Raw genomic sequence first — 52014 nt, 5'->3', positions numbered from 1 at the left:
CCTCATCCTCGCCCATGAGCGTGCTGTAGCCGACCACGTCGGCAGCAAGGATCGCGGTAAGCCTTCGCTCCATGTGCGGTTGTCCTGCCTCCCTAGCTCAAAGCTTCGCTGAGCGTATTCGACTGGCGTTTCGAATGCGAGCATGCTTGGCCTACTGGACAGCGATAATGCAACCACGTCGTTTTGAAGACATTGCCCTCATGGCTTAGCCTTGTGCGAAACCGGATGTTGCCGCATGGCTGATGTGGGTCGAGATCGGCCTCTGTCGTTCTTAACTGACCACAAGCGGACTTACTGGTCCCGGCCCCAAGGCTGCCGGACCGCAATGCGCCTCACCTCGGTCATTAAAGTTAACTGTGTCACTGCCTTTAAGCGGACATTGCCGGCGACCACGCTGGGCGTCGCGGGTGCGGCGATAGTCGCTTCGCGTCACTCCACCTTCTCAACGAATTGCAGGAACTCGACAGGTGGAAACAAGTTGAGTTTCTTAGCGACCTTCATGTTAACCACATAGGCGAACTTCTCCATGGCGACGACAGGCATGTCGCCAGGCTTGGCACCCTCCGCCAGGATCTTGGCCACCTGCTCGCCGGCCAGCTTGCCGACGTCGTAGTCGCGGGCGGCCACCGACATCAGCGCCCGGGATTCGCTGACCAGATGCTCATAGGGGCTGAGCACCGGTAGACCATTTGCCACGGCAGCATCGGTGAAGACGTCCGCATTCTTTTCAAGGAAGGTGCTCGAGCCCAAGTAGACGAATTGCACGCCGGCCGCCTTCAGCTGAGCGACAGCCTGGGGGAGCTTGGCTGGATCCGGAGTTCCATCGGCAAGCGCCGGCAGTGGCAATGCGTCGAATTTGAACTTCATCTTTTCCGACAAAGCTGTCAGTTCCTCCGTCTTTTTCACCGAGTTGGGCTCACTACGGTCGAACAGGAGGCCGAGATGATCGAAGCTCGGCAGGTAGCGCTTGATGCTCTTAATGTTGACGCTTTCGGGAACTCGGTTTCGGGTACCGGTCACATTGGCGCGGCCAGTCTTTTCGTAGCTTTCGATGATACCCGCACCGATCGGATCGGCTACCACGGTGAACACCACGGGGATGTCATTGAGAAGATCGCTGTTCTGCTGGTCTTTCAACGTGCCGACCATGCCTAGAGTAGTCTTGGTGCCCCAGGTGACCACCACGTCAGCCTTGCGGTCGCGTGCATCCTTGACAAAGTCGGGCAGCTTGCTCTTGTCCTGTGCCGCATCGTCGACGACGAAACTGACATCAATTTTCTTTTCTTCAAGCGAGTCCTTGAGGCCCTTGCAGACATCCTCGCAGCCCAGCCACGTTATCATCACAACGGTCTTCTCCGCCGCCTCGACCCGAGGCGGAAGAACGAGGCAAGAAGCTAGCGCGGCCCCGGCCAACATAGGGTATGTCAATTTCATGCTTTCCTCCCTGCGATGATCGGCAAGCTGTGGCTTGCCACGTGGTAGATGAGATACGAGCCAACCCCGGCCAGCACCAAGATGGCGATGAAGCCCATTGCGGCGGAATAGCCAAAACTGCCAGCGACGCCGGCGATCGCGACGAGGCCCACAACGCTGCCAATTCGGTCCATGACCCTGACAGCGCCAAGGACCCTTTCCGAACCGATATGGGCCAGCCTTCCTTCCGCAAGTTCCATCACCGTGGCCGTCTGCGGCCCGCTCACCAGGCCGTAGCCAAGGCCGGTGCCGATTGCGGCAACGACCATTGTCCAGCCGTTGGTAACTGCCGCTGCTGCGAGCAGCGTCACTCCGCCAAGCAATGCTCCGGCGACAGTGATGCCCACTGCCGAGATCCTGCCGGCAGGCAGTCGCCCATACAGTGACCCTGACAGGATCACCATCAGAAAGTAGATCATCATCAGGCGTCCGGTATCGGCCGTGGAGGCGCCCAACGCGTTCATCTGCAGCGACAGGAGATAGGAGATGAAGACCTGATCGAGGATCGTTTGGGGCAAGATAATGCCAAACAGCAGGGTCGCGAACTGGCCATCAGCAATTGTTCCAAGCAACTGCCGCAGCTTAGAGCGGCCGCCCTGCTCGGTGAGCGCCGAAACGTGGGTGGGGCCAGGGAGCATGCGCAAGATCATCGCTGCGGAGATAACGATCAAGACGGCACAAACCAGAAATACGCTGCGCTCGCCCAGACGGTCGGCAACCACGCCCCCCAGTGCCGTTCCAGCATAGAAGCCGCCAAACATCGCTACGTGGAACAGCCCTAGCGCTTGGGCCCGCTGTTCCTTTGGGGCAGCGTCGATCACGTAGTCCTGGCAAGAGAGTGAAGCAAAAGCATAGCCAATGCCGCTGAACACACAGAAAAAGATAATTTCGAGCACATTGGTGGAAATGAAGAACCCAAAATTCGAGAGGGCCGCTGGGATGGAAGCAAACACGAACAGGTTGCGGTGCCCGAAGCGTTTCGCGAGCGGACGCGCATAGGGCGAACCGAAGACAATGGCTGTGAGATAGGCGGCGAGCGGCAAACTGATAACGATGCCTGGGTTGAGCCAAGTCAGCGGATTGTCGGCATCCCGGACATAAAGCGAAAAGAACGACAGTGGAAATGAGTCAGCCGCGGCGATGAGGAAAAGCGGAAGTCGCACATCGCCTAGACTGCAAAATCTCATGATGAGCGGCCGGCCAGCCGGTATAATGAAGTCCGGTTCCAGTTGCACGGCACGGGTGCCCTTGGGTAGCTCCTGGGCGGCTGCCATCATTGCCGCAAGCCGCTCAGCACGCAAGGAAAGGGCTTGGCCCAGCCTATCGACGGCGCTAATCCCGCTCACGAGGATGCGGTGGGAGAAATCGCCGGCCGCCTGAAGCTTCAGGATGTAGTCGAGGCGGGTCAACGGTCCGGTTAGCGAGTGATTGGTCATCAAGGAGACCAGTTCAACCGCCAACAGGATTGTCACCAGCGTCACCACCAGGAGGTCGAGAATGAGATCGCGGAATTCACGCGAAAGGTATCCCGCGTTCTTGATTACGACGACATTGGCCACCAGCTTGTTGTCGACGACGATCGGCACGACGGTCCCTGCCTGTAGCATCACCGACGTCGTGGTGGGCGGGCGGGTGCCCATCTCCAAAATGGGTCGGTTGGTGACCAGCGCGAAGTAGGAAATTTCTGGAAAGTCACGAAGCAGGGACGAGAAGAATTCGCGTCCACCGACCATCATATCGAGTGGCACACCCGCCTTAAGCGTGCGGGCAATAGCATCATTGGCAATGCTGCCAATAAGCCTCGTGCGCTTGTCGAGTTCGGGAGCAAAGGAGTCATCGATGCTGCGGTAGGCGACAGTGCCGAGCGATACGGTGATCCCCAGCACCAGGACGGCTATGAGCGCCGTAAGCCGTCGCGACACCGTTACAGCCATGGGGCTATCGGGAACCGAGATGACGTCGGCATCCTGTGGCCCCGCAGGTGGAGCTTCCGCGCGCTCTGCCCCAATAAGCGCAGCAAGTTTTGTAGTTGCCAAACGGTATTTTGCGGTGCCCGCGGCGAGCGTCGCTCGAAAATCGGCAAAGTCGCCGGCAGTCAAAGTGCTGTCGTCTTCGGCATGGCTGGCGATGTCGTCGAGGGTGTGGATGGCCGGACGCAGACGATAGCGCAATGCGGCGTAAGCTAGGGTCGAGAATCCGGTCAGAAGCGCCAGCGCCGACAGCCAAATTTGCGAACTGATAAGGCGATTGTGGGTCCGCAATTCGTTCATCGGGTAGATAACTGCCAATGCAGCGGCCCGCTCGTCGTTCTCGTCCTTTATGGTGGCACCGCTGATCAGCGCGGTCGCAGTCTCAAGACCCCACTGGCTGTTGGAGCCCTCTTCCATTGCGCGACCCATTTGGCGCGCGCTAAATGGAACAGCAGCATCCGGAACAGAAAGGATAACTCNGCCCTCTTCCATTGCGCGACCCATTTGGCGCGCGCTAAATGGAACAGCAGCATCCGGAACAGAAAGGATAACTCCGCCGGCTGCATCAAGCAGAACAATGTTGGAAATCGTGGGATCGGTCTGCCAAGCCCGGTTCAGCAGCTCTTGGGCATTGCGCACCGTCGCCACCGTGAGACCAAGTTCCGAGACTGACCGGAAGGGGGCGGCGGTTGCCGCTGCAATGACCGAAAGTCGTTGCCGCACAAGCTGCGAATACACCGCCTCGTTTTGTAGCTTAACCAGCACCGCTAAGATAGTAACCACAATTGCCAGAACAACCGTCAACGCTAGCCATACGCGCACCAGAAATGTCATTTGTGCCCCTGCCGTTATCGCGGCCCTATGGCTGTTAACTATCCCTCGATTACTTCGTCGTGATGTCGTCTTGCTCGCTTTCGAGGCGGCGGGGATCGCCTCCAGGATTACTACTAGATGTTTGCCAGCTCGGCGCCCACGCGCCAGCGATCAAATTTGAAATCGGCCTGATCCCCAAGCTAGTTAACCATTAGCACGCCCTCCATTAGGAAGACAGCGGAGGGCTGGTTGCAAACCAGGGACCTCGGCCCCCGTTCCGGAAGCAAATGTCCGCATTGGTTCGATACTGTTGAAAAAGTCCGCGTCGCGGCTAACTACGGCATTTGCGTACCGTGGCGTTCCGAAAAGACCCCACAAGTGAATCCTGATTCCATGCAAGGCGTCAGGGTGGAACGGGATTCTATTATCGGTGGTGACTTCGCGGTGCGTCGGACTCTTCAACACAATCGGTCAGTTCACGTCGATGCATGGGGAGCGCCTGAACGTCCGCTTCTCACATTCCAGGCCTCGAAGCCGCAAGTCCGCAGTCGGCCCAAGGCTGCCGGACCGCAATGCGCCTCACGTCGGCCATTGAAGTGTCCTTGGTCGTCTCCCGAAAGCAGACATTCGGCTCAGGTGGAATTGTGTCCGCGTTCCCTGTTGCCGACCTTCGCGAGGGATACGCCTTCCGTCGGGCAATGGGCAGGCGGGCGATCGCACGCCATGGTCGAAGCCGACCACTCAGTTCTCGCCTGTCGTTCCCAACCGGGCTAGGACCGACTGCGCTTCAGCAGCGATTTCGCGAACTATCTCCGCGGCCGGCTGAATTTTCTTAACCAGCCCGACTCCCTGGCCAGCCCACATTGGCAAAGCGTCGATGTCACCCTCCACGTCGATGACCGGCGCCACCGGTGCGTAGCGCTTGATGTTGCCCCTTGAAGCTGAAACCGCGACAATGGCACCCTCACCGGGCCGTTGTCCAACTGGTGGTCGCCCGGCAACCTCCCATGCTGCCACTGTCTTGTTGCGCAGCACACGCGTGGGCGCATCTTTCCAAGGGCCGCCATCAAAAAGGTTCTCGAGATAGATTGTGTCTGTTTCCGACGCGGCCAGCAGCCGTTCGCGGTAGCGGGCGTGGAAGTTGGCCTCGGCGCTGGCGATAAACCGGGTGCCGATCCAAACACCAGCGGCGCCAAGGGCGAGTGCAGCGGCCATCCCCCGGCCGTCAGCGATCCCGCCCGCCGCAACCACCGGAACAGGCGCGACCGCATCCACCACGGTCGGAACCAAGGCCATAGTCGCGACCGTTCCCCAGACGTGGCCGCCAGCCTCCCAGCCTTGCGCAACGACCACATCGACCCCGCAATCGACGGCCATCCGTGCCTCATCGGCCGATCGAACTGTCTGCATCACTACCGCACCGCTCGCCTTGGCCCGTGGAGCCAGTTCCGACGGATCCCCCCAGAACATAGAGATAATCCGGACACCTTCCTCGAGGCAGGCATCGAGGCGAACGTCAGGATCCAAATCCAGTCGCAGATTGACGGCAAATGGCTTTGTGGTGAGCGACTTCATTTCCCGCACACGGGTCCGCAGCACTCCGAGCTCAGCAAGCCAAAGGGCTATCGTCCCGAGCCCGCCGGCCTCACTAACGGCGGCCGCTAGGGGCGGCCCCGCCGGTGCGCCTAAAGGGGCAATGATCGGCGCGAGGACGATAGGCACCTCGATGCCGAGCAGATCGCAGAGTGGCGTTCTCATAGTTCATTTCCTGCAGGGTTAATCTGTAGCGCTTCGGTGGGGCGGCAGGACGTTCGCAGAACTTCCGTGTTGCGGCACAAGGCTTTCCGACTTCGTTTACTTCACTATTCCATCTTGTGGTTTTTGGTCGCAGCACGCGGTCCTCCGCCTAACGGCCACTCGGCCTCTGCGCGTCGCTGGCTAAGTTAGCCGAACCTGGATGTCTGCAAAGTGAGCGCCCTTGACGCTGGCCCTCCACAGTTCGCTAGACACGGCGGGCAGCGCTTGCGTTAGCGTGCCTGTCGTGACGACTTCACCCGCGTGTAGTGGCTCGCCGTCGTAAAGTGCGAGTTGTCGCACAAGATACCCCAGCGCCTTGATCGGGCTGCCGAGGACCTGAGCACCGCCTCCCGTCGCGTGCGCCCCCGCCGCTTCTGAAAGTGTGACCGAAAACGATTCAAGCTCGTCGGCCCAATGTTTTCGAGTTTCGCCGATTGGGTATCGCGCGCCTAGCAGCAGTGCGACATGCACACCGGTCGCTGCCGCATCGGATACCTTGAATCGCCAATCCGGGAAGATCGAGGTGCAGATCTCAAAGTCAAGGGCGGCCCATTCGATGCAATGCAGAAGATCGATATCCTCCATACTCGGATCGGGTGCTTCACACAGCCCAAGTGCGACCTCAGTCTCCATGCGGACGTTTCGCCAAGCACCGAGTGGAAAGGTGCTTCCCGACTTCAAGTCGATAGTTGATGCGTCATAGAGATAATTCCAAATCGGCCCCGAAATGCCGTAGCCAGCCCATGCGGCAGCGTTGGTGAAGCCAATCTTCCGGCCGATAACGCGCTCACCCCGAGCCTCCCGTCGGCGTCGGATATCGTTGACGATCCGATAGGAATCCTCAAGGCCAAATCCAGGAAATCGCTCAGAGAAAGGCGGCACCTCACGGGGTGCGGTCATTGTATCGAACACCTCATCAGCAATCTTGGCCAATGTCTCGTCGGATACACCCATGTGGCTACTGTGCACTCATTTCGATCTAGCGACAACCATCATGCGATACCGGCCTTGACTGGGAACACTGAACGTCTGTTGTCAGTGGCACACTAGTGGCGCATTGCTGACCGGCACGAACCAAATGGAAGACGGATGCCCAAGGTCAAAGGTGAGAGCGCTCTCGACAAGGAGCGCGCCAAAACAGAGAAGCTCCTCAAAAAGGTTGGATACACAGCCTTGAAGGAGGCGGGTGTGGTGTCCAAGCGACCCGACCTCCCAAATCTAAAGATTGAAAAGCGAGGGAATTAGCGCGCCACTCGCGTACTGACCCGCAAACCTAAGCAGGGGCCATTCTCATTTTGAGGAGTCGTCTGCAAATTGGGTTTCACGACGGTGCGCGAAGATCAGAGTTGACGAGTGAACCGGCTACTTTCAGATTCAAAACCGCCGGACAGCAATGCGCCTCATCTCGGCCGTTGCAGCCACCTTTGATACCTTTTGAAAGCAGACTTTGACGGCGACCACGCTGGAGTTCGCAGTGCGCACTGTGCGTCACGACGAGTATGAGGTGACCGGCCTAACCGCGTGGTCGGGCGGTCGAGCCGCGGACCAAGAGTTCGACCGGTATGATCACCTGGCTCGGGGCGCCGTTTGCAAACACCGTCGTGGCGGCAAGTCTCCCCTTCCCGACAATGTCTTGAGCCACTGTCGTGAGCGGGGGCGTGGTGCGCGAAGACTCCGCAGTGCCATCGAAGCCGACGACAGACATGTGTTCGGGTATCTTGATATTGCGCCGACGCGCTTCGTCCAGGACGGTGATTGCCTGCCAGTCCGACATAGTCAAGATCGCCGTTGCCTGCGGAACCTGGTCGAATACGACCGCTCCGGCCGAAGGCTCACCTGGGGTCGTCTCTATGATCGGGACATTGTCGATTGACAGACCGAGCTCAGCCAAACCCTGTGCGAAGCCGAAAAGTCTCTCCTGATCGAGTTGAAAACCGGCAGAGATAGCGCGCGGGGAATTGCCAGGCAAATGGACGATGGGTGACCCCGATGTGCGCCGAATGGAAAGGATTGCAAAACGCCGATGTCCAAGAGCAGCCAGATGCCTGATGGCCGCCAGCGCCCCGCTCCTGCCGTCTATCCGGATAGAATTCACGTCCGGACCGGCATCGCTCTCGAGGATGACGAAGGGAAGCCGCCGGCGCCGTAAAGACGCGATCAACTCGATGTCCGCGCTGTGGCCCAGAATGAAGCCGTCAACCAAGGCCTCTCGAATGGTGGAGGTGCGTGTCTCGTCCGTACCATTGACCAAACTCAATGTCGCTCCAGCCTCGTCACAAGCAAGCGAAACGCCAAGCACCAGCTCGCGCAGATATGGGCTCCTGATCATATCGGCAATGGCGTATGCGCCCGGGGGGATCAGGCCTATGGCGTTGAACTTGCCGTCGCGCAGCACGCGTCCCCTCGGGTCGGGGCCATCATAACCAAGCTGACGCGCCGCGGTCTCGACGCGCTGGCGCAGATCGGATCGCACCAGATCCGGATGGTTGAATACGTTGGAGACGGTGCCGCGGGAGACTCCAGCGAGCCGGCCGACATCGGCGAGCGTAGGCATTTTAGAAGCGTTCATTTCCCTCAGTTAGACAATTTCTTGGAGCGCTCCAAGTTTTTTCTTGACGCTAGGTCCAAAATGTTGGAACTTGCACTTGGAGCGCTCCAAAAATTGAAAGTAGCAGTTCGGCATCTGTGCCGAGCATCGGCCAAGCTGATTTCGAAAATCATCAAGGAGGATTAGGATGGCTACGACCAATGGTGCTCCGACCTCGCTCGTCGGAAAGACTTTTGATTGCTCATTCGGACAGTTCGTACCGAGGTTGACGGTCCTGTCGCCGACCGAATTGCGGGTGCAGGCGACGATCGGCGCTACCGAGATCGACGAGGTGGTTCAGAGCAATCTGACCGGCGTTCGACCCGGACTTTTCATCATGAGTTGGACCGAGCAAGGCGGCAACTTCGTCGTGCAGGTTCAAGATCACGAGAACCAGATCGTTCATAACTATGCGCGACTGGCGGACGGGCAGCAGTTCTGCGCCCAAGGCACAATTCAACCAGTGACGACGGCGTGAGGGCCGCCTGTCTATCTGAGAGGAGAATTACGCCATGACTACCAAGGTGATCGACCAGACCGATCCTACGCAGTGGGATCCAAAGCTTGACGCCGTTATCGCGGCTCCCGGAAACCATAAGGTGTTGTTTGAGAATGACCGGCTACGTGTGCTTGAGGTAATCCTCAAGCCCGACGAGGAAGAGCCGACACATCACCACCGCTGGCCTTCAGTATTCGTGTTCGATGAGGTGGAAGGCCCTATCCACGACTTCGCGCCGGATGGAACCATGATGCCGCCCAATCGAGATGTCATCCAGGCGGTTCAGGCATGGGACGGTCAAGGCTGTCTCGTGGTGCATATGGCCCCCCAACCAGCGGGTCGCGTGCTCAACGCTTCGAGCAAGACCCTGCATGGTATCCGTGTCGAGATGAAGTCATAAAGCAGACGTGATCCTGGCCACCGGAACTCGCGCACGCTGAACGTCCACTTCTGACGGATTGAAGCCTTAAAGCTGCCAGTTGGCTTGCGGTCCCCAAGGTTGCCCGACAGCTTTGCGCTTCATCTCAGCCGTTGCGGACAGATTTGCCACTGATTGAAAGCGGGCATCGCGGCGACCACGCTGGTCGTCGCTCGCGACTCAGCGCGATCAAAGCTCCCACGGCGAGACGAGGGTCGCACCGTACACCCGATTTTGATTGTGCGTCAGCGCATTGGCAGGATGTTCTGGTTGAGGCGGAACAGATTGTCCGGATCGTATCTGTGCTTGATCTTGGCGAGCCGCGCGTAAGCCTCAGCGCCGAAGGCGTCGCGGACGAGATCCGATCCTTCGCCATGGCCGGGGAAGTTCAGATAGAGGCGGCCGGTCGAGTAGCGCTGCATGTCCTGCCAGAAGCTGCGAACCCAGCCGATGTTCGCATCGTCCTCGTCAGCGCCTGGCCAGATGGCGTCGAGGCTGAGCATGAAGGGCATGGAGCGGTCGCCGAAGGCAGTCTCATCGGCTGCAACGCGCTGGACGAAACCGCCGAACTTCCAGATCGAGGCGAAGGTCATTTCGGAGGGGCGCTTCGCCATCCAAGCAGTGGTCTCCCCGACGACCTCGTCGTCGAGGCGCGAGAGGTAAGTGGATTTCCAGTAGCAGCGGTCGCGGCCTTTCGGGAACAGCCCGTCATAGAGCGACTGGATGGTGCGATATGGCATGCGGCCGCTGAAATCGACGAGCGGTTCCCCAAAACTCCGCAACGGCGCCACGACCCGTTCGCCCTCGTCGGCCGGTCCGTCATAAACATGCGCGAGCGCCAGGACGCGCCGGCCCCTTGCATGCTCGGGAATCGAGGGGTCGTCGGGCAGGGTGGAGAACTCGGCCAGGCCGCTCAGGCGGTCGGGTGCGGTCTGCATGAAGTCGCGCCAGAGCGGAATGATCTCGTTGGCGTGCTCCTCGGGATAGGCCGGACCGCATAACATCAGCTCCGGTTCGATCGGGTGCAGCTTGAACTCGAAGCTCGTCACCACGCCGAAATTGCCGCCGCCGCCGCGTAGCGCCCAGAAGAGATCCGGGTTCTGCGTCGCGTCGGCATGGATGAGCCGGCCATCGGCGGTCACCAGATCGGCGGCCAGCAGATTATCGACGCTGAGGCCGTGGCTGCCGCGCAGCCAGCCGATGCCACCGGAAAGCGTCAGGCCGGCAACGCCCGTCGCGGAGATGAGACCGCCCGGCGTGGCGCGGCCAAGCGGGGTGGTGGCCGCATCGACATCGGCCCAGGTCGCGCCGCCCTCGACGAGGGCACGGTCGAGGCCGGACGCGACCCGCACGCCCTTCATCAGCGACATGTCGATCATCAGGCCGCCTTCGCAGACTGCGTAGCCTGCAACATTGTGGCCACCCGAGCGGATCGCGATCGCTAACCGATGCTCGCGCCCGAAATTCACCGACGCCACGACATCGGCAGCACTCCGGCAGCGCGCGATGAGGGCGGGACGGCGGTCGATCATGCCGTTCCAAACGACCCGCGTCGCGTCATAGGACAGGTTCGACGGCTCCAGCACCTCGCCGCACAAGATGGAACGGAAGCTATCGATGCTCGATTGTGCAAGGGTAGCGGTGGCGGCCATGTGGCAGTCTCCTCGTTTCATGCACGCTAGCGCGGCGCGGGCACGGCCGCTAAAGTCGAAAATGCTGGAAGGCGATCATTTCTGCCATGGTTGAACAGGCGAGACCATTGAATGTGGCGATCCTTGCCGCTCCGGAGGCTACCGCCTCCACGATCTACGGCATGTTCGACTTGTTTTCCTCGCCCGGCAGGGATTTCCTGTTCATCACCAGCGGAGCCGCGGGCACGCCACGCATGCGGCCCTATGTGGTTGCCGGGGACGGCAGCCCGTTTCGCGCGGCAAACGGCATCTGGGTGCGCCCAGATCACAGCCTTGCCGATTGCCCGCCACCCGACATCGTCTGTATTCCAGATTTCTTCGTCAATCCGGGCGAAAGCGTTGCCGGGCAGTATGACGCCGAAGCCGCGTGGCTGAAGCGAGCGTATGCCGACGGCGCCATGCTGGCCAGCGCATGTTCGGGCGCGGTGCTGCTCGGTGAGGCCGGGCTGCTCGACAATCGCGAGGCCACCATTCACTGGGGCTATGTCGAGACGCTCACGAACAATTATCCCGGCGTGAAGGTGAAGCCGGGCCAGTCGCTCGTGCTGAGCGGCGAGGCCCAGCGCATCGTCATGGCCGGGGGCGGCTCAAGCTGGCAGGATCTCGCCCTCTATCTGATCGCGCGTTTCGTCAGCCTCAGGGAGGCGATGGAGGTCGCCAAGGTCTACATGCTGCAGTGGCACGACATGGGCCAGCAGCCCTTCGCCGCGCTGATGCGCTTTCGCCAGACCGACGACGCGGTGATCAACCGCTGCCAGAAATGGGCCGAACGCAACTACCGGACCCCTTCGCCCGTCACCGCCATGACCAAGCTGTCAGGCCTGTCCGAGCGCTCCTTCGTGCGCCGCTTCGCAAGGGCCACGGACATGAAGACAATCGACTACATCCACGCGCTCCGGCTCGAAGCGGCCAAGGAACTGCTGGAGACCGGCGACCTGGCGGTCGAGGGGGTGGCCAATGAAGTCGGCTACGAGGATGCGAGTTTTTTCGGGCGCCTCTTCCGCCGCAAGGTCGGGCTGACGCCGGCGCAATATCGCATTCGTTTCAGTGCTCTCCGGCGAGTTCTGAGCCGCGGTTGAATGTCGGCCGCCGCGGCGCGATACCCATATTCCGCTTTGCGCCTCAATTCGACCAATGGGCCGAGCTCTGCCGCCGATTGAAAGCGGACTCTGGTGGCTGGTTGCGCGTAGGCAGGGGTGCCACGTTAGAGCAAACCCAAGTGTAGGGCCGGAGGGGATCGTGGCGCCCCCAGAACGAAAGCTTGTGGCGGTTTTGGCAGCAGAAATGACCGAAGCGCCGTAAGATTGCGGCAATCCTGGTGGCGGACATCGTCGGGTTCAGCCGTCTGGGGCGAAACGACCAGGATTGTAGGCCCCCTTCACGCACACTTCTTGCGCTCAGCCACCTCGACGCTAAGGCGGAAAGCCTGGCCATCCGCATAGGAGCGTTCGTAGCTTTCTGCCTCGAAAGCGAAGGTCAGCGTGTTGCTATAGGCCGGCACGCGGACAGTCCAATTTCTTGTAGCGGATGATTTCGAAAGCATGCTCGGGCGATCCCATAGTTCCTCCCGCGATCACCGACGAGAGCTCTCAGATAGCGTCGCAAAAATCTTTGAATGCAAACCATCCGACACATCGGTGTCGTAATGTTTCAACGTTGCCCAAAGCTCCGCCAGTCCGGCCGGTAACCAAACAGTTCAGGCGGCGCTCCACATCATCAGCGCTTTCGCGACTCCGTCGAGAAGATGGTCAGCGTCAGATTCATGCTCGTAAAGCATGCTGGCCCGGATCGACTCGAGTGGAGTGTAGGATGGCGCGATACGCTTGAGTTCCGAAACGAGCCGCGATACCGCGTCCTGGTTGCCCAACTTCGCCTGTGCCGCCGCCAGCCATGTGAGCCTTACGGCCGAAGTCATGGGCAACATCGACCAACTGACAACGGCTCCCTTGTAGTCTCCCGCCGCGTATTGGGCGAATGCACGGTCGGAATGATACCAGTCTGGATGTATCGGATTGATCTGAACCGCCTTGTCGATCCAGGTCAGGGCTTCGAAAGGCTTGCCCCTGATGGCAAGCAGATAGCCGATCTGCGCGATCGTGTCCGCATCGAAGGGATTGAGGTCATAGGATCTTCGAAAGTGCCGCTCGGCGGCATCGTATGTGCGCGTGCACAGCAGTGCTTGGGCAAGAATCCGATGGCAGCGAGGCTCCTCTGGTGCGAGTCCTACCGCGAAGCGGGCTTGCTCTACTATGTCGGCCAGCACCTCCGGAGGAGCCATTCCATAATCGCCGATAATCAGCTCGGCAAATGCAAGGTATGAGCGCGCGAGCGCATAATGCGTATCCTTGGTGACGGCCGCAGCAAAGTAGTTCCGCGCTGCCTGATTATCGTCGGCGCCGTAGCCACGCAAATGCACCAGCCCCTTGAGAAGAAGCTCGTAAGCCGCCAGGCTTGCTGGAGGCTTTGGACGGGCGCGCGTCAAGCCCGCATCGTCGAGCCGTGCGACAAGACGGTTCGTCACACGCAGCGCGATCTCTTCCTGCATGTCGAAAACAGCTGAGCCCGATGCTGTGAACTTCTCGCCCCACAAGACCGCGCCGTTTGCCGCTTCGATGAGGTTGACCGCCACTCGTACGGTGCCGTCGCGAAGGCCCATGCGTCCCCGAACCAGGAAGGTTGCCCCGAGTCTCCTGCCGACCTCGGTCCAGTTGCCGGGGTCCTCCGACGCAAAGGAAAAGCTTGAGTTACGTGCCAGGACAACAGCAGTGCGAAATCGCGCCAGAGCGTTGACAATGTCCTCGGCAAAACCATCGACCAGAGGCGTGTCGGTCGCATCGCCTTCATTAGTGAAGCGCAGCACCGCTACAGAAGGCAGGTCGGACGGCGGCCTCGCCGGCGCGCCAAGCGGTGAAAGGAGGTAGCCGCGGCCTGAGACGGTGCGAATTATACTTTGTGAGTCATCGCGCAGCGCCTTGCGCAACTCGCGCACGCCTTGGGTGAGCGAGTCTTCGGTTACAAACAGCCCAGGCCAGACGGACTCCATCAGCTCCGACTTGCTGACGACGTGCCCTGTTTTTCCAACGAGATGGCTCAGGAGTGCAAATGTCTTGGGACGAAGTTTGACGGGATGACCCTGGCGCAACAGCAAGCCGCGCGAAGTGTCAAACACGCACTCGCCGATTGCTATGCTCCCTGATTCTGTATGCGACATTCAGAAGCGCTCTGCCGAACCGAGCCGGGCTCGTCGACATACAGGGGCCATCCGCGCTTACGGTCAAGTCCTTTGCCGCAGCCGCAGGTTCTGCCCCCTCAGGCACGGGTTCATGGCGAGCCAGGGCGCCCAACTCTAGAAGTTCGAAGAAGGTGCCGGGCATTGGCGCGCAGGCCAAGCTGTTGACCCCACTGAAGTACAACTCGTAAAGCTCTTGCCGTATGCGGAGCCTTTCGACGTCGTTTTCCATGATGGCCACTCCCTAGATTGTAGGGATCATGGCGCATGTGGAGCGGTGCGTACCGGCGAAATTCTGAAACTTTTCTGAAACCTGGTCGCTGGAGTACAGATCGGCCGGCGCCGAGAAGCCAATGACTGGCTCGCCGGCGGCTATCGCGAAATGCGATCACGCGAATCGGGCGAACTATTCCTCGTCTTCCACTCTCGGCGAGGCGCCTTGGGTCGCTGCCTCGATGCGATCGACGACGCGCAGCTCTTTACGATGGCGAGGAATTCAGCTGCCAGGTGCTTGAACTTCACCTCGCCCCCAGAGCGAAGATCCTCGCCTTCGATATCTCTCAAGGGCATGGAAGTTGCGGCAGCGCCTTTGAGGAACCGCAAATATCCCGCTGCAGCTCGTCTTTCGTTCGTTCAGGGTGTGAGGCCGCCACATGATTGAAGACCCACCGCTGCTCACCATCAAAAGCCGTTTCGAACGGCCTGCGGCAGAGATCATCAGTGCCTTTTCCGGCTTGCCCGTGAGCCTAGTCCTAGACGCCATGGGCGGGCGAGGGGCGTTGCACCAGGGATTAAGGCACTCTCGCCAGGTACTGCGATACTGGCCGATATCATCGTTGCGGCCACCGACAGCTTTGCTGGTGCGGCGGTCACTGAGGATCTCGTCCTTGGCATGGTGTGAAACAAGGGGTGCGCCGGCCTCGTGCGCGATGTTGTCGGGATCGAGGCGGGCGGGTGCCGGTTTACTGTGCCGGGATCGTCGCGAACTCGCCGGCGCGCAATGGTCCAGGCACGGCCGGGTTCCCGGTGGTACTGGGAGGAATGACCATCTCGCGGGGAGACATACTGGTCGGCGACCGCGATGGTATCGCCGTGGTGCCTCGCCTCGAGGCTGAAACGGTGCTGGCGCGGCTCACCGTATCAGGGCGGTGAGAAAACTCTTGATGGCCTGGTGCGGCAAGGTCTCGCCCGATTTCGCCGAGGTCATCATCAAGTCTGACAGGACGCGCTTCGTTGACTGAAAATTTTCAACGGCACCTAAGGTCCGCCTCGCCAACAGATCGTGGTTGCCGTAATTCACTTCCAATCAGATCCCGCGCTGCTTTGTTTGAGGCTATCTCGGAATTCACCTATCGAACGTCGCCTTCGAAAACGGGATTCTGTAATCTGTGCTATGCCACTTAGTCGACAGGAGTGGGCGAAGTGAGCCAGACGCGAAAACTTGCGGCGATCCTGGTCGCTGACGTGGTCGGATATAGCCGGCTGGCGGGGTCAGACGAAGATCGAACGCTGGCGCGGCTACGGGCGCTCCGGAGCGATCTCATCAATCCGACCATCGCTGTCCACAATGGGCGCGTTGTGAAGCTTATGGGTGACGGCACCCTCGTAGAGTTCCGGAGCGTTGTTGACGCCGTACGCTGTGCAATCGAAATGCAGAACGGCATGGTTGAGCGCAACGCTGGCTTACCGCCCGGGCGACGCATTGAATTTCGCGTCGGCATTCATCTCTGCGATGTTGTCGAGGAGAGCGACGGCGATCTGATGGGAGATGGTGTCAATATTGCCGCCCGTCTAGAAAGCATCGCTGAGCCGAACGGCATCTGTTTATCGGCCGCCGCTTACGAACAGGTGCGCGACAAACTGAAGGAAGAATTTGTCGATCTGGGCGAGAAAGAGCTCAAAAATATCGCACGCCCGGTGCGCACCTATCGTCTACGTATGCGCGACACAGTCCCAAAAACCGATCTGGCTGCGACTGCCGGGTCCTCCGAACAGCTGGCGCTGCCCGACAACCCTTCGATTGCTGTCCTGCCATTCCAGAACATGGGCGGCGACCCCGAACAGGAATACTTCGCCGATGGCCTTGCCGAAGACATTATTACTCGGCTGTCGCGTCTTCGTTGGCTCTTCGTGTCCGCCCGCAACTCTTTGTTCACCTACAAGGGAAAAGCGGTCGACTTAAAACAAGTCGGTCGAGAGCTTGGTGTGCGGTATGTGCTGGACGGAAGTGTAAGGCGCTCAGGTCATCGCCTCCGGATAAGCGCGCAAGTCAGTGACACATCGACCGGGGTCCAAGTGTGGGCTGAACGATACGATGTGGAATTGTCGGAATTCTTCGCGCTTCAGGATCAGATTGCCGAAAGTGTCATCGCTACGATCGAGCCGCGGCTCTACACGGCGGAACAGCAACGCTTTCAGAGCAGGTCCCCCACCAATCTTGACGCTTGGGGATTCGTCATGAAGGCGATGCCATATGTCTGGACCTGGAGTTCGGCTACGGAAATCGAGATTGCACAGGGATTTCTGAAGCAGGCTACGGACCTCGATCCTGACTATCCCCGCGCCAACAGCCTGTTGGCGTGGGCTCACGCGGCCCGCGTTTTGTCAGGATGGGCCAACGCAGCAGACATTCTGCCCACCTCTCGCGCCCTCGCGCAGCGGGCAATCCAAGGCGACCCCGAGGACCCGTGGACGCATTTAGCGGCAGGGTTTGTGCACATGATTTCGCGCGGCTTCGACTCTGCTGTGAGAGAACTAAATGAAGCGATCGAGCTAAACCCGAGCTTCGCCTTTGCGCATTCGATCCTGGGCTCAACTTACGGATATGGGGGCATGCCCGCCGAGGGGCTCGACCATCTTGAAATCGCGGGTAGGCTAAGTCCTCGCGATCACACATATGCTGCGAATTTCTCCATCCTTGGCTTATGTCATTTCATGGCTGGACGATATGCAGACGCGGTCGAATGCGAATGTCGCGCGGTTGAACTCCGGCCCCATTTTGGGTCTGCATGGCGGACGTACGCGGCGGCCGCTGGGATGGCCGGTGAAATGGACATCGCGGTTCATGCGCTTTCGCAGGCCAAGCGCCTTCAACCGTCCCTGTCGCTTCAATGGGTAGACAAGTTTCATCCGATCGTTCACGACAAGCACCGGGCTATCTATGTAGAGGGGCTGCGCATTGCCGGGCTTCGATAGTTGCGGATCGTGCCGTGCTCGTAGCTCGCTATCGGACCTACTATACCGCACGAGCGTGCGCTCAGCGCCTCAACTCGGTTGTCAAAGCTTCGGTGGGTTTCTTCCAACAGCAGACGTTCCTCACGATGAATCCGAAGAGCCGGCCGACCACTTGGAAGTATGCATTCGAATCGCTTCGGCGCGCTAGATCTCTGAAACCAAGGCGCTACTGGGATGGCCCTGAGTTCGGCTGATCAATTGCCGCCGTCAAAACGGCTTCCGCTCCCGGGGCTCTCCCTTCTCACCAATTTCCCGTGCGGTTCTGCGCTGCACTCTGGAGCGCGCGAGAGGCGGACCTATCGAAGCTGTCGGCGCAGGCCGCTTCGACGTCCGCTTCGGTCAAGCCAACGTCCCGCAGAAGGCAGTTGGACAGGTGACCGAGCCCGCGCTCTATGTTGCGGCGGGTCCTCCACTCACGGACAAGGGCCAGCAGGCGTTCGAGCGGAGGGTCAAGAAAAGTGCCCGGCAAGCGCCGTGCGGTCTGGCCTATTGTCGTTTGCGTCATGTTACGCCAAGTCATGGTGAACCTCCGTTGATCGGGAATGCGAATGGCGATCACGTGACGGCAGAAGGCGAGAAGGCGCCAGGGCAGCTTCGGAAGCGTTCCGCTTCAGATTGTGAACTGGCCTCAGACCTCCGAAAGGCCTAACCTGCGGCAAAGGAGCGGTCAGCCATGACGCGACGGCCTTACGGACTGGTCTGCCCGATCTCGCACGCCTGCGAGTTCCTGGAGCCCCGCTGGACAATTCAAATCCTGACCGAGCTCTGGAACGGCTCGACCCGCTTTAATGACATTCGCAAGGGGGTGGGCAACGTCTCGTCCGCCCTCTTGTCGAGGCGGCTCAAGGAAATGGAAGCGTTGGGCCTGGNCCCGCTTTAATGACATTCGCAAGGGGGTGGGCAACGTCTCGTCCGCCCTCTTGTCGAGGCGGCTCAAGGAAATGGAAGCGTTGGGCCTGGTCGAGCGCGTCGAGGACGAGGCGACGGGCACCATCAGCTATTTCCGTACCGAAAAGTCGATAAGGCTCGAGCCGGCGATGAACGCGCTGGCGGAATGGGCGCAATGCAACATCGAGGCGGAGATCGCGCTCGCCGACGTGGATGTTTCGACCCTCATGTGGGCCGTGCGGCGAAAGATTGACCTCGCTGAACTGCCGCGGCGGCGCGCCGTCATCCGCTTCCATTTCCGCGANGTGGGCCGTGCGGCGAAAGATTGACCTCGCTGAACTGCCGCGGCGGCGCGCCGTCATCCGCTTCCATTTCCGCGACGATCCCCCACCGAAGTGTCCCCATTACTGGTTTGTGGTCGAGCCAGGCGCGGACTTGCCCGAGCTCTGCTCGCTCGACCCCGGCCGGGACGTCGATCTTTACGTCGAGACCGGCGTTGTTTCGCTGGGAGCCATCCTGGAGGGCCGCTCTAGCATCGAGCGTGAGAAAGAGAGGGGCGGCCTTTTCCTCATCGGCGACCCCGGCCTCGCGCGAAGCATGGACCGTTGGCTGCGAATCTCGGTCTACGCGGCGCTTGAGGGAATCGTCCAGCTTTCTTGAAAGCCANCCGGCCTCGCGCGAAGCATGGACCGTTGGCTGCGAATCTCGGTCTACGCGGCGCTTGAGGGAATCGTCCAGCTTTCTTGAAAGCCATGTTTGGAGTGCAGCCTTATGCAACCCGCCCAGGACGACAAAGCCATTTGGCTGGCCTCAAAAGCTATGGTGCAATCGTCCGTTGTTGATTGCTGCTCACTGAAAGCCGTGGGTTAGGCGAGCAAGATACGCTCAGCGAGCGTGCGATGACCTTCTTTGGGGCAGGCCATCATTTTGTCGATCAAAGAGCGCAGAACTCCTTTGACCCATTCGTTGCCCACGGCACGGATCGCGTACTGCGCGCCTCGATAATCGTCGAAATTCGGGATCAGTCTGCCGCCGATAGAAGCCAGCGACGGACAGGCTCGCTATCATCAAAGGCCGCCTCGAAAATTGATGATGCGAGCACGGCACATATGTGAAGGGTTTCAGAGCCGACGTTTCGAAACCCGTGTTTTCGATTAGCCGGAACAACAAGTGATTGCCCTTCGATTATGCTAACCGACTCGTTGTCAATCCAAATCTCTGCTTTGCCGGTGACCACAGAGAGCACTTCTTCAACACGGTGACTGTGCGTCGGGGCGCCCATAGCCGGCGCTACCCATTGCTCGAAAATGCACAGCTGAAGCGCGCCGTTCTCAGCGGATATAAGCATCCGGGTTTCTACTCCAACTCGCCATTCCTCCCGCCGCTGTTCCGCATGTGAGATTATCTTCATGATGATTGTGGACCCCTCTCACTTCAAGCAAATGTTCTTCTCCTGTAAGGACCCGCCCGCAACTCTGAAATGCACATCGAAGCAACGTCCCAACCTTGGCCAGAGCACAAGTAGATGGTCCGTGTCGGCACCCCCGGAGCCCTCAGCGACATCCATCCCCCTGCTTGTCACCAGATGAGACTTCGATCAATCTCGCCAATTGAGGTCCTCCCGGTTAACGCCATTGCCGTTTCAAATTCCCGGCGTAACAGGTCAACACAGTGCCTGACCCCATCGGATCCGCCCAAGGCAAGCGCATAAACATATGGGCGGCCGATCATCACCGCGGTTGCTCCAAGAGCGATAGACTTCAAAACATCCGTTCCCCGTCTGATGCCGCCATCGATAATAATTGGAATCCTGCCGGCCACCCGCTCGGCAACTGCCGGCAGTGCATCGATCGTTGCCGGCAGCGTGTCGAGGTTCCGTGCGCCATGATTGGAAACCACAATGGCGTCGGCGCCTGAGCTTATCGCCAGTTCAGCGTCCTCAGGATCAAGGATGCCTTTCAACACGATAGGCAGAGCTGTGAGAGAACGAAGCCACTCAACATCCGGCCATGTCAATATTGCACGCTTTGGCGAACCACCGATCTTGAAGAGGCCTGTATTGCGGTCATTGAAATAAGGGGTGGTGAGCGCATCGGGAATTTTGAAACCGGCTCGCATTTGCCTTCGCCGATCGCCGAGTGTTGGCATATCCACCGTTACGCAGATCGCCTTCGCTCCGCCCGCAGCGACTTGGGCGACAAGGTCACGGTTGAAACATCGATCGCTCTGCCAATACAACAGGAACCAGATCGGCACAGGGCTTGTGGCCACGCATTCCTCGATGGTTGCTGTTCCGCTGGTCCCCAGAGTGAATATCGCACCGGCTTCGCCCGCCCCGCGAGCGGCAGCCACCTCGCCCTCGGGGTGTGACATGCGTTGGAATGCCGTTGGCGCCAGAAAGATCGGATGAGAGAGCCTTTCACCGAAGAGCGTAATGCTTGTGTCGATCTTCGAGACGTCCCGCAAAACCCGCGGCCTGATCCGCAGCAGGTCAAACGCACCTACATTGTCCCGCATCGTAATTTCGTCACCAGCCGCGCCGGCGATAAACTCATAGACGGCATGGGGCAAACGATCACGTGCAGCAGGTTCGAAGTCTGCCAGGCAAAGAAATTCATTTGCGAGATCAGAAGGCATTTGCCACCCGGCTGCGGTGTTCAAGACGTTATGCTGAGTTGTTACGCTGTTCAACAGGCCGCCCGTGCTCCACGGCATCTTGAGCTTCTTTCCAGAGCTCCGGCGATACAATCGTGCTCGAATCGGAGTGACATTGAGTTGAGCCCATCCGTGCTGACCAGAAGCCAGAAGGCTCCTGCTGGACAACGCGCTTTTGTCGTCTGCCGTGCTGGTGGCCAAGCCGTCACGCCCTCTCTGAAGGACTTCTCTCGTTTGAGGATGCGCCTAGACGGCACCCTTTCAGATATTTATGTTAGACATCTCTAAAGTAGGGATGAGCCGCTCAGCTTCAGATTGCGCCAAGGCCTGCATTCAAGCTCTGATTTGTTGTGCTTTTTCATCCGGGGGCACGCCAGTATGACAAGCGAACGTCAGCACGAATACGAGTTGGGACATTCGGAAAGAGAACTGAGAAGGCTGGCGACGCAGGCGGCATTGGTTGACCCGATGACCCGGGATTACCTGCTGCGAGCTGGCCTTCGAGCGGGAATGCATGTCCTTGACGTGGGGAGCGGCGCTGGCGATGTCGCCTTTCTCGCGGCTGATATTGTCGGACCCACAGGTCTTGTTATCGGCTCTGACAGGTCGGCGGAGGCTCTTGACGCTGCTCGGGCGAGAGCCGCGCAACGTGGTTTGGAGAATGTAATCTTCCACCAGTGTGATCCTGCCACCTTCACTTTCGATATAGCGTTCGACGCTGTTGTTGGCCGATACGTCCTAATGTTCGCGCCCGATCCGGTCGAGATGTTGAGAGGGGTTGCGCGGCATCTTGGTCCCGGGGGCGTGATGGTATTCCACGAAGTCGACTGGACTGGCGCTGCCTCGTTTCCCTCCGTCCCAACGTACGACAACTGCTTTCGGTGCATTGTGGAGACATTTCGTCGTGTAGGGACCAACCCCAACATGGGCCTGCAGCTCCATGCGACCTTCGTAAAAGCCGGGCTGCCGGCCCCTAGCATGGCGGTAAGTGCTCTCGCCGGAGGTGGATCAGACAGTATGAGTGGCATTGATCTGATCTCCGATCTCGCAGCGACCATGGCTCCGGTGATGGAGCAGATGGGCGTTATCGCAGCTTCAGAACTCGGTCCCGAAACGCTGCAAGATCGAATTCGCGCCGAGGCTTATGCAAGCGGAAGCGTGGTGGTCGGCCGATATGAGGTGGGCGCCTGGTCACGACGAATGTAGGCACCACGGTCATGCGCCCGCGCTTCCCTCGTTCAGCCCGCTCGAGCTGAAATTGACCGCTCAACAATGGAGGCGGAGAAGACGCATTAGAGCCGTCCGACCGCTACAGCGGTAGCGCCATCAAGACAGCGCTGCTACCTCAGAGCAGCAGGTGAATTGCCACAAGCTCGATGATCAGCAAAACGGCGCACACCACGCCCGCAAGGGCATAGCCTCTCCAATACGCGCGTATGTCCTGATCGGTTTGGAATGCTTCTAGCCAGAGCCCGTCGGGGGAGACGCCAAGGCAAATGGGGATAGGCATCGCGGCTGGCACGATTGTATTAGGTGCTAAAGCATCTCTGCCCAACATGCAGGCGGCTCTCTGACCGCGAAGAACAGATATTAGCCTGCGCTAACTAATGGCGAAAGCCCCTCATCGAAATATCGCCGGCCTGTCCTGATTGTCTCTTTGGTTGTTTCAAACTGGGCAATGGCGTGTCGCCGCAGGAGAGCGGGACAAAGAACAACATCGTCGGTGTACGACCTGGCTCGCTGCCGACCAGGTCATAGCTGGCTCCGGCGCTGCCAAGACTTGGTGACACCGGTCTGGCCGCTGGCGAAAATATGCGATCCTGCTAAACTTAGCCCGTGTGAACACGCATGAATGGGGGCTTTGTGCCGGTATCATATGACCTCATTGGCAAGACAGCCGTCGTAACCGGCGGAGCAAAGAGTATCGGCAAGGCAATCGTAGAGCGCCTTGTAGCGTCGGGTGCTGCAGTGCACGTGTGGGATCGAGATCAGATCGAACTGAAGGGTGTGGTGTCTACGAAGGTCGATATTACCAGCCGCGATCAGGTAACCCATGCGATCAACATGATCGTCGGTCGTGGCCAGCGTATAGACGTTCTGGTTAACAACGCCGGTTATCTAGGAACCCTTCACCCGTTTGACCAACACGAACCTGCAGACTGGCGAAGCATCATCGAAACCAATCTGATCGGCACGATGCAAGTGACGCAGTTGGTTTTGCCCCACATGCGAAAATGGGGTGTTGGCCGCATTGTCAATATGGGCTCTTTGGCGGGCAAGGAAGGTCTTGCCAACCTTGCCGCCTATTCAGCCTCCAGCGCAGGTATCGTAGTCTTCACAAAGGCGCTTGGGCGTGAGGTCGCCAATACAAACATACGCGTGAACTGCGTCGCTCCTGGGCCAATCGATACGGACATGATCCGAAACCTCGGGGTCGCAGCTGTCGAGACAATGATCGCCGATAGTCCAATGAACCGGCTCGGCCGGGTCGAAGAAGTTGCCCACATGGTGGCCTGGCTGTGCTCGGACGCCAGCAACTTCAATACCGGCGCGGTATTCGACATGTCGGGTGGGCGGGCGCGTTACTGAGCGCCGACTGTGTCTCGGTGCTTTCAGGCGGCCCCGCGTCACCGTGGACCAAATATTCCCACCCCTAACGGCGACCTATGTGATCCCCTCATGGCAACTCTGCGGTACGAGGTAAGGCGGGAACCGGATGGGACGTGGACGGTGTTCGACGTTTTCACCGGGCAGCCGGCTATTGTAGTGGGCCACCCTTCTGTCGACCTTCCCGACATGGAGTATGCTGAAGAGCTGGCAGCCATCCTGAATGCCAACGACCTGAAGCAGAGGCTATCTCACGGGAGGCTCCCCGGAGGGCTCGCCTGACCGAGGTGGCATGACAAGTTAGCCATTCAACGCCTTCGTACTGCCCTTCCAGGATGGCTCGTCCGATTCCGAGCAAGCATTTGTTATTGAATTCCCGACTACGACCGTCTTAAATCGACTTGCCATTGCGTTTCGTAGGGAGGATTTGATGGGCAACGTGGTGCCAATTCGCAGGGCCACGCGTTGCGTGGAAGTAGTCGGAGCCAGTGGCGAATGGGTCGTCCGCATCATAGAGACCGACCAGGAAATTACACGCTCATTGGGCCTGGAATCGTTTGCGCTGTCCTTAGCGGAAGGCCAGCGGATACGCCTGCATCTCGACAAAACGCTCTGGGTTGAACGGTGCTAAATCCCCGAGCCGTCCAGTTGCTGGCTGTCTTGCCTCCCCAGGGCGCCGGCATGGAGGCTCGGTTTTTCGGCAGTAACCTCGAGACGGCTCGACAAGCCTGAAGGTCGATCGTAAAATCGGCTCAAAGCTCCTGCCTCGGGCCGCGTTCTCGCCGCTCAATGATCGTCAAACTGCCTGCGTAGGTGATCAGGTGAAACCAGGACCTATTCCTTGCGCGTCACGCCCCTCTTTCAGCCGCGACGACTACATGCTGGCCCGCTTTCTGAGGATTTTCACCGCGAAGCTGACGGTCCGCTTGCGGCCCCAATGCTGCCCAGGAGCAATGCGCCTCTGAGGTGACCAGAGTGAAGAAGCTAGGCGAAACCCGCACGACGGGCGCCTTCTCTGATGGCAGCAATGGCGACAGGATTGGTAACCGGATAGGTTCTGATGAACACCTCAGCCGTGAAATTCGGGAACTCGTCCTTCAGTCGCGAATTGATCCTGGCGACCTGAGGAGTTTCATTGAGCATCGCATGAGCCATTGCCAGAAACAGAAGGGTGGCGGGCGAATCTGGCGCAGATTGACGTAGCGCGACCAGTGATTCACGGTAAAAGCCTAGAACGTAGCTGCATCGAGCAAGCATTCCATAATACCAGGGAACATAAGGATTTAGCCGGACCGCTCGCTTGGCCAGTTCGTAGCCACGCTTCGGGTCGCTGCCAACAAGAGCAAGGCTACCCGCAAGAAAGGCAAGTGAGTCCGCGTCATTTGGAGCAGCCACCAACACTCGGTCATGTTCTTCGACAGCAGCTTCGACATCGCCCTGCAATGCCCGAAGATCGGCAAACATTATGCGGGCGTAAATGTCGGCCGGGTCGAGCGCCAGCGCTTGCTTGACACATTGGCTCCAGCTCTCGATTGAGCCGGAAAGGTTGTCGGTAAACCCGTTGATAGCTTCCACAGCATGCGCAAGTGCCAGCGCGGTCCAAGCTCTTGCTAAACCCGGATCGAGTTCGATCGCACGCGCCAGTAGCCGTATCGCCTCCTTGTTCGACTCACGGGTGAAAAGGTGCTTCTGCTCAAGCCCAAGCAGATAGCAGTCATAGGCCTGCAAACTTGCTGGAGCCTTCCGACGAGCCGCATCGCGCCGCAGATTGGCGAGCTGACCGTGGCAAGTTGCAAGGACATTGATGACGTTTTCGGTCACGCTGTCCAGCATCGCAAACAGGTTGTTCGCGGAACGATCGTAACGCATCGTCCAGACATCGACCCCTGTGTGGGCGTCGACGAGTTGGACGCGGATGCGCACCCGCTGCCCGTCCACTTGAAAACTTCCCTCGATCACATAGTCGGCATTCAACTCTCGTCCGAGTGCTCGCACGTCAACACGCCGTCCCTTGTAGGAAAGCATTGTTTGGCGGGCGATCACCGCAAGGTCCCGGTAGCGAGAGAGATCAACTATGAGGTCCGCCGACAACCCATCAGCGATACGAGTCCAGCGTTCTTCTCCGCTTAAATTGTCGAACGGGAGAACTGCGAGGACCGGCGGACCCGGCTCGTCGGTCGAAAGACTTCCGGGTGGTGCATGGCTGCGGTCCTGCTGGCGGTGATCGGCAAGTAACCCAGCAAGCGCCACTTTACTACGAACATCGAGCTTCCGATAAATGGCCGAAAGATGGGTCCGAACGGTGGTAGGCGCTATGAAAAGTGTTTCGCCGATTTCGCGATAAGTCATTCCCTCCGCAAACTTTGCCGCGACCATCAACTCCCGATCCGATAAGCCGGCGAGAGGATTGCCTACGGCGCGAAGCATCGTTTCATTTTCCTTGCTGCCGACCTGTGGCCAGAACCCGATGGCCTTACATCAGGATGAAAATACTACAGATGCGATATCGAAAACACTGCATTTGCACGATTCCATGCGACGGGTCAGCATCCTAGTCTCTGCAGATCGGCAGGGCAGGTTGCTGGCAGGCCTGGTCGATTCGGAACACGGAGGGCTCCATGACAAAGTTGTCTGTCTTGACCGTAATACTGGTGCTTTTGGTGTCGGTGGGGCCATGCTTGTCCGAAGGTACCCAAACCAACAGCAAACTGACTTCCGAAGAAGCGGTGAAAGCTGCCAGCTCTGAACTGTATTCCGACATTCTCGTGCGAGCATGCAGGAACGGATGGCGGTATCCGCGCAGCTACATCGAAAATGGATTCAGGCGCCACCTGGCGGAGCTGAAACTGCAGCTTGTCGATCAGGGTTACAGCGTCGTACCCAACATGACCGTGAATGATCTGCCCGTCCGAGTACCGATATCGGAGACCAAACGCCGTCTGGTTGGCTCGCGCCAATTCAGCTGTTCCCACCCATACTGGCGCTATGAATGACTCCACGCGACGGTGTGCAATCTGACAGCCTGATTTCCGGCGGTTCTCCCCAGGTTGGAAGGAGGCGTTGACGAATGGCAGGTTGTTATTCCAGGAGGAGTGACACTCCTCCTGGAGCTGTAAACAACGTCATGGAATGACCGCTCTTCGGCTGCGTGGCTCCGCAAGCTGCCGATCCGCTACCGGCCCTGTTCCAGCCGTCAAGGGGCCGGCCGGTAAGAGCGCCCGCTAAACTTGGTCGTCAAAGCAGCGTATTCGTCAGTTGACAAGGCAAACTTCGCTCGATGACCGTGAACTCGAACGGCAGCTTACCGACGAGCGCTTCCTAGAAGCAGACCGTCCGGATACGGCCCCAAATGAGACGTTGGAAGCATTGAGGGCAGGGGACAGTTCGTGGCGCAAACGAGATAGCAGTTCCGAGTAGTCATCGCTGTTCGCGAAACGGTCGATTCCTGGAAATCGCAATGTCGTGTATCGACTAACGCGCTATCTCGGCTCGAGGACCAATTCAGGTACGCGCCTGACATTAGCTGTTGAGCATAGATCCGTGCGTCCCGGAAAGCGGACGCGGCACGATCCGGGTTAGGCGAGTAAGATACGCTCGATGACGGCGGCGCGCGCGGAACCGTCGCAACCAAGGATGAAGCTGTTGCTGGAGTCGAGCGGGCATTCACGCGGCCATTGCCGGAGCAGATCGGCGCTAGGACGGCCCAGCAGCCTTTGTCGCGGGGGGACACTTTGCGGCGGGCGGGCCGCTGGGCTCGACCGGTGAGACTCAGCGCCGTCCGGCAAACAATATGCGCACGACTGCCAATGCCAACGAATCATACAAACGGAGGAAGGAAGCGATCTAACCAGCTATCGCCATTTCCGATGCGAACGCCTAAGCCTTTTATGAGACCTAAGCGCAGCTTGCAGGCCGCAGCATGGTCCCAATTTGGGACGAATAGTTTGGCACCCATATTGCACCCACATCTTTCGCCGGCTGATCCCCGGTCCTGATCGCGTACTCTGATCAGGTGTAAGGCTCGCCGGGCTCGAGGTAGTTGGGGTCTTCGCCCGGCGAGTTGTCTACCAATGCGCAGTCACAGCCACACGGTGACGCCATACTCAAGCATTCCGCGGTTGTGCATCGCCCGACCAAGGTCCGATCGGTATGGGACTTCAGTCGCGCAAAGGGCCGATACGGTCTCCGACTCCGGATTTTTTTGCTAGATTTCAGAGGGTTACAAAGCGCTTCGCAGTCGTCAGTCGCTCATTGCAACAAGCATTTATCTAAAGTTCATTCAGTCGAATTAGGAAACTCTTATAAGCCGCTCTATAACGAATCGGCGAGGTGGCTATTCGCCTGAGGAGGTACCATGACATCCCGAAAAACGCTGTTGGCAGCGCTTGCCGCGCTTGCGCTAGTGACCGCTCCTGCTTTCGCTGGCGCGGGTGGAAATGGTGGTGGTCACGGCAATGGTGGTGGTCACGGCAATGGCGGTGGTCACGGCAATGGCGGTGGTCACGGCAATAGCGGCAAGTCCGGCAACAGCGGCGGGAAGTCCGGCAACAGCGCTTCGCACGGCAAGTCGGCATCGGCTCACGCCGGAAAGAAGGCCTCGGGCGAAGACCAGGTCGCCGTCGACGACATTGAGGTCGCCGCGACGCCTAAGGACAAGAACATTCACGCCAAGCTTGGCCGGCTGAACTCGCTGCAGCGCAACATCAACGCTTACATGAACTCCAAGAGCAAGAAATTCGCCGGCATTCAGGCTTATGTGACAGCGTCGGCGGCCGCCAAGGGTGCCCAAGCCGCGGTAGATGCCGCCCAAGCCGAAGTCGACGCGTTGAACGCCAAATTGAACGACCCGAATACTCCGGCCGACCAAGTCCCGACCCAGGAGCAGATTGACGCAGCGCAGGCGGCGCTCGATGCCGCCAATATAGCGGCGGCCGATGCTGCTGCCGCCGTCCCGTCGCTGGATGACGCGCTCGCCGATATGGCCAACAAGCCGGTCGACGCCGAGGTCACCGAATGGGCCAACGGCGTGCTTGCCGAGAAGATCGACGAGATGGCTGCCAAGCAGACTCCTGCGGCAACGCCGTAAGGCGGTCACAGCTGAAGCGACCCTAGTCGAACGTGCAAGCCGCCGGGTCACCCCCCCCCGGCGGCAGGGCGACCCGAGCTTGCCACCTTATTCTCCTCTTTGAGGGCGACCCCTAAACAAGCGGAGTTGCTAGCTACCGACGCGTAGGAACAAAAGTGCCGAAATACCGTGTTGAGGAGATGGCAGGCGATGCCGTGACGGCCACCCACACCGTCAACGCGAAAACTCCGATCAGGGCGGCGCGCGAAGCGGCGGAACGAGACGTCATTCTACGCCCGGTCACATCTTCGAATACACTTCAGCCTGTAGGGCGGTCCATACCCGGCTGGCCGCGGCTCACGCTGGTTTCTTGAAACGCACCATGCCGTCGACCTCGATGCGCAAGTTCGACTATTGACCCGGACCAGGGTTCTCTCGGTCTGGTTTTGAGCCAAGGGGGAAGCAATACGATTTCCTGGACGTGCCGCTTGAGGCATTTGTCGCGTTCAAATCTGCTTTCGCCAAGGGCCGCTATTTCAACAATCACATCCGCAACTAACTATGCATTGCGACTCGCCCAAGATCCGACTCGCCCAAGAAAAGGCTGCAGGCTCGTTGGACGATTAAGGGAGGTACTTTCCGAAAAACGGCCCGCGCTGATCGAAGGGCGCCCAGGCCGGACCGTTGCCGCCGGTCGGCAGCGGGAGGCATCCATTACGGCCGGTGCAAACCGGCCTCTCCCGGCACAATTAGCAACCTTCGGCAGTCGTTTTCATCTGTCCAGGGGCTGCGGACTGGGCACTGGTGTCATCCTGTTGACCAGGAGCGGCCTGCTTGGCACTGCCACTCTGCTGGCCCGGCGCACAGTCCTTCGCTGAGTTCGAATTGGTCGACTTCGTTGTGGTCGAATCCGTGTTGTTATCTGTCGTCGGCATCGTTGTGGTAGTGGAGGAGCCACTCGACGTTGTCCCTGTTGTCCCTGTCGTCCCCGCGAACGCAAGCCCGCTGGAAACAGCCATCATGGCAGTGGCAAAAAGAAGCCGTTTCATTCTTCATCTCCTAATGACAAGTAATGTCCCTTCCATTCGATAACGGGGGATGCGAAGGATCGGTTCCGATGCGACCTTGTGTTGACCGGCAGCTTTGGGGCGGCCGTTAGCGGACTGGCAGCCTTCAGGCGGCGGATCTTCGGTAGCTGACATTCCGGCTAGCGCGGACATCGCCTTCCCCATGGGCAGAAATTATTCTCCTGGGGCCCGCCCACGTTTCTCTCAAGCCTCCGATTTCATGACCGACAGGTTATCACGATGTGTCTGAAGGTGCAGAAGCTGATCGTGCCCCTTGGTTGTGCAGCCCTTCAGCCGTGGGCCAACCTCCCAACACCCTTGAAAAGGACTTGAAGTCGTCCCGCACCGGAGCGAACGTCTTCGCATGATCGGGATAACACGGCGGTCACGAGACACCTGACGAGTTGAAGGAATGGGAGCGACGCTCCCTGGAAGGCGACTTCTCGCAAATGCCGCGTCCCTTCCGTTGGCGTCAGTCAGCGCGCTTTGCGCATTTCATGAATGGCTATAAGGAGGCGGGCGGTTTGATCAATTCGCTCGTCTGCACCGCAGAATTGCCAGAGATGTCCTGGACGGCCGTTCGCCGTGGTACGGAAGCGCGCGGGACTTTATGGCTCTGGCTGAGGGCGTCCTTGACGACCTGTGCGAAGACAACGCGAGGATGGAGGGCATCAATACAGCACCCGCGTTCCGCGACGCCTTCATGTCCAAACGCTGCCTGATCCCTGCCGACGGCATCTCGCCGTGAGGAAGAAATGACGCTGAGGACGCCAACTGTCGTCGGGTCCGCTGGCTGCATGGGTCACGCCGCAGGCGTTGCAATCCCTTCTAAAGCGATGATCCTGGTGTTAGCGGAACGTTTGCGGATCTCGATCAGCCGGGCGTATTCCGGCGAATTATACCAGCCCATCAATGACGCCATGTCGGGGAATTCGACAATGACCAGTCGGTGTGGATCCCAATCACCTTCCAGAACCTTGGTGGCGCCACCGCGGCCCAGGTACCGCCCACCGTACCGCTCTTCGGTAGCGGGAACGTCCCGCCGATATTCCTCGAACAAGGCAGCGTCTTTTACGTCTACATCCGCTATCAGATAGGCAGCCATCTGTGTTTCCTCCTTAGACCTACCTCGCGCTCCTCGGCTTCGGCGTCGTCGGTCCGCACCCTGTCGACGATCTCCGTGGCGACATCCAGCGCCAGCGCGCTTTTCGATGATTTTGGCGCTGCCACGGCTTTCCTTCTTTCGCATGGTTCGCAAAGATTAGCATGATCGCATGCTCTCGTGTCTGGCGGTCTCCCTCAAAGCGTCATCGACCGCCCTTCAGATGAGACACCGCCGTCTCGACAGGTAGGCTCGGCAGGGTTCGGTTTTTCTTCGGTCCTTTTCATCCAAAACTTGTCGAAAAGCGCGAATGAAAATAGGAAATATGCAACCTGAAAGATGATAAAAATCAGCAAGGTCCATGTAAGGGACTTCCAGAACGAATCCGTTGCTAGGTAAATCCAGGTCGCTACCACGGTCGACATGGCAAACATCCCAATCAGCAATCGCGGAAAAAACAATATGTTCAATGCGCCCCATAGCTGGACCGACCGGTCTCACGTCTACCCCCCAGAAGCACGTAAGGCTTCACTAAATTAGTAATTGCGCGCCAATGGCCAGAACCAAACCTTCCGACCAGCTTTCCCGGGCTGAAATCGACCGCTTCCTGGCAGCAGCCGAAGCGCTGCACAAGAGCATCGTCGGGCCGCTGTGGCGTACCACAGCGAGCATGCCAAGCTCTGTGAGGTCCCTCCACCCCTTTTGAAGGCGGTCGAGAACATCACCGACCATAAGGCAGCCAGACGGCTCCCGCGCGGCTGAGACGGCCCTGTCCCGTTCCTTTGGATGAACTGCGCAAAGGCCATAGGCGATAAGATAGGTATTGCCCTGCGGAATCGGGTGTGATTCTAACTGCGACGACACACGAATTGCTTCCAGACGACGGTTGGGCCGAGACGATTGAGCTTCTCGGCGGCGAAGATTTGCTTACGCGGAGCGCCCGCGAGACGAAGGCGTTCCTGCGCCCGCGGGGCGTTCGATCGGCGCCCGATCTGTTGCGCCTGACGCGCGGCGGCTTCTCGACCAAATCCATCTGAAGACACCGAACGCGTTCATTTGGACAGCGACCCATACTTGGCCCGCCGGCTCATGCTGGCGGGCTTTTTTGCGTCAGTCGGGAACATCCTCACTCTGAGGCTGTTCGGTCACACCCGGCTCGTTCTTCAGCGATTCCTGCCGGTGACCAAGATGTCCTCTCCACTCGTCATGGTCGGCCCGCGCAGCCTCGAAAGCAGGCGCGGGGCTCATTCGCCGTCATTGCTGTGTTGTCGGTGCGCAACCGCTTCTTTGAATGCGCGTGCTGCTGCATCGCAAGCGACACGTGAGGAGCCGTTCACGGACAAGATGATTTCGGCTGCCTTCACGGTCAAACCGTGTTTTTCGGCGAACTCTGCGGCTGTGTATGCGAGTTTTGTTTTTTCGCTACTCCGCATTTCTGACTCCATAGATCTCTTGCGCCTCGTGCAAGCTCTGTCGGGCCTGTTGCAGTGATCGATGCAAGTTCGCCAGCAATTCGTCGGCGTCGGCCGTCGGACTGCCTTCGTGATCCAGTAAGCCGACGATAATATCCTGCTTGGAAACGATGCTCTCGTTGTGACCGAGTTGGCCCATAAAATACATGAGCCGGCTCTGTGCCTGTGTGGGCATGGGCCTTCTCCCTGGTCGGGCGAAAGCCTGATGATCGCTCCCAAGCGCCTCGTGCCTGTTTGTTTTTGATTTTTCGAGGCGACGGCAACATTGTGCGCTCGTTAGCAGGCCATGGCAACCGGCCAGGCAATAGCAGCATCCATGGTGCGCCGCCCTGACCGCGCGTGCCAGTCCCCTGGCACCGCTCGGCCGCTACTTTAGTGTTTCTGGTTGACCATCGTGATCGGCGCACCGCATTTTCGCGTTGAGGGACAAACTGGGGATCCTGAATGAAGAAGCCTTATCAGAAGCCTGAAATAACAAGCGCGAGAAGCTCTCGGCCGTAACGGCTGTGTGCACGCCATCAACCTGCACCGATGAGTGAGAACCTTTAGACCGGCGCTTTGCCGAAATTCGCTAGCCAGTTGGCTTCGGCGGCGGGCTTTTCCGCTTCCAGGCGCCGAAACTTATCTTCGCGTTCCTGTCACCACGAGCCATGCGGTTTCCGTGCTCGGTCTCCGCACTTCAGGGTCGCTGAACCCTGCATCTCGCAAGGCAGCAAATGACCTCATCGGCTCGCGAGGTATAAAAATGTCGGCCGGCATGTTCATCCTGTCCATAAGCGCCTTCGGGAGGAAGCCCAGGACGACGCGACCGCCTGGTTCGATGACGCGAGCGAGCTCTGCGGATCCGGCTCTAAGGCTTTGCCAGAAGTACACTGTGTGGACGCTGAGCGCCTTGTCGAATGCTATCCGGCAAGGGCAAGTCCTCGACTAGCCCGACTCGGAACTCGGCTCGTCCGGCGCGCACTGCATCTGTAGCGGGCCACCCATCTGTCAACCTTCCCGACATGGAGTATGCCGAAGAGCTGGCGGCCATCCTGAATGCCAACGACCTAAAGCAGAGGCTATCTCACGGGAGGTTCCCCGGAGGGTTCGCCTAACTGAGGTGTGATTCGCCCGCCTTCGTAATGCCCATCGAGGGTGGTTTGTCCGATCCGAACAAGCATTTGTTATTGAACTTCCGACTACCAGGGTCTTAATCGACTTGCCATTGCTTTTCGTAGGGAGGCTGTGATGGGCAGCGTGGTACCAATTCGCAAGGCCACGCCTCGCGTGGAACTGGTCGGAGCCAGTGGCGAATGGGTCGTTCGCATCATTGAAACTGACCAGGAAATTACACGCTCATTCGGCCTGGAATCGTTTGCGCTGTCCTTCGCGGCAGGCCAGCGGATACGCCTGCATCTCGACCAGGTTGTGCGGCTTTAGGACTCGCTACGATTGGATAACCTCAGTGCCGGGAGCACGGAGACTTCACCGCAGACCATGCCGAGCAGCGGGATCGACACGAAGCTGTCTCGGTGGTGATCGTGAAATCTTCTGCTCGACAAGCAACACCCATGAGGAGAATGCTTCCGCTGTCCGAACTCACGACCTTGCAATTTGGCGCATTTCGCGAAGCGCGATCGACCCAGGATACGCTTGTATGCGGATCTAGGACTCTAGTCGAGGCTCACTAGCGGAACAGCCGCTTAGCCATGTGGCTCGCAATCACGGAAGGTCAGTTTGCGACCCAAAGCTCCCGGTCAGAATGCGCCCCCCCCTTGGCCGTAGAGATGACGCAGCGTGAAGCACATGCACGTGAGGAGGAATTGCAGCAAACCTTTCGTCTGGGCCGTGGACTTCATCGAATCGGAATGGGTTTTTTAGAAATTCGTTTATCTATTCGTGATTTCTAATAAAATATGGGATCCAGTGCATTCATCCGGTTCTGGCCTGCATTGGTCCGCGCAACACGCGCCAGGAACGGTAACGTTGCCGTCGTCGTTGCCTTCACCTTGCCGGTCGTGGTCGGCGGCGCCGGCCTCGGTATCGAGACGTCCTTCTGGTACTACAGCAGCCTCAAGCTGCAGGCCGTCGCCGATGCCGCGGCCTATGCCGGTGCGCTCGAGAAAGTCGCGGGTTCCGATAACCCGACCATCATCGCCGCCGCCACGCAGTCCGCGACCTCGAACAATTTTGCCACGCCGGGCACGATTCAGGTCAACACGCCGCCATTGTCCGGCCCGAACACCGCGAAGAAGGCGGTAGAGGTCATCGTCAAGCAGAATCTCGATCGCTACTTCACGGCGATTTTCAACCAGGCGCCCGTTGCCGAACAGGCAAGGGCGGTGGCGCTGATCAATGACGCCTCCAAAGCTTGCGTGCTGGCGCTCAGTCCCTCGGCCTCCCAGGCTGCGCTCTTTTCCGGCAACACCACCGTCAACCTCACCGGCTGTTCGGTCATGTCGGACTCGATTGCCTCGGACGCCATAAAGACGCAGGGCTCGGCGGTGCTCAAGGCCGACTGCCTGATCACGGTCGGCGGCATGGTACTGAACAATCCAGCGACCACGGTCTGCAAGTCTAACATGACCCATGCCTTGCCGGCGGCTGATCCTTTCTCCAGCCTGGCGAAGCCGACGGCCGGCAACCCGTGCAAGAGTGTCAACGGCAACAAGACGTCGCAAACACTCCAGCCTGGCACCTACTGCAGCGGATCTCAAGGGCAATGTCACCCTGCAGCCGGGCGTCTACGTCGTGCAGGGCGGTATGAAGGTCAACGCCAACGCGGTCGTCGCCGGCAGCGGGGTAACCATCTTCATGGCGGGCAGCAACACTGTCAGCATGAACGGCAACGCCAAGGTGACGCTGAGCGCGCCGACATCCGGAACCTATTCCGGCGTGCTGTTCTACGGCGACAGGACCGGGACCACGGCGCAGAGCACCTTCAACGGCACCGCGGCCTCGCTTTTGACCGGCGCCATCTATTTCCCCAGGCAGCAGGTCAACTACCTTGGCAACTTCTCCGGGAACGGCGGCTGCACTCAGGTCGTCGCCGCACCATCCAGTGGTCCGGCAGTACGACCATCAAGCAGGACTGCACCAGCCTCGGGATGAAGAACATTCCGGCGACGCAATCCGTTCAGCTCGTCGAGTAGCGGGATGGGTGGGCGGACCTTGCGCATTGTCCTGGACAAATCCGGGATAGCTGCCGTCGAGTTTTCCATGTTGCTGCCCATCCTGTGCCTCGTCTGCCTCGGCATCGCCGACGGCTGGTCCTACGTGACGAGTTACCTGCAGATGCGCGCGGGCGTTAAAACCGCGGCCAATCTCGTAATGGCCGGCGCGTCCAATGACACCGGAACGCAGGCGGTCGCGCTTTCGAGCTGGAACGACAAGCCCGAGGACGCCGCGGTCGTACTGGTCCGCTCCTATTTGTGCGGCGCCACGGTCGTGGATGAGACCACCATCTGCGGCGGAAAGAAAATCTTCGTCCAGATAACGGCGACGGGCACCTGGGTGCCCCCGTTTAACTTCGGTGTCTTCCCGGACCCGCGCGCGATCAGTCATCAGCAGGTGATCCGTGTCCGCTGAAAGGATCGGATCCAGGTGGCGCCGTGACTGCTCCGGCGCAGCCGGGCTGGAATTCGCCTTGATCGCGCCTTTCCTGGTGATGCTTTTGTTCGGAATCTTCGCCTTCGGCTGGGCCATGAATGCCGTGTCGACCGTCCGCTATACACTGGCACGCGAGCTTCTGAAGCGCCTTGGTCAACGTCGTCGCGACGTGGCGCTAGGCTGGGAAGATGCCGACCCGTCTACTGTTGCCGTCTCTGCGTTTCAAGCCGACGTTCTCCGCTCTGCATGCCGACGCCTACTCAGGGAAACCGGAGCGCCTGAGTGTCAATGGCGCGATTTAGCTAAGGCCCCCTGGTGCGCGATTTGACTGGGTGCGAGCTGATCGAAACTGGCTTGGTGGATTGGATCGTCAGCAAGTAGCCACTGCCCGCCAGCGGCCCAGCAGCCGTCTGCGGGGACTTTGCAGCGGGCGCGCTGGGCCTGACCGGTGGGGCGGTGTGGTATCCGCCGGCTGGCGAACATATGCGCCTCCTGCCAACGCCAGCGAAACATCCAAACGAACGAGGTGATCTAACCGCGATCTCGCCATCCAAGGCCAACACATAGGCCGATAGCAAAGGCCCATAATTGCTGAGAGAACGAAAATGGCCGACGCCATGGTTGGGGAACCCGGGTGGGTAGGCGCCGGCCACAAGCGGAACAGGCCCGCCGCGCCACACACATGGCTGATTTGTCATCACGTGGTTATGGTGTGATCGCGTAGGGCTAGACCAGCGGAACCTAGTAAACGCCGCTTAGTAAGCGATCCTCGACGCGATCGTTCATCGCCACGACATGCGGCGTGCACAAGACGTTGGGTAGCGAAAACAGCGGATCGTCGGTCTTCGGCGGCTGCTGGTCGAACACGTCGAGAGCCGCACCCGCGATTTGGCCATTGGCCAGCGCTGCTCGCAGGGCCGTGTAGTCGATCAGCGATCCGCGCCCGGTGTTGACGACGATGGCTGACGGTTTCATCTTCGAGAACGCGGCGGCGTTCAGGATGTGATGGTTATCGGGGCTCGGCGTTGCGTGCAGCGTCAGGAAGTCGGATTGCTCCACCAGGGTGGAGAAGTCGACGAGTTCGACGGAGGCGCTTCCTTCAGGAAGGGATCGTAGGCAAGGATGCGGGTCTCCCAGCCGAAAGCCGTTGCGCCACGCCACGGCCGCTGCGGCCGAGGCCGAGGATGCCGACGGTGGCGCCGCGCCATGGGTCAGGCCGCGCCACCCGCCACGCCGCATGAATTCGGGCGTCCACGTGCCAAGTTGTTTGGCAACAGCCAGCATCAGGGCGACCGCGTGCTCGCTGACCGTGAAGATCCGAAAATCGTTCGGCGTACTCGAAACCAGAATGCCGTGCTCGGTGGCAGCGTCGAGGTCGATGCCGTCGATACCAATGCCGTATTTTTAGACGTACCGCAGTTCCGGAAGCGCCTGCATCACGCGCCTGGTGATGCGGGTGCCGCTTGCCCCCATCAAGGCGACACAGCCATGTGCCGGGCAATCAGCTCATCCTCGGTAAAGCGCTTGAACGGCATTTCCCAGAGCGCATTGCCGAAAATGACGTTGACCCCACGCTCGCGCAGCCAGTCCAGCGAGGCGCCGGTTGGGTCGTAGCGTTCAAATGCGAGAACGCTGGGCAAGCCTTGAGCGCTCATGATGGTGGCGACCTCCTCAAATACCTTCGAATTGCTTCCGCTGTACGGCTGCCTTGCATCCGCTTCGGAAGGCTTTTCGGGCGCTTGTCCGCTTGAATCAACTGGCATCACACTTCGATGTCCGATCTTTCATTCTGTGGGTGACGGCAGCAGATCAACGAGCGGCACAAAATCCTCCAGCGAGTCATCAAGTGGCGGGGGTTCTTCCTCAGCCTCCTGCTTTGGCTCCACCATCAGGAGACCGACGACGACCAGAGCCAGAGAGGCCCAGGTCAGCGCTGGTATCGACTCTCCGAGCAACAGCATGCTCCAGCCTATGCCGGCGGCTGTCCCCGCATAGGCGTTCTGGCTGGCGAAGACCGCACCGGTGCTGGAGACTAGCAAAATGAAGAGCAGCATCGCCAAATTGCTGGCGGCAGCCATCAGCAAGACGATGACGCCAAGCCGACCAGCCAATAGACCAAATGGCACGAAGTCCTGATAAAAAGCGGCAAGTGGGATCAGCATCAAAACCGAAACAACTAGGGTCATGCCGAACAGGGCGACGTTATCGATTTTGGCGGGCTTGGACTCTGAGAGATAGATATCCTCGACTGCGTAAGTGACGGGGATTACAAGAGCGATGACAAACCACACCCAACTGGTGGCTATTTCTCCGGGCTCTCCGTACAGGAGGATGATGGAGATGCCGACGAGACCCAATCCAAGCCCTAAAAAGCGCTTCAAATTCGGAGCTTCGGTCCGCATCAGAGCGGCGAACAAGAAGACAGCAAATCCCTCGAGCACGATGACAATGGAGACGATGGAAGCTGGGAGCTTGCTTGCCACCCAGTACACCAGAACCTGGTTGATCACCGAGCTAATGAACGCAAAACGAAGGATGAACGTCCGATCGGCTCGCGTGAGATCCTTGATTCTTGGCATTGTCCGTCGCTTCAAACTAATCCCGATGCAGAACACGGCTCCGATAATGTCGATGAGGATTGCCAATCCGACCGGATGAGCCTCAACAAGCGAAGCCATCTTGGAAAGTGGAACGACGACGCCCCATAACCCGCCACATGCCAGCAGCAGTAGAGCGCCACGAAACGTGCGAATATTTTGCCGCATCTTTCGCTCTCGCTCGTAAACCTTCTGGGCCATTGTCGCGAACACTGTGGCAAGCTTGCCGAGACCATCTGTACGGCTTGCTACGTCGCGGATGCCAAGCTTCGAAGGATTGAACCGCCCGGTCTCCAATGTGGCGGCCGCCCTGGTCAGCTTGGCCACCTGCCGCAGATATTCCGTCTCAACGTCGCGGAGTCTTTTTTTCTCGATGCAGGTCTCAACACGAGCCTTGAGTAGAGCTAGTTCAAAGTCCTTTGGCAGAAAGTCTTCCGCGCCAAGCTCGATGGCGCTAATCACGCTGCCCATTTCTTCATCGAGGGCCGAAATGACGATCACCGGCAGATCGCGAGTGGCCCGCGAAGACTTGAGCGCCTTGAGCACTTCGAAGCCATCCATTTCGGGCATGACGATATCAAGGAGTACGAGGTCGAATGGATTCTGAGCAACCTGTTCAAGCGCCAGCTTGCCGCTTGCGACAGCGGTTGTTTCATGGCCGAGCGACTGGATGGCTTTGCTGAGTTTCAGGCGCACAGTGCCTGAGTCATCGACTATGAGGACGCGCGCACCTTCTGGTGCGCGAGCATCAGGTGATTGTGTCTCCGATTCTATGCTCATTCGGTTGTCCCCCTCGTTTCAAATCGGCAAGGCGAGAGCTTAGATCTCGGCTGGCCGTGTCACACGCGCCCGCGATGAGTTCCACTTCCGTCGCGGCCGCGCCGGGCATACTGTCGCGGCAGGATTGTTCCATTGCCGCGCAAAGCGCGGAAAGTTGGTTGGCGCCGAAGTCCCGCGCGCTTGATTTCAGCGTATGGGCAGCGCGGCCAAGACCTGAACGGTCGCCGGACTCCGCAGCCCGGCGCATCTGCTCGACTAGCAACGGGGATTCCTCCAGAAAACTCTCAATGAGTTCTGCAAGAGAGTCTTGATCCCCACCTATGAGATCAAGGAGCTTGTCTAGAGCGTCCTGCGCAACATCCATGACCGGACCTTTGTTGTCAGTTGTGTTGGTGGGCGCGTGTAAGAGAGGCGACCAACTCCTCCACGCGCAACGGCTTGCTTAGGTAATCATCCATCCCAGCTTCCAGGTAGCGCTCGCGGTCGCCGGCCATTGCATTGGCGGTAAGTGCCACGATGAAAGGCTGCAGCGAGTCCCCGGCGCCTGATGCGCGGATCAACCTTGTGGCTTCGAGCCCGTCCATGTCCGGCATCTCGATATCCATCAGGATGACATCGTGTTGTCCCTTGGCAAATGACGAAATCGCCGTCTCTCCATCCACCGCCAAGTCTACCTTGTAGCCAAGCCGTTCAAGCACCTTGGACCCAATCTTCCGATTGGTGATGTTGTCATCAACCAGCAGGATCCGAAGCGGCAATTTCGCCGCCATTTCGCTGTCGAGGGATGGTCCCTTGGGTTGATCAGGCTTGGCTGAACGCGTTGGAGCCACGGCAAAGACGGACATGAAAGCATTGAGGAGCGGCGAGGGCTTGATCGGCTTAGGAAGCATCGCCGCAAATTTGATGCTCTCGATATCTGCCTTGTTTCGCTCATCAAGAGGCACCAAGGAACTCAGCAATATCAGTGGAAGGTCACCTCTTTCACCAAGCCCACGCAATCGTTTGGCCAGTTTTATCCCGTCCATCTCTGGCATGTTCATGTCGAGCACGATGGCGTCATAATTTTCGCCGCTCGAAATCCTGCGCAATGCGTCCAGAGGCGACTCGGTCGTGTGTGGAATCATGGACCAAGATTGGGCTTGCAGAGACAGGATGCGCCGGTTGGTTGCGTTGTCGTCAACGATCAGCAGCCGCTTGCCTGCGAGTTCAACTTTTGCCAGCGACATTTGCGCCTGCCTGGGAGCGGGCGCAACGGCAGCGCGGATCGTGAAGAAGAATGTCGTACCCGACCCTTCAACACTTTCGACCCATACCTCCCCGCCCATCAGTTCTGCCAGGCGTTTGCTAATCGCCAACCCTAGCCCGGTGCCCCCGTAGCGCCGCGTCGTCGAGGCATCGACCTGGCTGAAAGACTTGAACAAGCGATCCAATCTGTCTTCGGGTATACCAATGCCGGTATCGCGTACTGCAAACTGCAGGGTGGAGAAGCCCTCTTCGCTTCCGCCATGGGGTGTCCCCGCGCCCTCAACTGCGGGCGGAACTTTCATCACCGACAGGACAATTTCACCCCGCTCGGTAAATTTCACAGCGTTGTTGAGGAAATTAAGCAAAATTTGTCGCAGTCTGGTGCTGTCTGCCACAATCCCGCCAGGAGTACCGGGCTCCACCAGGTATGCCAGGTCGAGTCCCTTCTCCGCGGTCTTGGAGGCCACCAGATCAATTGCGCTCTCAAGGCATTCCCGGAGTTCGAAGGGACTTGGATCAAGCTCCAGCTTGCCGGCCTCAACCTTGGAGAAATCGAGTATGTCGTTGATAATCGTTAGCAGGGCTTCGCCGCTGTTGCTGATCGTCTCGCTAATCTCGCGTTGTTCAGTGTCAAGCTTTGTACCAAGCAACAAGTTGCTCATTCCGATCACGCCATTCATTGGTGTGCGGATTTCGTGGCTCATCGTCGCCAGAAAAGAACTCTTCGCCTCATTTGCCGCCTCGGCCGCCTCTTTTGCCTGCTGCAGCGCCAGGGAAAGCTGTTTGAGCTCGGTAAATAGCTGCGCGTTATGGAGGGCCGCACCGGCATTGGCGGCAATGGTGGAAAGCAAGCGAAGCGAGTCATCGGTAAATATGCCCTCCCGCGTAGTGCTCTGAACACTGATAACTCCAAGCGTTCCTTGCGCGGTCTTGATCGGAACGCCGAGATAGGACAATGCATCCTTGCCGACGGGGGTAGCCCCGATCTGAGCTCCACGTTCCGCTACATCCTGATTGATCAGCAGCGGCTCGCCAGTCTCTATGATCTTGCTTGTCAGCCCCTCGCCAAGGGTTAGTGTGTTGAAGGCCTCGCCAAACTGATAGGGGAAATGGATTAGGTTGGTTTCCGGATCAAGCAGTGCGACGTAGACAATATCGGCATCAAAGATCTCCTGCATCTGGTTACCGATCAACTGGATCGTGCTGTCAAGTTCCGATTCCGCTATGAGCGCCTGACTAACCGTTCCAATGGCGGCAAGTTCGGCAGCGCGGGCTTCAGTCACCTTGAGCAGACGCTGAGTTTCATTGAATAGACGGGCGTTGGCGATGGCGACCCCCATGCTGGAGGCCACCGTCTGCAGCAGGCGCACGTCGTTTTCGTCGAACGCATGCTTCTGATAGCTCTGCACACTGAGAACACCCAGTGTTCCCTCACCAGACTTGATCGGCACGCCTATGTAAGAGGCAGTCCTATCCTCTTCGTGTGGAAAGTAGGCGCCAAGCTCTTTTCCTTCCTCAAGAGTGCCAAAAACAAAGGGCTCACCTGTTGTGATGATTTTCGAAGCTACTCCCATGCCCATTGGGAATGGATCGATAGCTCTATAGGTCCTAAAGTATGCATAAGGGACATGGATCAAGCCGGTTTCGCTATCGTGTAACAAAATTTCACTGACTTCGATGCCGAAAGCCTCCCGCACCTTGTCGCCTACCAAGCGAATAACAGTGTCCAGGTTAAGCGACTTCGTCATCGCTTCGCCAACGCTGTTGAGAATCGCCAGTTCTTTTGCGCGGTCCTCTGTCACTTTCAGCAGGCGCTGCGTCTCATCGAATAGATGTGCGTTGGAGATGGCTACGCCCATGCCGGATGACAGCCCCTGCAACAGACGCACATGATCTTCATTGAAGACATTCTTCTCGTAGCTCTGAACGCTGACGACACCCAAAATCCTGTCACCAGCGATGATCGGCACGCCCAAGTAGGATTCGGTCCTGTCATCTTCCGTAGGTATAAGTGCGCCCAGAGCAACGTGTTGCTCAGTCGAGCCCAAAACCAATGGCTTGCCTGACAGTATGACCTTGGACGTCAGACCTTCGCCCATCGCAAATGGCTCGGGGTCCTGATAGTCCCTGTAAAACGCATAGGGTACGGTGATCAGATCAGACTTCTCGTCACGCAGCAGGATTTCGGTGACGTCTGTTCCAAATATCTCGCGCACCTTGTCACCGACGATGCGCGTGACGGTCTTGACATTCAACGTCTTGGCCATTGCTTCGCCGACACTGTTGAGGATCGCGAGTTCTTTTGCGCGGTCCTCGGACACTTTCAACAGCCGCTGGGTTTCGTCGAAAAGGCGGGCATTCGAGATGGCAACTCCCATGCTCGACGAGAGAGCTTGCAAGAGACGCACATGATCTTCGCTAAAGGCGTTCTTTTGGTAACTCTGCACGCTGACAACTCCTAGAGTTCTGCCTCCCGCGATGATCGGCACGCCTAGGTACGATTCTGATCGCTCCGCTTCGGTAAGTGCGATCACATCAAACTTGAGGGACTGCTCAAACGTATCAATAACCAGCGGTGTTCCAGAGAGAATGACCTTTGAGGTAAGTCCTGCGCCCAAAGTGAACGGCTCCACGTCCTGGTACTCACGATAGAATGAATACGGGACGGTGATGAGATCAGATACCTCATCGTGCAGCAGTATTTCCGTGATGTCCTCCCCGAATATCTCCCGAACCTTGTCACCGACGATGCGTGTGACAGTCTTGACGTTCAACGTCTTGGCCATTGCTTCGCCGACGCTGTTGAGGATCGCGAGTTCCTTTGCGCGGTCCTCGGTGAGGTCGAGCAGACGCTTGTTGTCGGCAGAAAGTTGACTGAGTTGAGTTGCCCCAGATGCTTTGGCGACTTCCAGCTCGGCAATGTACCGGTCCGCTGATTCGAGTCGACCAGCAAGGTCGATTTCGACTGAGCTCTGCATGTCGGCTGTCTCCCCCAAAAATCCGCCAAGAGTGCGAGCGGCATCCTTCCCCAACTGCTCATCATACATTAGCAAGCACTGTTACATGCCGCGCAGTTGATTGTCAGTACCCGGCCAGCGTCTTTGCGCAGCCATTAGCCTCTGATGTCCGCTTCTGCCACAAATCACCCAGTCCCGGTCATGAGAAATGTCCGCTTTCGCGAGCGGCCATGGGTGCCCGCTGAACCAGATGAGGCGCGAGGCGGTCATGCCCGATGTCACCTGCGAAAGTCTGCTTCGGGTCACGTCACGACGATGTTCGCACCGAATTAAAGTTCCGCTATTGAGGATCCGAAGCCCGAAGCTGTCAGTCCGCTTGCGGCCCAAAAACCGACATCTTGACTGAATGTCAGCAATTGGGCCGGAAGCGGAAGGTCGGCTTTTGGCCGCCGAAGAATGATAGCAGACGAAAGGGTCGGCAGACGAACGTCTGAAACCCACCATCAGCTGATTGATGAACGCCACCTGGGCATAGCTGAGATTAGATCACGCGACATGGAAAGCTCGATGACGGCCGCGTGGCAAATTTTACTCGGTCCTGGCGTTACATGGTCTTTGCCTCCGCGCCCAATGCATCGAACGCGCCCGGCACGACCGCATACTGTCCGGATCAGCCCCTACCTGTCTGCCAGACATGCGGCTGAAATGGCGTCTCCAGCGGCGGTTGGGTGATGTTGGACGTGTACTTGGTGATCGTAGACGCCGAAAGAACGGCGACCACCTCCAGCAACCGGCTCTCATCAAAGTCCGCATCGAGGAATTCGCGCTTTTCCACCTCGCTGAGCCCACCGCGCCTCTCGATAAGCGTACGCGTGAGTTTCGCCAGAGCCGCATGCCTGGCGTCCACAGGTAAAGCGCCCTCTCTGATGCTGGTGACAGATTCAGCGCCGACCCCCTCGGCAATCGCCAGATAGGAGTGAAAGGCCACAGCCCACTCTGCCTTGTTGGTGACTGCATTTGTCAAAAGCAGGATCTGGATCTCCGCCTCGCTGAAGCTCCCGCCATGTACCCGCGCGAAGAGATCGGTCAAGCTGCCGATAAGCACAGGCGAGGTTGCCATCGTGCCGGCAATATTTGGAATGAAGCCGAAGGCTGAATTCAGTGCCTCAAGTGCCGGCCTGGAAGCTCCGGGCGCCGTTTCGATGGAGTGAATGGGAAAGTTCGTCATGTGTCTGTCCTTGATGGCAATTGGGCGCAGTTTGGCGCCGCAAATGGGGTAGAGACCTGAATTCTCAGGTGACGGTGATCGCTCAATGGGCCTGCGCGGCCTCCTCGATCACTTCAGCAACATTTGCCGGATGAGAAAGCATGACAACATGCGATGCACCCTGCACGACCACGACTTCGCGCGCGTGCGCACGCTTCGCCATGAAGTCGTGCAGAGCCAGAGGGATGCTTTTGTCGGCCGCGCCGTAGACGAAGTACGACGGAAGGGTTTTCCAGGCGGCCGCGCCTGAAGCTTCCTTCAGCGCGGTCTCGGTCTCTGCGTGATAGCCATCAGTGCCACCTGCTCCATAGGCAGGTCGGCGGCAAAGGGTCCGGCAAATTTTGCCGGATCGACGCTCAACTGAAGGCTGCCATCTGGCAGCGCAATTGGCTTGGCCAGAGCCGCCAAGCTCGCTACCCGGAAACTTGCTGATCAAAGCGAAGGTGCTCTCGCCCTTGTCAGGCGCGAATGCGGCGACATAGACCAGCGCCCTGACATTCTTGCTGTTAAGCGCGGCGTTTGTAATGACGGACCCGCCATAGGAATGGGCAACCAGCACCACAGGCCCGTCGATGCTCTCCACCACGCTGGCAACGGCTGCGGCATCGCCAGAGACGCTTCGAAGCGGGTCCGCTACTGCCACGACCGTGTAGCCATCGCGAGAGAGAATCGGGATCACTGAATTCCAAGACGAACTGTCTGCCATCGCACCGTGAACCAGAACAATGGTGGGCTTGCTGGACGCGGCTTCGGTCGCCCCAGGGGCGAGCAAAAACGCAGCCACTGCCGTCACCGCCAGCGGCCAGCCGAACAGGACACGTTTGATTTCACACTTCATAGATCTCTCCTTGGAAGGCTCGGCTATCTGTCGTTGTATCGATGTAAACGATGATGACTGAGAGATAATGCTTGTATTTGGCATGATATTCATGCCAATTTTGCATGAATGGACGTTGACGACCTCAAGACATTCTGCCGCGTCGCTCAACTTGGCAGCATTGCGGCTGCGGCGCGGGCCGAAGCCAGCGAGGCATCGACATTGTCTCGCAGGATAGCTGGACTGGAAGCACAGCTTGGCACACGACTGTTCCAGCGAACGACCCGGAAACTGTCGTTGACGGAGGCCGGAGCGATTTTCCTGTCTCGCATCCTGCCTATTGTGGACGAGGTTACGGCGGCCCGCGAAGCAGCGCTTGCCACCGTCGAACAGCCAAGCGGCATGTTGCGCGTTACGGCCTCAAACGCCTACGGCGAAGCGGTCGTCGCGCCACTGCTGGCCGGATTCTGCGCGCAGTACCCGCGCATTGAAATTGATCTGCTGCTCTCGGACGCTTTGGTGGACCTCGTTGCCCAGCAGGTCGACGTCGCCTTGCGTCTCGGGCCGCGTCCGACCGGCGACCTCATCGTCTCCAAGTTAAAGACAATCGAGCGTCGTTTGGTGGCGTCGAAAGAATATCTGTCTTCAGTGCCTCCAGTCGATCGGCCAGAAGACATTGGTGCGCATGTCTGTTTGCCGACCACGAATTCACCTCAAACACCGCTGTGGCTGTTCAGGCGGGATCTCGAAAATATCGAATTGACCGTGCCGGCGAAGATCAGGACCAGCAACACACTGGCGCTTCGCCAGTTGGTACGCGACGGCGTCGGGATCTCGCTGCTGCCGGAGTGGTCGGTGGATGAGGACATCAAGAGCGGAAGGCTTGTCCAACTCCTCCCTGGTTGGAAGATCAGCGTCGGGGCGCAGGAGAGTGCCGTGTGGGTCGCTTATCCTTCCCGCGCCTACCTGCCGCTGAAGACGCGGAAATTTATTGATTTCTTTAAAAAGCAGATATTGTCGGAGGGTTCGAACTCTTGATCCTCTCGGCTAACGCCAGATGGACAATGTCTGTGCGCCGCTGGTGGCGCCTGTGGCATGGCCTCCAGTCATCTTTTTTCGCTGTCCGGGAATAATACGCCGCCCGCCCTGGTCTTCCATGCATACGCTGCTGATTGACCTTGAAGGAACGCCCCCCCTGCAATCCCACATACTGACGACTATGACGGCAACGGTCGACGCGTTCCCAAGACCTCTTGAAGGCGACGCGTTGGGCGCCTGCGGCTGGCTGGCTCCCAGCCTGTCTACCTTAAAACGTCCTGCCCCGGTCGGGATCGAGAAAGCTAAGACGCCACGGATCGGTGCCGGCCGTGGATTCGGCAATGCTTGTGCTCAAGAGCGCGTCCGGGTGGATGCATCGTTGCGGTCCTGTGTGTGATTGACATCGATGAGACAGTTGCCTTCAAATTCACCGCAGCTGGCGACCCGGCATGTTTCCTCTGGGTTCGATCGCAAGGCAGAACCATTCTCGCCAAATGAGCGTACGAGCTCGAGGCGAGGCGCATGTGACGGTGTACCGATGCTGAGCAGCAATGCGCGGGCCGACCGCTTCGGCGAAGTGGTAATGCCCCATCTCGCCGACGCGCTTTCGCTGGCCCGCTGGCTGACCGGCAATNGCCGACCGCTTCGGCGAAGTGGTAATGCCCCATCTCGCCGACGCGCTTTCGCTGGCCCGCTGGCTGACCGGCAATGCCACCGACGCCGAGGATGTCGTGCAGGACGCCTGCATGAAGGCACACGCCAACATCGCAAGCTATGCCGGCGGCAATGCACGTGCCTGGCTNTGTCGTGCAGGACGCCTGCATGAAGGCACACGCCAACATCGCAAGCTATGCCGGCGGCAATGCACGTGCCTGGCTTCTCACCATCGTTCGCAACTCGTGCTACACATGGCTGGCGCGCAATCGCCCGCGCAGCATCGTCTCGGTGGGCGACCTCGGTGATCTCGACGAGGTGAGCNTACACATGGCTGGCGCGCAATCGCCCGCGCAGCATCGTCTCGGTGGGCGACCTCGGTGATCTCGACGAGGTGAGCGCCGCTCACGCAGTCGATCTGACTGAGAGCGAAAGCCCGGAGGCGAGCCTGATCGCCAAGGCAGAGGTGGCGGCCATGGAAGCGGCGATCGCCGCTCTGCCGCAACCCTTTCGAGAAACGCTCGTGCTGCGCGACGTGAATGGCCTCGCCTACCGCGATATCGCAGCCATACTGGGCGTGCCGATGGGCACGGTGATGTCGCGGCTGGCGCGGGCGCGTGGCCTGCTGATCTCTGACCTTGGGAGGNCTGGGCGTGCCGATGGGCACGGTGATGTCGCGGCTGGCGCGGGCGCGTGGCCTGCTGATCTCTGACCTTGGGAGGGCGCAATGAGTGCGCACAACGATGGATTGCCCGAGGACGCCGCAGGCATGAACCTGATGCTGCACGCGCTGATAGATGGCGAGCTTGACGCCGCCGCGGCCATGGCTGTCGAGCGGCGCATCGCCGCCGATCCCAAGCTGGCGGCCGAACATGCCCGCATCATGGTCTTGCAAGGGGCTGTGGCCGGGCTTCCGAAGCCCCGAGTGAGCGACGAGTTCAGCGCGCGCATTGCAGCCATGGCCGCGTCCAGCCGCGTCGAGGTGCTGCGGCCCAGAGCGCCGATACGGGCGAAGTCCGCTCGAACGTGGTGGTCGGCGCGCAACTTCGGATCATTCGACTGGCGCACCATGGCGGCCTCGATCATGATCAGCGCTGTTCTGGCCAGCGGCGCGACGCAATGGGCGATGCAGCCTAGCGTAGCCGANCGGCGCATCGCCGCCGATCCCAAGCTGGCGGCCGAACATGCCCGCATCATGGTCTTGCAAGGGGCTGTGGCCAGGCTGACGAAGCCCCAGGTGAGCGACGAGTTCAGCGCGCGCATTGCAGCCATGGCAGCATCCGGCAGCGTCGAGGTGCTGCGGCCCAGAGCGCCGATACGGGCGAAGTCCGCTCGAACGTGGTGGTCGGCGCGCAACTTCGGATCATTCGACTGGCGCGCCATGGCGGCCTCGATCATGATCAGCGCTGTTCTGGCCAGCGGCGCGACGCAATGGGCGATGCAGCCTAGCGTAGCCGACAGCTTTGCCGCAGGGGTAGCCAGCGGCCACCAACGCAGTCTGCTGGCGACCAGCCCTGTCGATGTCGTCTCGTCGGACCGGCACACGGTAAAGCCATGGCTCGATGCAAGGCTCGGCCTTTCGCCGCCGGCGCCGGACATGGCCAAGGACGGATTTGCACTCATCGGTGGCAGAGTCGAGGTCATCGGCGGCCGGGCGGTGCCAGCGCTGGTCTATCGCCACCGCGAACATCTGATCACCCTTGTGGCCGAGCCGCAAAATGCCGGGGTGGTTTCCGACCCGGTCGATCTCTCGGAGGGCGGTTTTTCGCTTGTGCATTGGAGCGATGGCGCCTTCTCATACTGGGCGATTTCCGACATGGAGCGGCCGGAGATCGACGACTTCGTGGCGCGCTTCCGCGCCGCCATCGTGACGGGCTGATAACCGTCTGTCGAAGCCTCTTCAGCCGATATCAAGTGCGATGTCACTGTTGGCTCAGCTCCTTACACGGGCTGAGACCACGGCAGCAGCATGGCGCCGACGTCGAACGCGTCCTCGTGCAGCGTCGGCTCCAGTTCGGGGCGGACGCCGGCCCCTGTTTTCGGGAAATCTCAAAAGAATTTCGCGCCGCCCGGGAATAAAGGGATGTCCTGATGGGTCTTGTTGTTAGCGGGGCCAATTTCCCGGCACGCACCCAAGAAACGAAAAAAGGATCTACCGAAATGACCAAGCTCGCTCTCAGCGTGGCTGCCATNAGTTCGGGGCGGACGCCGGCCCCTGTTTTCGGGAAATCTCAAAAGAATTTCGCGCCGCCCGGGAATAAAGGGACGTCCTGATGGGTCTTCTTGTTAGCGGGGCCAGTTTCCCGGCACGCACCCAAGAAACGAAAAAAGGATCTACCGAAATGACCAAGCTCGCTCTCAGCGTGGCTGCCATGCTGCTTGCCTCAACCGCTGCCTTTGCCGGCAGCGACCATGGCGGCAACAACTCCAATCAGCCGGTCGCTACCGTTGACACCAATGCCACTGCTTCCATTTCCCCCTCCCCGCGCCAAGCCGGCGTCGACACCATGGTGACGACCGGGCCGCGCCAGGGGTCGGTTCAGGACATCATCACCAGGCACAACAACGACGGCATCTGGGGCCGCTGAAGACACCCTTCCGAACATCTTCTCTTACCACTCACGATGGAGAGCCAAACCTTTGGCTCTCCATCATCACCCCATAAGGCTGCAGGAGATCACCTATGTTCACGATGACACGTCGCACGTTGCTTGGAACCACGCTCGCCGCGACCGCCTTCGGTCTGGCCGGCAAGCTGGAATTCACNGGGCCGCTGAAGGCACCCTTCCGAACATCTTCTCTTACCACTCACGATGGAGAGCCAAACCTTTGGCTCTCCATCATCACCCCATAAGGCTGCAGGAGATCACCTATGTTCATGATGACACGTCGCACGTTGCTTGGAACCACGCTCGCCGCGACCGCCTTCGGTCTGGCCGGCAAGCTGGAATTCACCCGTCCCGCCTTCGCCGAAACGTCGGTCGAGCCGACCGTCGGCTTCTACAAATACAAGGTCGGTGATATCGAGGTCACCGCCATCTATGACGGCATCTGGCGCAAGCCGCACGACCCGGCCTTCATCAAGGATGTTTCCGTCGAGGACACCAAGGCAGCGCTTGCCAAGGCCGGCCTGACGACAGACTTCATGCCCATCCCGCTCACCGTCGTCGTCCTCAAGATGAACGGCAGGCTGATCATGATGGATGCCGGATCGGGCGTCGGCCAATGGCAGACCAATNCGTCGAGGACACCAAGGCAGCGCTTGCCAAGGCCGGCCTGACGACAGACTTCATGCCCATCCCGCTCACCGTCATCGTCCTCAAGATGAACGGCAGGCTGATCATGATGGATGCCGGATCGGGCGTCGGCCAATGGCAGACCAATGCCACCCATCTGCCGGCCAACATGGCCGCCGCCGGCATCGACTATAAGACGATCGACACCATCATGATCTCGCATTTCCACCCCGACCATGTCTGGGGCCTGATGGAAAAGGGGACCGATGCACCGGTGTTCCCCAATGCCGAGCTGATCGTCAACGCCACGGAATACAATTGGTGGACCGACCCCAGCCGGCTGGCCAAGCTGCCGGAAGGCCGCAAGCCGGCGGGCAAGCGCGTCGCCGAAAATTTTCCGAAATGGAAGAACTGGAAGCTGGTCAATGACGGCGCCGAAGTCGCACCCGGCATCCAGANGGAATACAATTGGTGGACCGACCCCAGCCGGCTGGCCAAGCTGCCGGAAGGCCGCAAGCCGGCGGGCAAGCGCATCGCCGAAAATTTTCCGAAATGGAAGAACTGGAAGCTGGTCAATGACGGCGCCGAAGTCGCACCCGGCATCCAGATCATCGCTGCGCCCGGCCACACGCCGGGACATTCGGTCTACCTCGCCAACTCCGGCAAGGAACAGCTGATGATCTCGGCCGACACCATGTATGTGCCCGCCCTTCTGGCGCCGCATCCGGAGTGGCAGGGCAGTTACGACCAGGACGGGCCGATGGCGATCACCACGCGGCACAAGCTGATCGATCGCGTGATCGCCGACAACATCCGGATCTCGGGTTCGCATTTCCCGTTCCCCGGCACCGGCGTCTTCGTGAAAGACGGCAATGCCTATGGTTTCACCCCAGTTCAGATTTGAGCGCGAGCTCCNCCCGCCACAAGATCATCGACCGGGTGATCGCCGACCACATCCGCATTTCGGGTTCGCATTACCCGTTCCCCGGCACCGGCGTCTTCGTGAAAGACGGCAATGCCTATGGTTTCACCCCAGTTCAGATTTGAGCGCGAGCTCCCAACCCAAGCGAGAAAGATGATGAAGCAATCCTATCTGGGCAAGCACGCCCTGTTTGGCCTGCTCGGCGCCATTGCCGTGCTGACCGTCGTTCCCGTGGCCACTATCATGCCGGCCTATGCGGTCGACGACCTCGAAGGCACCGATGCACCCGACCTCACCGCCGTCCAGGCCAAGATCGCCGTCAAGGACTACAAGGGCGCGCTGG

The 52014-nt window shown here is 59.2% G+C and carries 43 protein-coding genes and 4 pseudogenes; 25 read left to right on the top strand and 22 right to left on the bottom strand.

The annotated features are described in order from the left end of the window. Positions 1-429: 429 nt before the first annotated feature. From X751_RS135405 to X751_RS135420, 5 genes are all read right to left on the bottom strand, one after another. A complete protein-coding gene (locus tag X751_RS135405) occupies positions 430-1434 on the bottom strand; it encodes an ABC transporter substrate-binding protein (protein ID WP_084013687.1) in 1005 nt (334 codons plus the stop codon). Further along, positions 1431-4277: an MFS transporter gene (locus X751_RS135410; RefSeq protein ID WP_084558361.1), complete on the bottom strand. Its 2847-nt coding sequence runs from the start codon at positions 4275-4277 to the stop codon at positions 1431-1433. Before X751_RS135410 ends, X751_RS135405 begins: the two co-directional genes overlap by 4 nt. Positions 4278-4997: 720 nt before the next feature. Continuing rightward, positions 4998-6014, bottom strand: a complete 1017-nt coding sequence (locus tag X751_RS135415; protein WP_023746415.1) for a nitronate monooxygenase — start codon at positions 6012-6014, stop codon at positions 4998-5000. A gap of 180 nt (positions 6015-6194) precedes the next feature. Further along, positions 6195-7007: a hypothetical protein gene (locus tag X751_RS0134800; protein WP_023699229.1), complete on the bottom strand. Its 813-nt coding sequence runs from the start codon at positions 7005-7007 to the stop codon at positions 6195-6197. Between the two features lie 559 nt (positions 7008-7566). Further along, positions 7567-8607 carry a LacI family DNA-binding transcriptional regulator gene (locus X751_RS135420; protein ID WP_023751121.1) on the bottom strand — a complete coding sequence of 347 codons (1041 nt, stop codon included), beginning with the start codon at positions 8605-8607 and terminating at the stop codon, positions 7567-7569. Between the two features lie 181 nt (positions 8608-8788). On the opposite strand from X751_RS135420, the gene X751_RS135425 reads away from it, so the two are divergent. Together X751_RS135425 and X751_RS135430 are read left to right on the top strand one after the other, a co-directional pair. Then, positions 8789-9118: a hypothetical protein gene (locus X751_RS135425; RefSeq protein WP_023699226.1), complete on the top strand. Its 330-nt coding sequence runs from the start codon at positions 8789-8791 to the stop codon at positions 9116-9118. Positions 9119-9152: 34 nt separating this feature from the next. Continuing rightward, on the top strand, positions 9153-9539 hold the full coding sequence (locus tag X751_RS135430; RefSeq protein WP_023699225.1) for a hypothetical protein: 387 nt from the start codon (positions 9153-9155) through the stop codon (positions 9537-9539). A gap of 263 nt (positions 9540-9802) precedes the next feature. Here the strand turns inward: X751_RS135430 and X751_RS135435 are convergent, their stop codons facing one another. Next, the gene (locus tag X751_RS135435) at positions 9803-11209 is read right to left on the bottom strand and encodes an FAD-binding oxidoreductase (protein ID WP_023699224.1); all 1407 of its coding nucleotides are present in this window, start codon (positions 11207-11209) and stop codon (positions 9803-9805) included. Positions 11210-11295: 86 nt separating this feature from the next. Here X751_RS135435 and X751_RS135440 point away from each other — a divergent pair, with 86 nt between their 5' ends. After that, positions 11296-12327 carry a helix-turn-helix domain-containing protein gene (locus X751_RS135440; protein ID WP_031247440.1) on the top strand — a complete coding sequence of 344 codons (1032 nt, stop codon included), beginning with the start codon at positions 11296-11298 and terminating at the stop codon, positions 12325-12327. A 299-nt stretch (positions 12328-12626) separates the two neighbouring features. Here X751_RS135440 and X751_RS1000000168540 read toward each other — a convergent pair whose 3' ends face one another. Continuing rightward, complete coding sequence (locus tag X751_RS1000000168540; protein WP_023699222.1) at positions 12627-12749, bottom strand: hypothetical protein; 123 nt, start codon at positions 12747-12749, stop codon at positions 12627-12629. 195 nt (positions 12750-12944) lie between these two features. Next, complete coding sequence (locus tag X751_RS135445; protein WP_023699221.1) at positions 12945-14417, bottom strand: winged helix-turn-helix domain-containing protein; 1473 nt, start codon at positions 14415-14417, stop codon at positions 12945-12947. 957 nt (positions 14418-15374) lie between these two features. Between X751_RS135445 and X751_RS1000000168535 the strand changes: the two genes are divergently transcribed. From X751_RS1000000168535 to X751_RS135470, 5 genes are all read left to right on the top strand, one after another. Continuing rightward, positions 15375-15629 (top strand): hypothetical protein, encoded by a 255-nt coding sequence (locus X751_RS1000000168535; RefSeq protein WP_084013688.1) that lies wholly within the window; start codon positions 15375-15377, stop codon positions 15627-15629. Between the two features lie 270 nt (positions 15630-15899). Further along, positions 15900-17672 (top strand): adenylate/guanylate cyclase domain-containing protein, encoded by a 1773-nt coding sequence (locus X751_RS135450; protein WP_031247439.1) that lies wholly within the window; start codon positions 15900-15902, stop codon positions 17670-17672. A 712-nt stretch (positions 17673-18384) separates the two neighbouring features. Continuing rightward, complete coding sequence (locus tag X751_RS135460; RefSeq protein WP_023746411.1) at positions 18385-18591, top strand: winged helix-turn-helix transcriptional regulator; 207 nt, start codon at positions 18385-18387, stop codon at positions 18589-18591. Further along, positions 18500-18928 carry a helix-turn-helix domain-containing protein gene (locus X751_RS135465; RefSeq protein WP_084558360.1) on the top strand — a complete coding sequence of 143 codons (429 nt, stop codon included), beginning with the start codon at positions 18500-18502 and terminating at the stop codon, positions 18926-18928. Before X751_RS135460 ends, X751_RS135465 begins: the two co-directional genes overlap by 92 nt. Continuing rightward, positions 18912-19259 (top strand): hypothetical protein, encoded by a 348-nt coding sequence (locus X751_RS135470; RefSeq protein WP_023697499.1) that lies wholly within the window; start codon positions 18912-18914, stop codon positions 19257-19259. The genes X751_RS135465 and X751_RS135470 overlap by 17 nt, the downstream gene beginning before the upstream one ends. Positions 19260-19620: 361 nt before the next feature. On the opposite strand, the gene X751_RS135475 is transcribed toward X751_RS135470, so the two are convergent. Together X751_RS135475 and X751_RS135480 are read right to left on the bottom strand one after the other, a co-directional pair. Further along, entirely contained in the window at positions 19621-20010 is a 390-nt protein-coding gene (locus tag X751_RS135475; RefSeq protein ID WP_023697500.1) for a cupin domain-containing protein, read from the bottom strand. A 167-nt stretch (positions 20011-20177) separates the two neighbouring features. Further along, the gene (locus X751_RS135480; RefSeq protein ID WP_245260813.1) at positions 20178-21455 is read right to left on the bottom strand and encodes an alpha-hydroxy acid oxidase; all 1278 of its coding nucleotides are present in this window, start codon (positions 21453-21455) and stop codon (positions 20178-20180) included. 177 nt (positions 21456-21632) lie between these two features. On the opposite strand from X751_RS135480, the gene X751_RS135485 reads away from it, so the two are divergent. Beyond that, a complete protein-coding gene (locus tag X751_RS135485) occupies positions 21633-22460 on the top strand; it encodes a methyltransferase domain-containing protein (protein WP_023746408.1) in 828 nt (275 codons plus the stop codon). A gap of 642 nt (positions 22461-23102) precedes the next feature. Then, the gene (locus X751_RS135490) at positions 23103-23843 is read left to right on the top strand and encodes an SDR family NAD(P)-dependent oxidoreductase (protein WP_023699925.1); all 741 of its coding nucleotides are present in this window, start codon (positions 23103-23105) and stop codon (positions 23841-23843) included. Positions 23844-24845: 1002 nt separating this feature from the next. Here the strand turns inward: X751_RS135490 and X751_RS135505 are convergent. Next, positions 24846-26288: a LuxR C-terminal-related transcriptional regulator gene (locus X751_RS135505; RefSeq protein WP_023699402.1), complete on the bottom strand. Its 1443-nt coding sequence runs from the start codon at positions 26286-26288 to the stop codon at positions 24846-24848. A 191-nt stretch (positions 26289-26479) separates the two neighbouring features. Between X751_RS135505 and X751_RS135510 the strand changes: the two genes are divergently transcribed. The 4 genes and pseudogenes from X751_RS135510 to X751_RS1000000168695 all read left to right on the top strand — a co-directional run bounded on the left by X751_RS135510 (position 26480) and on the right by X751_RS1000000168695 (position 30741). Next, entirely contained in the window at positions 26480-26854 is a 375-nt protein-coding gene (locus tag X751_RS135510) for a hypothetical protein (protein ID WP_156931637.1), read from the top strand. A 1361-nt stretch (positions 26855-28215) separates the two neighbouring features. Next, positions 28216-28947, top strand: a complete 732-nt coding sequence (locus X751_RS135515; RefSeq protein ID WP_023716274.1) for a hypothetical protein — start codon at positions 28216-28218, stop codon at positions 28945-28947. Positions 28948-29392: 445 nt separating this feature from the next. After that, positions 29393-29485: pseudogene (locus tag X751_RS1000000168325) on the top strand (KTSC domain-containing protein); the annotation flags it as partial. A 1118-nt stretch (positions 29486-30603) separates the two neighbouring features. Continuing rightward, a complete protein-coding gene (locus X751_RS1000000168695) occupies positions 30604-30741 on the top strand; it encodes an SOS response-associated peptidase family protein (RefSeq protein ID WP_023696775.1) in 138 nt (45 codons plus the stop codon). A 54-nt stretch (positions 30742-30795) separates the two neighbouring features. Here the strand turns inward: X751_RS1000000168695 and X751_RS135520 are convergent, their stop codons facing one another. The 4 genes from X751_RS135520 to X751_RS135525 form a co-directional block, all read right to left on the bottom strand. Beyond that, on the bottom strand, positions 30796-31098 hold the full coding sequence (locus X751_RS135520; RefSeq protein WP_023670645.1) for a DUF1330 domain-containing protein: 303 nt from the start codon (positions 31096-31098) through the stop codon (positions 30796-30798). Beyond that, on the bottom strand, positions 31083-31223 hold the full coding sequence (locus tag X751_RS1000000167340) for a hypothetical protein (protein WP_155924055.1): 141 nt from the start codon (positions 31221-31223) through the stop codon (positions 31083-31085). Before X751_RS1000000167340 ends, X751_RS135520 begins: the two co-directional genes overlap by 16 nt. 1116 nt (positions 31224-32339) lie before the next feature. Continuing rightward, positions 32340-32528, bottom strand: coding sequence for a hypothetical protein (locus X751_RS1000000166560; protein WP_245260321.1), 189 nt, complete (start codon positions 32526-32528; stop codon positions 32340-32342). Next, positions 32518-32742, bottom strand: a complete 225-nt coding sequence (locus X751_RS135525) for a hypothetical protein (RefSeq protein ID WP_023736937.1) — start codon at positions 32740-32742, stop codon at positions 32518-32520. Before X751_RS135525 ends, X751_RS1000000166560 begins: the two co-directional genes overlap by 11 nt. Positions 32743-33797: 1055 nt before the next feature. Here X751_RS135525 and X751_RS135530 point away from each other — a divergent pair. The 4 genes from X751_RS135530 (at position 33798) to X751_RS1000000165005 (ending at position 36486) form a co-directional block, all read left to right on the top strand. Further along, positions 33798-33989: a hypothetical protein gene (locus X751_RS135530; protein WP_023699408.1), complete on the top strand. Its 192-nt coding sequence runs from the start codon at positions 33798-33800 to the stop codon at positions 33987-33989. 476 nt (positions 33990-34465) lie between these two features. After that, positions 34466-35701 (top strand): pilus assembly protein TadG-related protein, encoded by a 1236-nt coding sequence (locus X751_RS00595; RefSeq protein WP_023746405.1) that lies wholly within the window; start codon positions 34466-34468, stop codon positions 35699-35701. Positions 35702-35705: 4 nt separating this feature from the next. Further along, a complete protein-coding gene (locus X751_RS135535; RefSeq protein ID WP_023746404.1) occupies positions 35706-36137 on the top strand; it encodes a TadE/TadG family type IV pilus assembly protein in 432 nt (143 codons plus the stop codon). Continuing rightward, the gene (locus X751_RS1000000165005) at positions 36127-36486 is read left to right on the top strand and encodes a TadE/TadG family type IV pilus assembly protein (RefSeq protein WP_050592417.1); all 360 of its coding nucleotides are present in this window, start codon (positions 36127-36129) and stop codon (positions 36484-36486) included. The genes X751_RS135535 and X751_RS1000000165005 overlap by 11 nt, the downstream gene beginning before the upstream one ends. 413 nt (positions 36487-36899) lie before the next feature. Here the strand turns inward: X751_RS1000000165005 and X751_RS1000000168320 are convergent, their stop codons facing one another. The 7 genes from X751_RS1000000168320 to X751_RS00610 form a co-directional block, all read right to left on the bottom strand. Continuing rightward, on the bottom strand, positions 36900-37508 hold the full coding sequence (locus tag X751_RS1000000168320) for an NAD(P)-dependent oxidoreductase (RefSeq protein ID WP_245259940.1): 609 nt from the start codon (positions 37506-37508) through the stop codon (positions 36900-36902). A 122-nt stretch (positions 37509-37630) separates the two neighbouring features. Then, positions 37631-37924, bottom strand: coding sequence for a hypothetical protein (locus tag X751_RS1000000168315; RefSeq protein WP_245259938.1), 294 nt, complete (start codon positions 37922-37924; stop codon positions 37631-37633). Between the two features lie 18 nt (positions 37925-37942). After that, positions 37943-39535 carry a response regulator gene (locus X751_RS1000000165000; RefSeq protein ID WP_023733670.1) on the bottom strand — a complete coding sequence of 531 codons (1593 nt, stop codon included), beginning with the start codon at positions 39533-39535 and terminating at the stop codon, positions 37943-37945. Then, complete coding sequence (locus X751_RS1000000164995; RefSeq protein ID WP_023699256.1) at positions 39504-39899, bottom strand: Hpt domain-containing protein; 396 nt, start codon at positions 39897-39899, stop codon at positions 39504-39506. Before X751_RS1000000164995 ends, X751_RS1000000165000 begins: the two co-directional genes overlap by 32 nt. Before the next feature lie 16 nt (positions 39900-39915). Then, positions 39916-43758, bottom strand: a complete 3843-nt coding sequence (locus X751_RS1000000164990) for a GAF domain-containing protein (RefSeq protein WP_198020723.1) — start codon at positions 43756-43758, stop codon at positions 39916-39918. A gap of 649 nt (positions 43759-44407) precedes the next feature. Then, positions 44408-44965, bottom strand: coding sequence for a carboxymuconolactone decarboxylase family protein (locus tag X751_RS135540; protein WP_023699254.1), 558 nt, complete (start codon positions 44963-44965; stop codon positions 44408-44410). An 82-nt stretch (positions 44966-45047) separates the two neighbouring features. After that, complete coding sequence (locus X751_RS00610) at positions 45048-45842, bottom strand: alpha/beta hydrolase (RefSeq protein WP_023699253.1); 795 nt, start codon at positions 45840-45842, stop codon at positions 45048-45050. 108 nt (positions 45843-45950) lie between these two features. Between X751_RS00610 and X751_RS135545 the strand changes: the two genes are divergently transcribed. The 7 genes and pseudogenes from X751_RS135545 to X751_RS135555 form a co-directional block, all read left to right on the top strand. Beyond that, positions 45951-46859 (top strand): LysR family transcriptional regulator, encoded by a 909-nt coding sequence (locus X751_RS135545; RefSeq protein ID WP_023699252.1) that lies wholly within the window; start codon positions 45951-45953, stop codon positions 46857-46859. A 659-nt stretch (positions 46860-47518) separates the two neighbouring features. After that, positions 47519-47661 (top strand): annotated as a pseudogene (locus X751_RS1000000167330) (sigma factor); the annotation flags it as partial. A gap of 219 nt (positions 47662-47880) precedes the next feature. Beyond that, entirely contained in the window at positions 47881-48225 is a 345-nt protein-coding gene (locus X751_RS1000000168305; protein ID WP_023746401.1) for a sigma factor-like helix-turn-helix DNA-binding protein, read from the top strand. Positions 48226-49855: 1630 nt separating this feature from the next. Then, entirely contained in the window at positions 49856-50101 is a 246-nt protein-coding gene (locus X751_RS135550; protein ID WP_023670610.1) for a DUF680 domain-containing protein, read from the top strand. A 637-nt stretch (positions 50102-50738) separates the two neighbouring features. Beyond that, positions 50739-51653: an MBL fold metallo-hydrolase gene (locus X751_RS1000000164985; protein ID WP_023746398.1), complete on the top strand. Its 915-nt coding sequence runs from the start codon at positions 50739-50741 to the stop codon at positions 51651-51653. Positions 51654-51667: 14 nt separating this feature from the next. After that, a pseudogene (locus tag X751_RS1000000167320) lies at positions 51668-51796 on the top strand (MBL fold metallo-hydrolase); the annotation flags it as partial. Positions 51797-51827: 31 nt separating this feature from the next. Continuing rightward, positions 51828-52014: pseudogene (locus X751_RS135555) on the top strand (hypothetical protein); the annotation flags it as partial.

The organism is Mesorhizobium sp. LNJC394B00, from assembly GCF_000502555.1.
Classification (GTDB): Bacteria; Pseudomonadota; Alphaproteobacteria; order Rhizobiales; family Rhizobiaceae; genus Mesorhizobium.
The sequence above is the reverse complement of the archived record's forward strand: the minus strand, read 5'-3'. Positions and strand labels throughout refer to the sequence as shown.

Coding starts and splice junctions, on each gene's coding strand:
- X751_RS135405 (WP_084013687.1), bottom strand. CDS start 1,434: ATGAAATTGACATACCCTATGTTGGCCGGGGCCGCGCTAGCTTCTTGC.
- X751_RS135415 (WP_023746415.1), bottom strand. CDS start 6,014: ATGAGAACGCCACTCTGCGATCTGCTCGGCATCGAGGTGCCTATCGTC.
- X751_RS0134800 (WP_023699229.1), bottom strand. CDS start 7,007: ATGGGTGTATCCGACGAGACATTGGCCAAGATTGCTGATGAGGTGTTC.
- X751_RS135420 (WP_023751121.1), bottom strand. CDS start 8,607: ATGCCTACGCTCGCCGATGTCGGCCGGCTCGCTGGAGTCTCCCGCGGC.
- X751_RS135425 (WP_023699226.1), top strand. CDS start 8,789: ATGGCTACGACCAATGGTGCTCCGACCTCGCTCGTCGGAAAGACTTTT.
- X751_RS135430 (WP_023699225.1), top strand. CDS start 9,153: ATGACTACCAAGGTGATCGACCAGACCGATCCTACGCAGTGGGATCCA.
- X751_RS135435 (WP_023699224.1), bottom strand. CDS start 11,209: ATGGCCGCCACCGCTACCCTTGCACAATCGAGCATCGATAGCTTCCGT.
- X751_RS135440 (WP_031247440.1), top strand. CDS start 11,296: ATGGTTGAACAGGCGAGACCATTGAATGTGGCGATCCTTGCCGCTCCG.
- X751_RS135475 (WP_023697500.1), bottom strand. CDS start 20,010: ATGAAGATAATCTCACATGCGGAACAGCGGCGGGAGGAATGGCGAGTT.
- X751_RS135485 (WP_023746408.1), top strand. CDS start 21,633: ATGACAAGCGAACGTCAGCACGAATACGAGTTGGGACATTCGGAAAGA.
- X751_RS135490 (WP_023699925.1), top strand. CDS start 23,103: ATGAATGGGGGCTTTGTGCCGGTATCATATGACCTCATTGGCAAGACA.
- X751_RS135505 (WP_023699402.1), bottom strand. CDS start 26,288: ATGCTTCGCGCCGTAGGCAATCCTCTCGCCGGCTTATCGGATCGGGAG.
- X751_RS135510 (WP_156931637.1), top strand. CDS start 26,480: ATGACAAAGTTGTCTGTCTTGACCGTAATACTGGTGCTTTTGGTGTCG.
- X751_RS135515 (WP_023716274.1), top strand. CDS start 28,216: ATGACATCCCGAAAAACGCTGTTGGCAGCGCTTGCCGCGCTTGCGCTA.
- X751_RS1000000168695 (WP_023696775.1), top strand. CDS start 30,604: ATGGCTCTGGCTGAGGGCGTCCTTGACGACCTGTGCGAAGACAACGCG.
- X751_RS135520 (WP_023670645.1), bottom strand. CDS start 31,098: ATGGCTGCCTATCTGATAGCGGATGTAGACGTAAAAGACGCTGCCTTG.
- X751_RS1000000166560 (WP_245260321.1), bottom strand. CDS start 32,528: ATGCGGAGTAGCGAAAAAACAAAACTCGCATACACAGCCGCAGAGTTC.
- X751_RS135525 (WP_023736937.1), bottom strand. CDS start 32,742: ATGCCCACACAGGCACAGAGCCGGCTCATGTATTTTATGGGCCAACTC.
- X751_RS135530 (WP_023699408.1), top strand. CDS start 33,798: ATGGGCAGCGTGGTACCAATTCGCAAGGCCACGCCTCGCGTGGAACTG.
- X751_RS00595 (WP_023746405.1), top strand. CDS start 34,466: ATGGGATCCAGTGCATTCATCCGGTTCTGGCCTGCATTGGTCCGCGCA.
- X751_RS135535 (WP_023746404.1), top strand. CDS start 35,706: ATGGGTGGGCGGACCTTGCGCATTGTCCTGGACAAATCCGGGATAGCT.
- X751_RS1000000165000 (WP_023733670.1), bottom strand. CDS start 39,535: ATGAGCATAGAATCGGAGACACAATCACCTGATGCTCGCGCACCAGAA.
- X751_RS1000000164995 (WP_023699256.1), bottom strand. CDS start 39,899: ATGGATGTTGCGCAGGACGCTCTAGACAAGCTCCTTGATCTCATAGGT.
- X751_RS1000000164990 (WP_198020723.1), bottom strand. CDS start 43,758: ATGCAGAGCTCAGTCGAAATCGACCTTGCTGGTCGACTCGAATCAGCG.
- X751_RS135540 (WP_023699254.1), bottom strand. CDS start 44,965: ATGACGAACTTTCCCATTCACTCCATCGAAACGGCGCCCGGAGCTTCC.
- X751_RS00610 (WP_023699253.1), bottom strand. CDS start 45,842: ATGAAGTGTGAAATCAAACGTGTCCTGTTCGGCTGGCCGCTGGCGGTG.
- X751_RS135545 (WP_023699252.1), top strand. CDS start 45,951: ATGGACGTTGACGACCTCAAGACATTCTGCCGCGTCGCTCAACTTGGC.
- X751_RS135550 (WP_023670610.1), top strand. CDS start 49,856: ATGACCAAGCTCGCTCTCAGCGTGGCTGCCATGCTGCTTGCCTCAACC.